Source organism: Streptomyces sp. NPDC020379 (genome assembly GCF_044387105.1).
In the GTDB taxonomy this organism is placed as follows: Bacteria; Actinomycetota; Actinomycetes; order Streptomycetales; family Streptomycetaceae; genus Streptomyces.
Genome location: NZ_JBIRVR010000005.1, coordinates 173,014 through 230,419 on the forward strand (window position 1 = coordinate 173,014; position 57,406 = coordinate 230,419).

Below are 57,406 nucleotides of genomic sequence, written 5' to 3' on the forward strand. Positions count from 1 at the left end.
ACTGCTGCTTCTCCGGGCGCGCCGCCGCTCCCGGCCGTCACCGCGGCGTCTACGACTCGGCCCTCCCCAACGGCAGCTTCCTGCTCACCTCCGCCTCCGACTTCGCCCTCTCCTACGCGCCGGAGGGGGAGCGGCACACCCTCTTCGGCGGCCGGCTGCTGCGGCTGCTGGAGGAGGGCGACCCGTCCGGCCCGCCCCTGCTGACGATGGACGACGTCCACGCGTACCTCGACCGGGCCTTCAGGGACGGCCCGGTCCGCCCGCACCGGCAGAGCGGGGGCACCCTCGGCGCGCTGGTCGTCGCCCCGAACCGCGCCTACCGCCCGGAGCGCCCCGCGGCCGCGCTGCCGCCCGCCGACGTGCCCTGCCCGTACCCCGGCATGGAACCCTTCCGGCCCGAGGACCGCGCCCACTTCTTCGGCCGCGAGGAGATCACCGGGCGACTGCTGGACGCCGTCTGCGACCCGGCGGCCGACGGCCGGCCGCTCGTCCTCGTGGGGGCCTCGGGCGCGGGGAAGTCCTCGCTGCTGCGAGCCGGGCTGCTCGCGGGCCTGGAAGACCGGCACGGAGCCGGGCGCCCCGGCGTGCCCTGGCCCGCCCTGCTGCTGCCCGCGCCCGGCCCGCACCCGCTGCGCGCCCTCGCCGAGCGCTGGGCCCGGGCGACCGGCCACCCGGCCGACGAGGTCCACCGCGCGCTGGCCGCGGGAGAGGAACTCCCCGCACCGCGGCCGGGCTTCCCGGCCTGCCGGTCACTGATCGTGGACCAGTTCGAGGAGACCTTCACCCGCTGCGCGGATCCGGAGGAACGCACCCGCTTCGTACGCCTGCTGTGCGCCACCGGCGGTGCCGGGCCCGCACGCCCGCGCGTCGTCCTCGGGCTGCGCGCCGACCACTACGGCAGCTGTCTGGCCCACCCCGAGCTCGTGCGGGCCCTGGAACACGGCCAGTTCACCGTGTCGCCCATGGGCGAGGCGGCATTACGGACCGCCGTCGAACAGCCCGCGCTCCGCGCCGGGCTCGCCCTGGAGGACGGCCTCACCGACCGCCTCATGGCGGACCTGCGGCAGGACTCCGGACGGGACGACCCGGCGGACGGCGCACCCGAAGCCACCGCGCTGCCGTTCCTCGCCCACGCCCTCCGCGAGACCTGGCTGCGCCGCTCCGGCGCCCTCCTCACCCTGGCCGGCTACCAGGCCACCGGCGGCATCCGGGAGTCCGTCGCCACCACCACCGAGACCCTCTACCAGGAACTGGACGAACCCTCCCGCGAGGCCCTGCGCGAACTCCTCCTGCGCATGATCCAGTTGACCGCGAACGCCGAGGCCGTACGCCGCCGGGTCGACCTCCCCCGCCTGCTCGCCGAGCGGCCGGAGCACGAGCGGCGGCTCATCGCGGACGTGTGCGACCGCCTCGCCGCCGCCCGCCTGGTCACCGTCGACCAGGACGGCGCCCAGATATCCCACGAGGCGCTGCTGCGCGCCTGGCCCCGGCTGCGCTTATGGATCCGCGACGCGCGGGCCGAACTCCTCGCCCACCAGGAGCTGTCCGACGCGGCGACGGCCTGGGAGGAGAATGGCCGCGACCCCGGCTATCTCTACACCGGCAGCCGCCTGGAGCGGATCCGGGGCTGGCTGGCCCCGGCGGACACCGGCCCGTCCATCGCGCTCACCGCGACGGAACGGGCGTTCGCCGAGGCCGGGGTGCGCGCGGCGCGCCGCCGCCGGCGCCGCCGCGTGGCCTTCGCCGCCGTGGCGGCCTGCCTGGCGCTGCTGCTCACCGGGGTCGGCACGTTCGCCGTCATCGAGCGGGGGCGCTCGCAGCAGCGGGCGGCGGTGCTGGACTCCAAGCTCATCGCCGGGCAGGCGGAATCCATGCGAGCGCTGGACGCGGGGGCGGCGCTCGACCTGAGCCTCGCGGCGTACGGCGCGGCGCACACGGTCGAGGCGCGGACGAGCCTGCTCCGCAGCGCGATGGCCCCGGTGAGCATCCGCCTGACCGGGCACACCGACCAGGTCCTGAAGCTGGCGTTCCATAAGGACGGGAAGGTGCTGGCCAGTTCGTCCGAGGACGGCACCGTGCGGCTGTGGGACACCGGCGACCCGTACCACCCGGCCGCCGGTCCCGTGCTGCGGACCGGCCGGGCGGTGAGTGCCGCCTGGCGTCCGGACGGGCGCTATCTCATGGGCGCCACGCATGAGGCCCTCTTCGTCTGGGACACGGCCGACCCGCTCCACCCACGCCAGGTGGCCCGGGTGCCGGCCGCGGCGGGCTACATCTCCAGCGGGGTCGCCTTCAGCCCGGACGGCCGGACCTTCGCGGTGCCGGCGGAGCGCGGGCGGGTGTGGCTGTGGGACGTGAGCGATCCCGCCCACCCGGTGTCCAGCGTGGTCCAGGTCGCCGACGACAAGGACGGCAGGATCGTCGGGGAGGTGGCCTACAGCCCAGACGGGCGGGTGCTCGCGGCATCGGTCCAGGACGAATCCGTGCGGCTGCTGGACACCGGCCGGGCGCGTACGCTCAAGCCGCTCGTCACGCTGAACGATGTCCACGTGTTCTCCCTGGCCTTCAAACCGGGCAGTCGGCTGCTGGTCGGCGGGGGCATACAGAAGCTGAAGCTGTGGGACACGACGGACCCGGCTCATCCCCGGAGCCGGGACGATGTCCCCGGATACAGCCTGTCCCGTGGTCTCTACAAGTCCCTCGCCTTCCGCGCCGACGGGGCGTTCCTGGCTGTGGCGGACGAGGCGGGCCGGTCGCTCCATACCTATGAATTCACCGAGTCCCGCAATGCCTCGTTGGACGGCGATGTGCCGTTGGACGCCAAGGCGCGCTCCGTCGCCTACCAGCCCGACGGCCGGGGCATGGCGGTCGGTGACGAGACCGGGCGGATCGCCGTTCGCGAGTCCCCGCCGCGGTCCCTGCCGGCGACGCTCGTGCACACGTGGAACGCGCCGGGCGCCGCGTTCGACCCGGCCGCACGTCATGTGGTGACAGGGGGTGGCTACGCCGACAAGAGCCCGGTGCGGATCTGGGACATCGGTGATACGCGCACTGCCTCACAGCGGGTCGCCGAGCTGCCGAAGCCCTGGGCCACGGCCACGTTCATCGCGCACGGGCGGTATCTGCTGAGTCGGAACAGCGACCAGACCCGCCTCAAGCTGTGGCACTTCGACAACAGCCGGCTGCGGCCGGGATACGAGTTCGAGCTGCCGGCCGGAGCGGTGAAGGACGACAACCCCGCGGAGGCCGCGGTGGATCGCGAGGGCACCCTCCTCGCTCTGCGGGGCGAAGCCGGGAGCGCGGTCGAGATCTGGGACATCCGCGACATCGACCACCCTGAGCGTCTCGCCCAGGTGCCCTGGCCGGAGGGTGACGGCCAGAAGCTGTTGGGTCTCGAGGCGGCGGGTGTGCTGGTGCTGATGGCCCCGCTGGAGACCCAGCTGTGGGACGTACGCGACCCCCGGCACCCCCGACGGGCGGACACGGTGAAGGAAAGGCCGTCGGCGATGTACGGCACCTCTCGCGGTGCCTTCCTGGTGAGCAAGGAGAAGGCACGCTCGACCGAGGAACCCAACGCGCATATATGGGCTGTCGCCGACGACGGCACCGCGAAGCTGACCGGTTCGATCAACAGCAAGGACTGGACGGACACCGTTCTCACCTCCGACCGCACCCTGGCCACTCTCTCCCAAGCCGGCCGGCCGATGCTGTGGGACTTGCGCAAGCCGCAGCAGCACGGGGTTCCCTTGCTGGGCCCCACCCCCAAGCTCCAGTCTGTGAAGGCATCCCGGGACAGTCGGCTGCTGGCGGCCTGGAATTCCGACGGTTTTCTCGGCTTGTGGCGCATCTCGGACCCGGACGGCGCCCAGCCCGGCGGCGACGACGAACAGCTCGTGATGTCCGATGGAGCACAGGGCGTGGACGTGATCGACGTGAGCCCTGATGGTGATCTTTTCATGACGGCGAGAGGGGGAAGCCCCCTCAAGGCCTTCGGCAGCCAAGGTCTCGTGGTGAGCACCGACTTCGGCCAGCTCACCCGCACCCTGTGTTCCGTCCGCACCGCCCCCATGTCCGACAAGCAGTGGAAGGACCTCCTGCCCGGCGTCGGCCGCCGCACCGGCTGCGAGTGACGAGGCCGGGACGGGCGGGAGTTCGGGGCCGCCCGTCCCGGCCTCGTGGGTCAGGCCCCCGCCGCCGTGACGACGGCGTCCGTGGCGAAGCCGAGCAGGAGTCCGAGCAGGACGCACCACGTCGTGAGCTGCTTCACGGCCGCCTTGCGGGCCACGGCGAGGAGTTCGATGACGACGTAGAGGATCGAGCCCGCGGCCAGGCCCTGGAAGGCGATCGAGAGGGTGTCGTTCACCAGGCGCTGGCCGACGAGTGTGCCCAGGAACGTGGGTCCGCCGCCGATCAGGCCGAGCCACAGCAGCGTGAGCCAGGAGGGGCGCTCGCCCTCGGCGGCCAGCGGGGCCACGATGCCGAAGCCCTCGGTGGCGTTGTGCAGACCGAATCCGACGATGAGCAGTACGGCCAGGGAGATGTCCCCCTTGGCAGCGGAGTTGCCGATGGCCAGGCCCTCGGCGAAGTTGTGCAGTCCGATGCCGGTGGCGATCATCAGGGCCAGCTCGCCCGCCTGCGTACGGGCGTCACGCGCGGGTTCGGCGACGGCGGCGCCCGGGCCGTCCGTCCGGTGTGCGGCGGCGCGGCGGCGCGCGGCCCAGGTGTCGTAGGAGACGAGGCCGGCCAGCCCGAGGGTGAGTCCGAGAGCGAGGACGGCACCGTCGGAGGCGACGGTGCCCCAGGAGTGGTCGGTGAGCGCCTGGTCGACCGGTTCCCAGGCGTGGGCCAGGACGTCCCAGACGAGGAAGATCAGGATGCCGATGGCGGTGGCGTTCAGGCCGGCCTTCAGGCGGGGGGTGGGCCCGCGCAGTCGGCCGATGGGGAGTCCGAGGTAGATGGTGAAGCCCGCGACGGCGCCGAGCAGGGCGATGTTCGAGCTGGACACGGGGAGCCTCCGTGGTGGAGAGAGCGGAGAAGTGGGGGGAGGCGACCGTCGACTTTAAGTCAAGTGAGGCTTGCCTAAAAACAGTTCGGCCGTGAATTTGAGAAGCTCGTTACCTCGCAGGTCGGGGCGTTATCAGCGCCGTACCGTCAGGGCAATCGAACTGCTCCGACGCGCCCCGCGATCGAAAGGACCCACCCGTCATGATGCGCTTACGCAGAGCGGTCTTCGCCGCGAGCCTCGTGTCCGCGCTGCTGGCCGGTGGCTCGCGGCTGCCTGCCGCCGCGGCTCAGGCGTCCGGCGCCAGGGCCCTCGCCGCGTGTACGGAGAAGGCGGGCGCCGAGGTCTTCCACGAGGGCGGCGTGCCGCTGCTCGACTGGAAGGAGAACCTGGAGTTCGACGGGCGCGGCACCCTCTGGGTCGCGCACCTCACCAAGAACCGGGTCGAGGGCTACGCCCCGGACGGCACGCTCAAGGCCAGCGTCCCCGTGAGCGGCCCCGGCGGGATCCGGCGCGGTCCCGACGGGATGATGTACGTCAACTATGGCGTGAATCCGCTGTCTTCCTGGGCGACGGGCGGCGGCATCGTGCGGTTCGATCCGACCGCCGCCGCCCCGAAGGCGGAGACGTTCGTGGACGGGCTGTCCGGCGTCAACGGCCTGGTCATCGACTCCGTAGGCAATCTCTACGTCAGCCGCGAGCTGGCCACCGGCATTCTCAAGATCCGGCCGGACGGCACGAAGGACGAGAAGTGGACGCGGGCGGCGGACGTCTTCGGCACCAACGGCCTGGAGATCGTCGGTGACCAGCTGTACGCGAGTGTCATCACCGACACCGCGTCCCCGGTCGTGCGCGTCCCCCTGAACGATCCGGCGGCCCGCACCACGGTCGTCGAACTCAGCCCGAACCCGCTGAAGACCAAGGTTCTCGACGACCTCACCGCCTTCGAGGGCACGTTGGTGGTCGCGAGCTTCCGCGACGGTGAACTCCTCCAGGTCGACCCGGCCACCGGCCGGTCCTGTGTGCTGGTGTCGGGGCTGCGCATGCCCACCAGCGTCCGCGTCCCCCGTGGCTTCGGCGACCACGACGGGCGGCGCGAGCTGTTCGTGTCCGAGGCGTCCGGCCGTGTCGTCAAGGTGACGGTCGGCTGACGGGGGACCGTACGGAAACGGTGACGGGCCGACGGGGTCCCACCGTCCACGCCGCCGGCCGGCCCGCTGCCCGAGGCCGTCCGGCGGTCCGTGCGCGCCCTCACCAGCGCAGGGCGGTGAAGTCGACGGCACGGGGCCGGAGTTCCCGCGTGCGGTCCGCCAGCCGCCGCATGCGCGCGGCCATGTCGTCGGCGGGGAGGCGCCGCCGGTCGCCGTGGCCCGGCAGCAGCCACTCGAAGCGCAGCCCGGCGGCGGTCCGGGCCAGGGAGGCGGCCAGCACCTCGATGGAGTACCACGTGACGCTGTCCGCCACCTCGATGTCCCCGGTCGTCCGTGACCAGTAGAAGCTGTCGCCGCTGAAGCCGTAGCGCTCGTCCGCGATGTAGACGACGCTCCCGCGCGTGTGCCCCGGAAGGGGGTGGGCGACCACGCCGTCGGCGATCCGGACCGCTTCCGTGCCGCTGAGCACGCGGTCGGCGTCCGGAGCCGCGTCGAGGTCGCCCTCGTGGATCCACAGCCGGGCGCCGAAGCGGTCGGCGTAGCGGCGGCCGTGCGCGGCGTGGTCGCGGTGGGTGAGCAGGACGTCGGTGATGGGCCCCAGCGCCTCGTACCGCGTGGCGAGCGGGGCGCTCCAGCGCGGGGTGTCGATCATCATGGTGGTGCCGCCGGGGCGGCGCAGCACATAGGAGTTGGCCCCCGCGGTGCGCGTGGAGTTGTGCCCGCACAGGTACACGCCGTCGTCCAGGGCCATCGGGAAGGGGTCCAGCTCCGTGCCCAGCCGCCCCTCCGGCGGGTGGATCGACCGGGTGTGGCAGGCGTGCGCCGCTGCGTGGAGCGCCTGGACCTCGGCCTGGTCGCGCGGCGCGCGGAGAACGACCGACCGGCCGTCCGCCTCCCCGATCAGGCCGGGGGCCAGCTGCCGTGCGACGTCGCAGTTGGTGCACCGCTCGTCCACGCGCCAGTCGCCCTCGAACCGTTCCGCACCCATGGCCCCACTCCCTCACACGTCGCGCCCGCCGGCCGGCGGCTCACCCTCAGGGATATCCCGCGCCGCGGGGAAAGGGGAACGGGGTCCGGACCTTGTGCTTGTGGAGGGGCGCTGCTCTTGACGGCACCTGTGGTGACACACAGTGACTGCCGCCTCACTCCGGCCGACCGGGCGGGCCGGTCGGCCGGAGTGACGCCGGTCAGTGCCCGGAAGGCGTCGGCTCCAGGACGAGGACCGGGATCTCGCGCTCGGTCTTCTTCTGGTAGTCGGCGTAATCGGGGTAGGCCGCGACCGCGCGCTCCCACCAGCGGGCCTTCTCCTCGCCGGTGACCTCACGGGCCGTCATGTCCTGGCGCACGGGCCCGTCCTGGAGCTCGACGCGTGGATCGGCCACGATGTTGTGGTACCAGACGGGGTGCTTGGGCGCGCCGCCCAGGGAGGCGACCACGGCGTAGCGGCCGTCGTGTTCCACCCGCATCAGCGGGGTCTTGCGGATCTTGCCGCTCTTCGCGCCCAGGGTCGTGAGGACGACGACGGGCATGCCCCGCATCGTCGTCCCCTGTGTGCCGCCCGAGCTCTCGTAGAGCTCGACCTGCTCGCGGGCCCGCTGGTCCGGGCTCGGTTCGTACTCACCCTCAAGAGGCATGCTGCCGTCCTGTCTTCGGAGTCTCGTCTCGGAACACGCGCAGTGGCGGCCACGGGCTCGTCGCCCACGGCCGTCCTGTTCTCTCCTTCAACCATCACATCCGCTGACATCATCCCTTCCTCCCGCCTCCCGCGCACGGGGGCCGCGCCGACGCCTTCCGCCGCCGGACTACCGGCGGTAACCTGCGATGTCGTCCGCTGTGAGGAGTGATCTGTGGGCGCAGCCGCCGGCTTCGATCCCGCCGTCGAGCACGAGCGGACCCGCGCCGCGCTGCGCGCCGCCGTGCCGCGCCTGGCCGGGCTGCTCCGCGACGCGCCGGACGGGAGCGCGCCCTCCGGGCTCCCGGAGTGGACGGTGAGCGATGTCGACGCGCACCTGTGCGCCGTGTATCTGGCGTACTGCTCCGCGTTCACCGGGGAGTTCGACGGCTGGGACGACGTACTGCCGTCCCGTGAAGGGCCGTTCGCCGAGCGGATCACGGCCGTGAACGCCAAGGCGATCGGCGTCTTCGCCGAGGAGGCGCGGGCCCGACCCGGTGACGCCGTCGCCGAGCGGGGCGAGGCGTTCCTCCGGATCACCGAGGGGCTCGCGCCCGACACGCCCGTCCCGACGCCCTGGTACGGCGGGGGCGTCGTGCTCACGCTGGCGGCGGCGACCGGGCTGATGCTCAGCGAGACGCTCGTCCACGGCCTGGACGTCGCGCGCGGCGCCCGCCTGCCGGGGGCGATATCGCCGGACGAGGCACGCCTGGCCATCGGGCAGGCATTCCCGGCGATGATGCCGATGGCCCTGGACGTGGCGAAGGCGCGCGGGGTCCGCCTCGCGTTCGACGTCGCCGTCAAGGGCGGGCCCCGGCTGGCGGTCGTCGTGGAGGACGGGGCCGCGACGGTGACCCGCGACGCGCCGCCGCGTTCCTACGACTGCCGGATCACGGCGGCGCCGGTCACGTTCCTGCTGATCGGCTTCCGGCGCGTCCCGCTCTGGAAGGCGATCGCGCGCGGCCGGCTCCGGGCCGGCGGCCGCAGGCCGTGGCTCGCCACCCGCCTCACGGAGCTCATCGCTAGCCCCTGACTCCCGGATCCGCAGGGGGAGTTCACTCGGCGGGCGGCCGGGCGTGGCCCCCGGTCACCGTCACCACGACGAGCAGCGCCACCGCCGCGGCCAGCGCGTGCGCCGCCCCCGCCCGCAGGAAGAGGGCGCCGCCGCACAGCGCCCCGGCGAACATGGTGGCCAGGGAGACGAAGCGGCGTACGGTCGCGGGGCCCGGCTCGTCGGCGATGAGGCCGGTGATGGTGCGGGTCAGCACGGTGGTCGTCAGGTCGGGCACGCCGAGCCTGCGGACGACCGCGTTCTGCATGCCCATCCCGCAGGCGAGCAGCGCGATGAGCGCGGCCTTCGCCGGAGCCGCCTTGTGCCCCGCTGTCAGCGTGACCACCAGCGCCGCCGTGGCCAGGGCCGCGTGGGCGGTGGTGACCGCGGCGAACAGCCGCCTGGTGTGCGGGACCCGCCGCCCGAGGTGCCCGGCCGTCCACGCGCCCGCCATGAACGCGCCGAAGGCGAGCAGCGACGCCCAGGCCGACAGGCTCCGGGCCCCGGCCAGGGCGAAGCCGAGGAAGACGACGTTGCCGGTCATGTTGGCCACGAAGACGTGGTCGAGGCCGAGATAACTCACCGCGTCCACGAAGCCGGTGACGAGCGTGAGCAGGACGAGCGCGGCCGGGAGGGTGCCGTGCGCGTTGCCGCCGCCGGGGAACAGCCGGTCGGCGGCGCCCTCCAGCACCCTCCTCATGGCATGCCGTCAGGCACCGGCGCGCGGATCGGTGACGCCCCCCGGGCAGGCGAGGCGTTCGGTGTCCCAGCCCGCGAGCCCGGCCGCGGCCTGATAGACCGTCTCGTAGAAGTCGAGCACCTTCTCCACCGCGTCCGGCTCGCCGCGCACGTCGTCGTAGGCCAGCGTGGCCAGGTGACTGCCGCGCTGCTCGGCCCACCGGGCCGCTGCCGGCCGCAGGGGCCGGCCGGCCAGGCCCGCGGGCTCGGGCGCGGCGTAGGAGTAGAAGGCGGGGTGGGGGAAGGTGTCGTCGCCGAACCAGAAGCCCGCGCTGATGACCTCGCGGGAGTACGCCTCCCGGGTCACGGGGTCGGCCTCCGGCGGTGGGTCGACCCTGCGGTCGGAGAAGCGGGTGACCGCGAGGTCGAAGGTGTGCCAGAAGTGATGCACAGGACTGATCTTGCCGGAGTAGCGCGAGGAGAACTCCTCCAGCACCAGGCTCACTTGGCTGAGCACCTGCCAGTACCGGTTGACCCAGAACGGGTCGTACGAGGCGTGCTCGGTGTCCTCGGTGAACGGCCGCCGCGTGTCGGGCAGGTCGAACGGGTGCGGATGCGCGACGGTCACCTCCGCCCCGATCGCCCGCAGTGCCGCGAGCGTCCTGTGGTGGAACGTGGCCACGGACTGCCCGAGCAGGGAGAACGACTGCTCGCCGCCGTCCAGGGCACGCACGATCAGCCGGTGGGTCACGAAGTCGAAGTCGATCGTGAAGACCGGATTGCCGTCCAGCAGTCCCATCGGACGGGTCGTGATGCCGGATCCGGTGACATGGAAGGGGACGTTCCACCAGTGGTTCCGCCGGGTGCTCCCGGCCAGCCGGATCTTCCCGATGAACTGCGCGAAGCGGTGCAGCGTCTCCTTCGACGCCTGCCACTGGGCCAGCGGGATCGGGGGAAAGACCTCCACGCCGCCTCACTCCTCGCGCTCGCCCCCGGCCGGGCACGGCCGTGGCTTCCGAGGCTAGGCGACGGCTCCGGGCCCCGCATCCCGGGCGCGGCCGTCATGTCTTCGCACAATGCCGTTGTTCGTGCAGTGCCATGGCGTCGCCGCCTACGACCCGCATCCCGGGCGCGGCCGTCACCCGGGCCCGGGCGCGAGGCGGAGCCGGGCCGGGGGCGCGGGCGGGGGAGAGGGGAGCCGCAGGGGCGCGGCGCCGGGAGTCAGGGAGCCCAGGACGCGGGCGTGCCCGGCCCCCGTGCACGCCGGGACCGTGCCCGGCAGGCCGTGCGCGGTCAGGAAGCCCAGCACCGCGAACGCGTACGCCTCCTTGGCCGCCGACGGCACGCCCAGCTCGTCGGACGTCCGCACCGGGACCCCGGGCAGCGCCGCCGCCAGCGCGCCCATCAGCGCCGGATTGCGCGTCCCGCCCCCGGAGGCGACGACCTCCGTGCCCCCGCAGGCCCGGACGGCGTCGGCCACGGTACGCGCCGTGAGCGCGGTGAGCGTGGCGACGACGTCCTCCGTCGGCAGCGGCCCGAGCCCCGCCGACGCGGCCAGCAGATACGGCAGATGGAAGAGCTCCTTGCCGGTGGTCTTCGGCGCGGGCCGCGCGTAGTACGGCTCGGCGAGGAGCCGCGCCAGCAGCGGGCGGTGCACGGTGCCGCGCGCGGCCAGCGCGCCGTCGGCGTCGAAGGCGCGGCGTCCGCCGGAGGCGTGCCGGACGGCCGCGTCGATCAGGGCGTTGCCGGGCCCCGTGTCGTAGGCCCGGCCGCTGCCGGGCACCGTGATGTTCGCGATGCCGCCGAGGTTGAGGGCGACGGGGCGGCCCGGCCGGTCGCGCAGCCACAGGGTGTCGAAGAGCGCGACCAGCGGCGCGCCCTGGCCGCCCGCCGCCACATCGCGGGAGCGGAAGTCCGAGACGACCGGCAGCCCGGTGCGTTCGGCGATCCAGGACGGCGCGCCGATCTGCAGGGTGCCGTGGACGCGGCCGTTCTCCGCCCAGTGGAAGACGGTCTGGCCGTGCGAGGCGACGAGCTCCGCGCGCCCCGCGCACAGTTCGCGGTCGGCGCGGGCGGCCACCTCCGCGAACGCCCGTCCGATCCCGGTGTCGAGCCGGCACACCGTCTCCAGGGTGGTCGTCGCCGGGGGCAGCGCGGCGGCGAGCTCCGCGCGCAGCTCCTCGCCGTACGCCTGGCCGAGCGCGCCCAGCGGCGCCAGGCGCAGGGTGTCACCGTCGAGGCGCAGATCGGCCGCCGCGGCGTCGACCGCGTCGTACGACGTCCCCGACATCAGCCCGATCACCCGCATGGCCGCCGCCTCTCAGTCGCGCAGGGCGCGCCGGTGGTCGTCGGCGCGCAGCGTCAACAGCGTCGCACCGCTGATCGCGCAGGTCGCCATGGCGTAGTACGCGGGGATGTCGGCGTCGGCGGTGCGGTCGAGCAGCTCGGTGAGGATGAGCCCGGCGCAGCCGGAGAAGACGGCGTTGGCCAGCGAATAGGCCAGCCCCAGGCCCGTGCAGCGCACCCGGGCGGGGAACATCTCCGCCAGCATCGCGGGCCCGGGCCCGGCCATCAGCCCGGTCACCGCCCCGGCCAGGAGCACCGCCAGGCCCTTGACCGGCGTCGGCGTGCCCTCGGCCTGGACGACTCTGAGCAGCGGGAAGGCGAGGAGGACGACCAGCCCCGCCCCCGTGGCCAGCACCGGCCGGCGGCCGACGCGGTCGCTCAGCGCGCCGGCGGGCAGGATGGACAGCGCGAACCCGAGGTTGGCCAGGAAAGTGGCGGTCAGCGCCTGCTGGAAGGTGGCGCCGAGGGTGTGCTGGAGATATGTCGGCAGGACCACCAGGAAGGTGTAACCGGCCGCCGACCAGCCCATGATCCGCCCGACGCCCAGTGCCACGGCCCGCAGCACCTCGCGCGGCGCGGCGGCCGGGGCCGCCTCCGGCCGGCCTACGGGCTCCGCTCCGGGTTGTGCCAGCCGGAGCCACAGCGCCGCCAGGCCGAGCGGCAGCGCCAGCAGGAACGGCAGCCGCCACCCCCAGGCGTACAGCGCCCGTTCCCCCAGGACCGCCGCCGTCCCGGCGGCCAGCCCCGCCCCGGCCAGCAGCCCCAGCGCGACCGTGAACGACTGCCACGCGCCGTACAGCCCGCGCTTCCCGCGCGGAGCCGACTCCGTCATCAGCGACACCGCGCCTCCGAACTCCCCGCCCGCGGAAAGCCCTTGGAGCGCGCGCACGGAGGTCAACACCCAGGGAGCGGCTGTGCCGAGCGCGGCGCGGGTGGGCAGCAGGCCGATCGCGGTGGTGGCTGCCGTCATCAGCAGCACGGCCATGACGAGCGCGGCGCGGCGGCCGAGCCGGTCGCCCACACGCCCGAACAGCGCCGCGCCGACCGGCCGGAAGAAGAAGGCCAGCGCGAACGACGCGTACGTCTTGACCAGCCCCTCGGCGCCGTTCCCCGGGCCGCCGCCGAAGAACTCGGCGGCGATGACCGTGGCGAAGGCGCCGTACACCCCGAACTCGTACCACTCGATGAAATTGCCCGCCGACCCCGCGAGGAGCGCGCGCCGGGCCCGCGTCCGGCGGGCGGTGCCGCGGCTGTCGCCGGTCAGTACGGACACGGAGCCTCCCTGGGAAGGGGCGTCCAGACAGGTGTAGCAGCCGGGCGGGTTCGGGGCAGCCCGGGCGCCGGGCTTGTTTGGCGCGCGGCGGTCCGGGCACGCGATCGGAGGCCGGAGAAACACTCCTACGACGAGAGGAACACCATGAGTGCCCACGAAAAGGCCAAGGCCAAGGGCGAGCAGCTCAAGGGCAAGGCCAAGGAGGAAGCCGCCCGCAAGGTCGGCAACGAGCGGAAGACGGCCGAGGGCCGCGGCGAGAAGGTCAAGGGCGACCTGCGCGCGGCGAAGGAGAAGGCCAAGGACGCCTTCAAGGACTGACCCTTCGTCACCATACGCGGCCCGAGGGCGTTATGAGCGGGCGCGCGGCCGGGGTTCGCCGCGGCGGACCGCGCCCGGCGCCCGCCCCGCCGGATGGTCGGCCTTGGCCGAGGACGTGAGCTGCCAGGGGACGCTGGTGACCATGACGCCGGGCGTGAAGAGCAGCCGGCTCTTGAGCCACAGCGCCGACTGGTTGTGGAGCAGGTGTTCCCACCAGTGACCCACCACGTACTCGGGGATGAAGACGCCCACCACGTCGCGCGGGCTCGACCGGCGCACGGAGCGGATGTACTCCACGACCGGACGGGTGATCTCGCGGTACGGGGAGTCGACCACCTTGAGCGGGATGTCGATGTCGAGGGCCGCCCACTGCTCCCGCAAGTGGGCGGTCTCCTCGCGGTCGACGGCGACCGTGAGCGCCTCCAGCTCGTCCGGCCGGAAGGCGCGGGCATAGGCCAGGGCCCGCAGCGTCGGCTTGTGCAGGGTGGAGATCAGCACGATGCCCAGCACCCTTGAGGGCCGCGCGAGTTCGGTCCTGGGGTCGTCGACCGCGAGCTCGGCGGCGACGCTGTCGTAGTGGCGGCGGATGCCCCGCATCATCAGACACAGCACCATGGCGGCGACCACCGCCAGCCACGCGCCCTGGGTGAACTTGGTGGCGAGCACGATCACCAGCACCAGGCCGGTGACCACGGCGCCGAGCGCGTTGATGACCCGCGCCACCCGGCCGTGCCGCCGCCTCTCCGCGTCGGTGGCCGGGTCGCGCAGCTCACCGTTCCAGTGCCGGACCATCCCGGTCTGCGACAGCGTGAAGGACGTGAAGACGCCCAGGATGTAGAGGTGGATGAGGCTGGTGACATCCGCCTTGAAGAACCACAGCAGCAGGCCCGCGGTGAGGGCCAGGGCGAGGATGCCGTTGGAGAAGGCCAGCCGGTCGCCGCGGCTGTGCAGCTGCCGCGGCAGATAGCGGTGCTGGGCCAGGATGGAGGCCAGCAGCGGGAAGCCGTTGAAGGCGGTGTTCGCCGCCAGGATCAGCACCAGGGCCGTCGCCGCCTGCACGAAGTAGAACCCGAAGCTGTGCTCGCCCCCGAAGACGGCCGCCGCGAGCTGCGCGATCACGGTCCGCTGGGTGTACGACCCGCAGTCACCCGGCACCCCGGTGAGCCGGCAGGAGTCGGCGGTGATGTGCACCTTGGTGATCAGCGCGAGCGTGGTGACGCCGACGAACATCACCACCGCGATGGTGCCCATGATGCCCATGGTGCTCGCGGCGTTCTTCGACTTGGGCTTGCGGAACGCGGGTACGCCGTTGGAGATCGCCTCCACGCCCGTCAGCGCCGTACAGCCGCTGGAGAAGGCCCGCAGGCACAGCATGATCAGGGCGAAGCCCGCCAGCCCGGCGTCCGCGGGTTTCGCCGTGACGCCGAACGAGGCGCTCTCGGAGACCGGCGCGTGCCCCAGCAGATAGCGCAGCAGTCCCGTGGCCACCATGATCAGCACGCCGGTGATGAAGAGATAGGTGGGGGCGGCGAAGGCCCGCCCGGACTCGCGCATCCCCCGCAGGTTCACCCCGGTCAGCAGCGCGACGAAGCAGACGGCCATCAGCACCCGGTGGTCCGCGAGCGCGGGCACCGCCGAGATGATGTTGTCCACGCCGGAGGCGACCGAGACCGCCACCGTCATCACGTAGTCGACCAGCAGGGAGGCCGCGACCACCAGCCCCGCCGAGGGGCCCAGGTTGGTCGAGACCACCTCGTACGAACCGCCGCCGCTGGGGTAGGCGTGCACCACCTGCCGGTAGGAGAGCACCACCACGGCCATCAGGGCCACGACCGCCGCCGCGATCCACGGCGTGAAGTGCAGATACGCCAGGCCGCCGAGCGTGAGCACCAGGAGGATCTCCTGCGTGGCGTAGGCCACCGACGACAACGGGTCCGACGCGAAGATCGGCAGGGCGAGACGCTTGGGGAGGAGGGTCTCCTGGAGCTCTTCGCTGCGCATGGCGCGGCCGAGGGCCAGCCGTTTGAGGAGGGCCGTCACATTGATCACGGTGTGAGCGTAAGTCCTGTGTGTGACGGTATGCGGGGCATGCGGAGGTGTGTCAGGTGAGGATCAGGTTGTGCGGGGCAGCGGCACCGTGGCGACGGCGTGCTTCACCAGGCTGCCGAGGTGGAGCCGGCCGTCGTGCTCCAGGGCGCAGGTGACCATGTGGTAGGCGCCGTCGTCGCGCCGCAGGTCGTGCACCGTACGGCCTGCGGCGTCGAGACCCCGCACCCACGCCGTGCGGCGCGCGTCCGGCAGCAGCGCGTCCGGCAGGGACCAGACCGCCTTGCGCAGAAACGGATGGTGACGGTGCAGCAGGTCGAGCGTGACGTCCCTGGCGGAGGCCAGTGCCACCCAGACCAGGCCGCTCTCACCGGTCGTCAGATTGTCGGGGAAGCCGGGCAGGTTGTCGGCGAAGATGTCGTCCTCGCCCGCTCGCGGCCCCGTGAGCCACAGCCGCCGCAGCCGGTAGGAACCCGTCTCCGCGACCACCAGGTACGAATCGTCGGGCGCCAGGCAGACGCCGTTGGCGAACTGCAGCCCGTCCAGCACGACTTCCGCCTCGCCCCCCGGCACCCACCGCACGACGCGGCCGGTGCCGGAGTGCTCCAGGAGGTCGCCCTTCCACTGGCGGAGGGGAAACCTGCGGCTGGCGTCGCTCACATAGACCGTGCCGTCGCGGGTCACGGCCACATTGCTGCACACGCGCAACGGCTCACCCGCGACCTCGGTCAGTACGGCCTCCACCGCCCCGCTCGCCGGGTCGATCCGCAGCAGGCCGCTGTAGGCGTCGCAGACCAGGACCCGGCCGTCGGGCAGCGCGTGCAGCCCCAGCGGCCGCCCGCCCGTACGGGCCACCTGCTCCACCTGCCCGCTGTCGGGGTCCACCCGGAGGATCCGGCCGTCGGCCACACCGGTGAGCAGCTTCCCCGACGCGTCGAGCGCGAGGTGCTCCGGCCCCTCCCCGCCGATCGGCAGCAGCCGGGGGGCCGGCATGGTGGCGCGGCCGCCCGCCGCCGCGCGCGGGCGGGGCGGCGGGCGCCAGACCACCGGTTCCATGGGCGGCTTCTGTGCCATCGGCGCCTCATCCCCTCCGCTCGGCCCGTACGCAGCGGAGCATCTCCTCCGCGTACGGCAGGACGACAAAGGCTCCCACGGCGGCCGCGATCGCGGCGAGATAGCCCGCGGGCAGCGGCTGTTCCTTGGGCACGAGCCGCCAGTCGTCCGGCCCGCCCCCGCCACGGCGCAGCCCGGCCCGGACCTGGTCCCAGTGCAGGCACGCGGTGAACGCGGCCGCCGAGAGGGGCAGCACCTCCAGGAAGCTGTGGATGTGCTGCTCGATCGGGCGCAGCTCCCGCTCCTGGGAGGCCAGGGTGACGTCCCACACGGCGGTCGCGCCGTGGGCCACGGCCGCGCCGCCCATCAGGGACAGGACCAGCGGGTTGACCTTCGCGACGAGCGCCGCGACGACCGGCACGCCCGCCTCGGTCATCATCAGCGCGTGCACCGCCGACTCCCGCACACCGCTGGTCTCCTCGATCCGGGTGCGCCGGTGCATGACCCAGTCCGCGACGCTCGGGACGAACCACAGCGGCAGCACCCCGTACATCAGGAACCGGCGGCTGGCGTTCTCCACGTCGTCCGCGCCCGGCGGGACGCGCAGGGCGGGCCGCTCCCGCCACCGCAGCCACCGCCGTGCCGGGCCGGTCCTGGACACGATCTCGCGCATGGAACTCCTCTCCGGGCGGGGTGTCACGCCGATGCCTTGCCGAACTCTTCGACGAAGGCCGGGCAGAACGCCTTCAGGTCGTCCGGTTTCCGGCTGGTGACCAGGGTGTTGGGCCCCTGATCGCAGCGGACCACCTCGCGGTCGGCCCAGGTGCCGCCCGCGTTGCGGATGTCGGTGCGCAGGCTGGGCCAGGAGGTGAGGGTACGGCCGCGCAGCACGTCGGCCTCGACGAGAATCCACGGGGCGTGGCAGATGGCGGCGACGGGCTTGCCCGCGTCGAAGAAGGCCCTCACGAAGGCCACGGCCCGCTCGTCCGTCCGCAGGGCGTCGGGGTTGGCGACGCCGCCGGGCAGCACCAGCCCGTCGTACTCCTCGGGCCCGGCCTCCTCCAGGGTGCCGTCCACGGCGAAGGTGTCGCCCTTGTCGAGGTGGTGGAATGCCTGGATCCGCCCGGTCTCCGTGGAGATCAGCCGGGGGGTGCCGCCCGCGTCGAGCACCGCCTGCCACGGGTCGGTCAATTCGATCTGCTCGACACCCTCCGGTGCCATGAGGAACGCGACGCGCATTCGGGTGGTCCTTTCCGTTTCGGTGTCCCGCTACGGGTGACCCGTAGCGGGCCGGGAAAACCCGGTGCTCCCTGAATCCGCCCGTACGGCCCGTGCTCCCGGTGCGGTTGCGGGCGCCGGGGGCCGAGCTCAGGGTGGAGCCGGAAACACCCTTCTTCACAGACGAGGAGACCCGGTCATGGGCAAGGGCAAGGCGAAGGCCAAGCAGGCCAAGGGCCAGCTGAAGGAAACGGCGGGGCGGGCCGCGAACGACAAGCGCCTGGAGGCCGAGGGCCGGGCGGAGAAGGTGGCCGGGAAGGCACAGGAAGCCGTCGCCAAGGCGAAGAAGGACCTCGGCGGCTGAGCGGGTGACCGGGGCCGTTCCGGGGCAGTGCCCCGGGCCCCGGTCCTCAGCGCACGGCCCGGCCCGGACGCCGGGCACGGCGCAGTGCCCGGCGTTCCGACTCCGTCGTGCAGCCCCATATCCCGTATTCCTGGCCCGAGCGCAGCGCCCAGGTGAGGCACTGCTCCACGACCGGGCATCGCCGGCACACGGATTTCGCCGCGTCGGCCTGCGTGCGGGCCGGATCGCGTGTGCCGATGGGGAAGAACAGCTCGGGGTCTTCTTTTCTGCATTCCGCGTGCTGTCGCCAATTCACGTCTCGCTCAATTCGATTGCCCGATGGAGGGGGCCGGTCCGTACGGCCCGTTTCCTCGCGGGTGACCCCGTGAGGCAATCGAAAACACGGTTCCGCCCGGCCGCGGATCCCTCACGCTGCCGCGGGCCGCTCCGACACGGGCCGCGCGTTCCACGTGCGGACACCGGTGCCGGCGGGCGGCCGGTTCGCGCCCAGGGCCGCCCTCGCCTCGGTGGCGTACGTGTCCACGTACTCCTGCTCCGAGAGCTTGAGGATCGCGTACATGATCTCGTCCGTCACGGCGCGCAGCACCGCGCGGTGGTCCTGCATCCCGTCGTAGCGCGAGAAGTCCAGCGGCTCCCCGAAGCGGATCGTGATCGGCACGAGGCGCGGCAGGCGGCGTCCGGCCGGCTGTGCCTCGAACGTGCCGATCATCGCGCAGGGGATCACGGGCGCGCCCGACCGGAGCGCCATGGCCGCCACGCCGACCCGGCCCTTGTAGAGCCGGCCGTCGTGCGAGCGGGTCCCCTCGGGGTAGATGCCGAGCAGCCCGCCCCGCCCCAGGACACCCAGTGCCGTGTCGACCGCGGCCTGTGCCGCCTCCTTGCCCGACCGGTCCACGGGTATCGCCCCGATGCCCCGGAAGAAGGCCGCGACGAGCCGGCCCTTGAGGCCCGGCCCGGTGAAGTACTCCTGCTTCGCCAGGAAGGAGATCCGGCGCCTGACCATGACCGGCATCATGAAGTGGTCGGAGAACGACAGGTGGTTGCCCGCGATGATCGCCGCACCGGACCGCGGCAGGTGCTCCATCCCCTCCACCCGCGGCCGGAACAGCCAGCGCAGCAACGGCACCAACACCACGGATTTGAAAGCGAAGTAGAACAAGATCAATGATCCCTTCGGCCGGTTTGGCCCCCGCGCCGACGCACGCTAGTCGGCCGCCCGGATCATGGGGAGAGGGACTATTGAGCCATTCCTCCCGGCACCGCGTGCCACCACCGGCCGCCGTGCCACGGACATGGGCCGCCGTGCCCGCGCACGGCGTACAACGGGCGGCACGGGGGCGCGAATTCGTACGACAAGGGACCCCGGTGTTTCCGTACCCAGGCCCGGTGCGCCCCTGTCACCTTGGGGCCCGCCCGTCACCCGGGCACGCTGACGGCACGGACACGGCGGGGTACGCGGCCGTCCGGCCCGCCCCGCCGTCGGAGCGCACGCCCGGAGGGAACGCCCATGGACAGTACGGCGCTTGCCGCGCTCGCGGAGCTGGCCGCCGCACAGGACGACCGCCACCGCGCCCGCCCGGCCGCGGGGCCGGTGGGGGAGCGGCGCACCCTCACGGTCGGCATGGCGACGTACGACGACTACGACGGCGTGTACTTCACGGTCATGAGCCTGCTGCTCTACCACCCGGAAGCCGCCGACCGGATCAGCGTCCTGGTCGTCGACAACCACCCCGGCGGGCCGCAGGCGTGGGCGCTCAAGCGGCTCGAACAGCGCGTGCCGCAGCTGCGGTACGTGCCGTACGACCGGCGCACGGGCACCGCCGCCCGCGACCGCGTCTTCCGCGAGGCGGCCTCCGACTGGGTGCTGTGCCTCGACTCCCACGTGCAGCTCGTCCCCGGTGCCCTCGCCGCGCTGCTGGCGCACATCGACGAGGATCCCGACAGCGGCGACCTCGTCCAGGGCCCGCTTCTCTCGGAGGACCAGCGGACGGTGTGGACCCACCGGGAACCCGCCTGGCACCGCGGGGCGTACGGGATCCCGGCTACCGACGAGCGCGGCACCGACCCCGGCGGACCCGCCTTCGAGATCGGCATGCAGGGGCTCGGCGCCTTCGCCTGCCGCACCAAGGCGTGGCCCGGCCTCAACCCCGCCTTCACCGGCCATGGAGGCGAGGAGGGCTATCTGCACGAGAAGTTCCGCCGCTCCGGCCACCGCGTCCTGTGCCTGCCCGCGCTGCGCTGGACCCACCGCTCCACCTCCTCGCGGCCCGCGCCCCGCCCCCGCGCCTGGGCCGAGCGGCTGCGCAACCACCTCATCGCGCTGCACGAGCTGGAGCTGCCGGTGGACGCGGCCGTCGACCACTTCACCGGTCTCGTCGGGGCTCCGGCGGTGGAGCGCGCCCTCGCCGACCACGACGCCGAGCGGCGCAGCCCCTTCTCCGCCTTCGACGCCGTCACCTGCGTCAACCTCGATGCCCGGCACGACCGTTGGGAGCGGATCCGGCCGCGGCTGGCCGGCGTGGGCATCGGCCCCGGGCGCGTGCACCGGCTGCCGGCCACCGAGACCCCCGGCGACCACCACGTCGGCCGCGCCCTCTCCCACCGCCGGGCGATCGCGGAGGCCCACGCCGACGGCCTGGAGAACCTGCTGGTCGTCGAGGACGACGCGGTCTTCCTCGACGGGGCGACCTGGGTCCTGCGCCGCGCTCTCGCGGAACTCTGCCCGCGGCCCTGGTCGGTGCTCTGCCTCGGCGGGCGGGACCGGTGTCACACGTTCCCGCGCGCCGAGGGCTGCCACTACCTCGAAGGGGTCACCGGCGTCACCGCCCTGCACGCCATCGCCTACCACCGCGGCGTCTTCACCCGGCTGCTGGCCGAACTGCCCGACACCGTCGGGGCGATGGCCGAATGGATCCGCCGCCACACATCCCTCGACCAGTACCTGGCCCACTGGGACCAGCCCGGCTGCTACCGCACCGTCCCCGTCATCGCGGCCCAGGAGGGCCACCTGGGGCAGCTCCCCGAGGACCTGCGCGATCAGTTCCGCCGCTGACCGGCCGACGAAGGGAAGACCGGGCTCATGCACACGCCCCAGGCCATGCTCACGCCCCGCGCCCGCCAGGACCACCTGCGCGGCAAGGAGACCGACGACCACAGGCTCGCCGTCTACGACGAGCTCACCGACACCGGGCACATCCTGAGTCCCGTGTGCGCCGCGGTCTTCCGGCTCGCCGACGGCTCCCGCGCCCTGGAGGCGCTCGCGGCCGCGGTGGCGCGCGTCCACCCCGCCGCCGACACCGACGTCGTACGGCTCGCGCTCGCCGAGCTGCACGCCAGGGACCTCCTCGACGGCCCCGTCGGCGAGCCGGACAGTGCCACCACCCGGCGCCGCGCCCTGCGGCGCGTGGCCGCGGCCGGAGCGGGGGCCGCGGTGCTGCCGCTGATCGAATCCGTCGCCCACCCGGGCCGCGAGGCCGCGGCGACGGCGCCCGCGTGAGGCGGGCGCCGACCCCGCCCCGCCCGGTGATCGCAGCGCCGTGGTGACGTCGCGCGCCTGAGACGGACCGAGGTTATGCAACTAGTTGCACAATGAGGCGGGGGGTCGTACGCTCCCGGAAAAGAGGCCTGTCCCCCAGGATCTGGCACGCAGCGAAGGGCCCCGCCGTGAATTCCTATCCGCACCTCCTCAGCCCGCTGGACCTCGGCTTCACGACGCTGCCCAACCGGGTGCTGATGGGGTCCATGCACGTGGGCCTCGAAGAGGCGGAGAACGGCTTCGAGCGGATGGCCGCCTTCTACGCCGCCCGGGCGCGCGGCGGCGTAGGGCTCATCGTCACCGGCGGCATCGCGCCCAACGAGGCCGGGCGCCCCTGGGCGGGCGGCGCCTCGCTCACCACCGAGGAGGAGGCCGGCCGGCACCGCGTCGTCACCGACGCCGTCCACCGCGAGGGCGGCAGGATCGCCCTGCAGATCCTGCACTTCGGCCGCTACGCCCACCACGCCGGACTCGTGGCGCCCAGCGCCCTCCAGGCGCCCATCTCCGGATTCGTCCCGCACGCCCTGACCGATGCCGAGATCGAGCGGACCGTCGAGGACTTCGTGCGGGCCGCCGGGCTCGCGCGGCGGGCGGGCTACGACGGCGTCGAGATCATGGGCTCCGAGGGCTATCTGATCAACGAGTTCGTCGCCCCCGCCACCAACCACCGCACCGACCGCTGGGGCGGCCCGTACGAGAACCGCGTCCGCTTCCCCCTGGAGATCGTCCGCCGCGTCCGCGAGCGCGTCGGAGCGGACTTCATCCTGATCTACCGGCTCTCCATGCTGGACCTCGTGCCCGGCGGGTCCTCGCTCGAAGAGGTCGTCGCCCTGGCCAAGGACATCGAGGCGGCGGGCGCGACCATCATCAACACCGGCATCGGCTGGCACGAGGCCCGCATCCCGACGATCGCCACCTCGGTCCCGCGCGGCGCCTACGCCTGGGTCACCAAGAAGCTCATGGGCGCGGTGTCGATCCCGCTCGTCACCACCAATCGCATCAACACCCCCGAGAAGGCCGAGCAGTTGCTCGCCGACGGCCACGCGGACATGGTCTCCATGGCGCGGCCCTTCCTCGCCGACCCCGACTTCGTCGCCAAGGCACGGCAGGGGAGCGCCGAGACCATCAACACCTGCGTCGGCTGCAACCAGGCGTGCCTCGACCACACCTTCAGCGGGAAGATCACCTCCTGCCTGGTCAACCCCCGGGCCTGCCACGAGACCGAGCTCGTCCTCGCTCCCACCCGGCGGCGCAAGCGCCTCGCCGTCGCCGGCGCCGGCCCCGCGGGCCTGGCGTTCGCGGTGTCCGCCGCCGAGCGCGGCCACGCGGTGACGCTCTTCGACGCCGCGGACCGGATCGGCGGCCAGCTGAACATCGCCAACAAGGTCCCGGGCAAGGAGGAGTTCGACGAGACACTGCGGTACTTCCGCGTACAGCTCGAACGCCACGGCGTCGATGTCAGGCTGAACACACCGGTGACCGCGGACACCTTCGCCCCCGGCGCGTACGACGAGATCGTCGTCGCCACCGGCGTCACCCCGCGCACCCCCGCCCTCGACGGCGTCGGCCACCCGAGTGTCGTCACCTACCTCGACGTCCTGCGCGACGGTGCCGAGGTCGGCGAGCGCGTCGCGATCATCGGCGCCGGCGGCATCGGCTTCGACGTCGCGGAATTCCTCACCGACGCGGGCGACGGGGCGAGCCGGGACCCGCGGGCGTACTTCCGCGCCTGGGGCGTCGACACCGACTACCGCGCGCCGGGCGGCCTGCGCGCGCCCGAGCGGCCCACCCCGCCGCGCACCGTCCACCTCCTCCAGCGCAAGACCGGCAAGGTCGGCGCAGGACTGGGCAGGACCACCGGCTGGATCCACCGCACCGAACTCCGGCACCGCGGCGTCACCATGATCGCGGGGGTGACGTACCACCGTGTCGACGACGCGGGCCTGCACTTCACGGCCGACGGCACCGCCACGACCCTCGCCGTGGACACCGTCGTGCTCTGCGCCGGGCAGGAACCGCGCCGCGGCCTCTACGAGGAACTGCGCGCCGCCGGGCACACCGTCCATGTCATCGGGGGTGCCGACGTCGCCGCCGAGCTCGACGCCAAGCGGGCCATCCGCCAGGGCACGGAGCTCGCGGCGGCCGTCTGAGCTGCGCGGATAGGATGCGGCCATGTCGCTGCCGCACGCCATCCTCACCGCACTGCTGGAGAAGCCGTCATCGGGGCTGGAGCTCACCCGCCGCTTCGACAAGTCGATCGGCTACTTCTGGTCGGCCACGCACCAGCAGATCTACCGCGAGCTCGGCAGGCTGGAGGACCGCGGCCTCATCCGCGCCCTGCCCACCGCACAGCCGGCCCGCGGCCAGAAGAAGGAGTACGAGGTCCTGCCCGAAGGCCGCGCGGAACTCGCCGCGTGGGTGGCCACCGCGGAGGACCCGAAGCCCGTGCGCGACCCGCTCCTGCTGCGCATGCGGGCGGCGGGAGTGGTGGGCTCCGCCGGCCTCGCCGCGGAGCTGCGCCGCCATCTCGCCCTGCACGAGGAGCAGTTGGCGGAGTACGAGGCGATCGAACGGCGCGACTTCGCGGCCGGGCCGGAGAACGAGCGTGACCGGCTGCGCCACCTGGTGCTCCGCGGGGGCATCGACCTGGAGTCCTTCTGGGTCGGCTGGCTGAGGGAGGCGCTGGCGAAGGTGTGACGGGGCGCGCCACGGTGATTCAGGCGCCGGACCGGCCCCGGCGCGCCCCGCGCACCGGCGTGAAACGCCCCCGCCAGCGGTGCCGGGCCGGTACACCGGAGCGGTGAGGAAGGATCCGGCGGCCGGACGGGACGTGGCACAGTTCGAGCGCTGGGCCGCCACCTACGACGACAGCGTGCTCCAGGAACGCTACTTCCGGCCCGTCCAGCGCGCCCTGCTGCACCACGCGGCGGTGGTGGAACCGGACCCGCCGCGGATCCTGGACATCGGCTGCGGCACGGGCGCCCTGCTGCGCCAGGCCCGCGCGCGCTTCCCGCGCGCCGCCGTGACCGGGGCCGACCCCGCCCATTCGATGATCCGCCGCGCGGCGGCGGACGGTGGGGCCTGCGTCGTGGGGCGCGCCGAGCAACTCCCCTTCCCCGACGCCTCTTTCCCGCTGGTGCTCAGCACGCTGTCCTTCCACCACTGGGCCGACCAGCGGCGCGGGCTCGCGGAGGCCGCCCGTGTGCTGCGGCCGGGCGGCCATGTCCTGATCGCCGATCACTTCGCCACGGGATGGCTGCGGGCGGTCTTCGCCGCGGTGGGCAAGCGCGGACGCATGCGGACGCACGCGGAGGCCGAGGCGATGCTCCGTACCGCGGGCCTCACGCCGCTGGGGTGGCACATCGCGCTCACCGTGACCGGGTTCCTCCGGGCGGCGGAGGGGAGCGGGCCCCTGCCGCTGGCCGCCCTCTGCGTGGCGCGCAAGCCGTCGGCCGGCTGACCGCGGCGCGGGGTGCGGCGCGCCCGTGCCCGTGCCACGACGGCCCGTGCGGCCGAGCCCGCGGAACCGTGTCCCACGCCGTACATACCGTGGCACTATGCCAACACGGGCCGGGCGCACGCCGGTTCGAGGGGGTGTGAGCAGAGTGCCGGAACCGATGACTCGCCCGGTGGGGATCCAGGGCGTCGAAGCGCTCTACCAGGAGTGCCGCTCCCGGGTGCAGGACGGCCGGGCGGAAGGGGCCGGGCCCGGCCTTCCCGTGACCGTGCTCGTCGGGACCCGCGGCAGCGGCAGGACCACCGCCCTGAAGTGGCTCGGCTATCTCGGCTCGCACCGCCCCCACGCATACTACGACTTCGGCTCGGCCGCTCGCCGAAGGCCCCACGAGATCGCGGGCCGCCTCGCCTACGGCCTCTCCCACCGCTTCCCCCGCCAGCCCTCCCTGCGCTTCCCCCGGCTCACCCTGGGCCTGGTGGTCGTGGATCCGGGCCTCTCCCTGGACGCCACCGACGCCCGCAGGGCCGGCCGGCAACTTCGGCGGGCGTTGCAGGAGGTGCGGGAGCACACCGTCGCGGCCGAGCGCGCCACCGACTTCGCGGGGCTGCTCCAGGACCTCAGCCTGGTCCAGATACCCGGCGCGGGCCTGCTCGCGGGTCTGATCCGCCGCCCGCCCGAGCTCCCGCTCGCCGTGGCCCGGCGCACCGGCTTCTCCTGGTACGCGGGCCCCCACACACCCCTCGCCGAACTCGTCGCCCTCAACCAGCTGAGCAGGAGCGAGGCCCCCGACGACCGCGCCGCCGTGGACCGGAGGCTGTGCGAGGCGTTCCTGGCGGATCTGCGCGGCGAGTTCACCCGCCGCCGTCGCGACCGCAACTGCGTGGTGCTGCTGGACAACATCGACGCCGACGGGGGCCGCGAGTTCCTCGACCTGCTCCTCCAGCTCCGCGACGCGGGCACCGCCACCGACCCGCTGCTGGTCGTCGCCACCGCCTCCGACACCGGCCGGATCCCCGGCCCGTTCGCCCGCGGCCCCGCCGGGGTGCGCGTCCGCACCCCCGAGCAGGCGTCGTACGCCGACTGGGTCCGGGCCATCCCCTCCCCGCCGCCCGACCTGTCCTGGCGCTGGTACTGCGTGCGGCTGCGCGACCTGACCCAGGGCGAGGTGGCCCAGCTCGGGGCCGGGGTCGCCGCGCGGCTGCCGGAGGTGCCCGCCCTGGTGCACCGGCTGACCGGCGGCCACCCGTGGAGCGTGGTCCGCCTCCTCGACACCGTGGGGCGCCGCGTCGGCCAGGGCGGCCACGAGGCAGCGCTGCGCGGCATCCTGTCCCTGCCGGAAGCCCCCACCGACGGCCCGCCCGACGGCGGACCGCCCCTGGACCGCGCCGTCCTGCTCGACCTGCTCCACGCGCTGACGCCCGATCAGCGCTCCGCGCTCATCACCTGCGGCGCCGCCCGCGCCTTCGACTGGGCCGGCGACGCGGGCCTGCTCGACTCCTTCTCCCTCCACACCCGCAACTCCCTCGCCCGGGTGGTGGGCACCGGCCTGTGGCTCGTCGACCCGGTGCCCCAGGACGCGGCCACGCGCGGCGGCCGCGGCTCCGGCTATCTCGAACACGTCCACCCCGCGCCCGGCGCCTTCGTCCTGCACCCCTGGCTGCGCCTGCTGCTCCTGCAGACCCTGGCGCGCGACCCGGACCGGTGGGACGAGGCGCACGAGACCATGCAGAGCTGGCACCGGCTGCGCGGCCGGACGCCCGACGTGATGTACCACGCGCTGGCCCGCGGCCACCTCGACGACGTCGTCGACCACCTCGCCCACCGCCTCGTCGAGGTGCCCGACACCGACACCTGGCTGTACGAGCTGTACGCGATCACCGCCGCTCCGCTGCGCGAGCCGGTCGTGCCCGAGCGGTCGGCGACCCACCGCGTGGACCAGCTGGCCGCCGGCCTCGCCCCCCGCTCCTTCGTGACCCACCGCGCCATGACCCTCCTGGTCACCGCGCTGTGGCTGGCGGCAGACCCGCGCAACCGGCTGCCCGGCGCGAGCCCGGAGCTCAATCTCACGATCAGCTCGATGCTCCAGGACCTCGCCCTGCACTCCGACCCCCGCAGGGCCGGCCTCAGGCACGAGGCCGCGAAGTACCACTGAACCGCGTATCACCGACTGAACCGCGTATCACCGACCGCGCGGAGCGCACCCGTCCGGCAAGGGAGACAGCCATGCCCGCGAACCCGGTACCCGACGAACTGCCACCGTGGTGGAAGGGCTGGCGAGGGGCGGGCACGCTCGTCCTCGTCGTCGCCCTCATCGCCGGGGGCGCCGTATGGCTGCTGCGGCCTCACGACGCGGACCACCGCTGCGCCGACGGCACGCCCGGCCTGGAGTGGATGGGCTCGGGCGCGCAGCGCGAGTGCGTCGGCGTCATGGACGAGACGGCCTACGCCTTCGCCCCGCAGCTCAAGGACATCACCGAGCGGATCGCCAAGGAGAACCAACGGGTCCGCGATCAGTGGGAGAAGCCCGCCGAGGGCCGGACGCCCGTCCCGTACGTCAAGGTCGGCGTGCTGGGTCCGATGACCGACAGCGACACCAGTGCCCTGCCGATAGAGGAGATACGCAGCAGCCTGGAGGGGGCCTACGCCGCGCAGTGCCGCGCCAACGCCTGCCCGTCGCTCTCCGAGGAGGCCGCCACCGGGATCCAGGGCCGCACCCCGCAGATCCAGCTGGTGCTGGCCAGTGAGGGCCGCAACCAGACCTACTGGCACCGGGCGGTGGACCGGCTGGCCGCGCTGACCGGCGGCCCGCACCCCCTCGTCGCCGTCACCGGCATGGGCGTCAGCGTCCCCGAGACCCAGCGCGCCGCCGACGCGCTCGGCAAGGACGGGATCCCCGCGATCGGCGCCGTCCTGACCGCCACCAACGTCAACTCCGAGCGCCTGTTCAAGGTCTCGCCCTCCAACACCGACTACGCGAAAGCCCTCCGCGCCCGGCTCGACCGCCTCCCCGCCGAACAGCGGCGCGGGTACCTCGTGTTCGACAGCAGGGATGACAATTTCGTACGCACCATGCGCAAGGCGTACGACGACGTCTTCCCCGATTACATCGACAAACGGCGAGTATCGTTCGTCGGGGCGACCGGGCGCGATCCGGAAGGCATACCCAGACTCTTCTTCAACGCCGTCAACAACATCTGTCTCACCAAGGCACGACTGGTCTTCTACGCGGGCCGGGGCCGCGATCTGCCCGATCTCGTGCGGGCGTTGTCGACGCGCGGCCAGTGCGGGCACGACAAACCGGTCACGGTCGTGACCGGGTCGACCGGGGCCGTGCAGCAGGCGGCGGAGGTGAAGGGACTGCTCAAGGACAGCGCGATCACCATCCTGGAGGCGTCGGCGAGCAGCTCCGGGCAGTGGATCGAAGGCAGCCAGGCGCCGAGCGGCTTCAAGCCCTTCCACCAGGGCTTCCACGATCTGAGGTTCCCGGACAGCGAGCTCAGCGACGGTTACGCGATCATGCACCACGACGCCGTGCTGACCGCGGTCTGGGCGACGCGCATCGTCACCGGCCAGACGGGCAAGGAAGCACCCGGGGTGCAGGACGTCTACCACCAGATCACCAATCTCCACGACGCCAGCCCCGTGCCCGCCGCCAGCGGCGAGCTCAGCTTCGACGACGCCTCCGACGGCTGGCCGCACAACAAACCGGTGCCCGTCATCCAGACGCCGCCCGGCCCGGACTCCCCGGGGCCGCTCTACCGCACACCATGACGGACGAACTGCCGTAGCCACCTGCGGCGGGAAGGGGCCCAGTGACCGACAACGCCACGCCGACGGAGGCACCGGGCCGGCGCCGTGTGCTCACCGCGGCCGCCGCCACCGCGGGGACGGCCATGGGCTGGGCTCCGGCATTCCGCCTGGACGCCCACGCCGCGGGCATGAGCGCCCCGCCGTCCTTCCCTCCCGGCGTCCGCCTCGTCCGCCAGGGCTTCCGGAACTGGTCCGGCGAGGTCGCCCTGGACGCGGTGTGGACCGCGCTCCCCGCGACCCCCGCCGACGTCGTCGAGCTGGCCGACTGGGCGCGCGCCCGGGGCTGGAAGCTGCGCCCCAAGGGCAGCGGCCACACCTGGTCGCCCCTGCTCGCCCGGCGGGGCGAGGACACCGGCAGGCTCGTCCTGGTCGACTCCACCGAACACCTCACCGCGATCGCGCTCCGGCACGGCGGCTCCCCGGCCGTCACCGCGCAGGCGGGCGCCACCATGGACGCGGTGCACTCCGCCCTGGAAGCCGCCGGATACGGGCTGACGTGCGTCCCCGCCATCGGAGACCTGACCGTGGCCGGAGCCCTGGCCATCGGCGGCCACGGCACGGGCGTCCCGGTGGCCGGCGCGGGGCGTGCCTTCGCGTCGACCGTCAGCGACCTGGTGGAGTCCCTCACCGCCGTGGTCTGGGACGCCGCGGCCGGCCGGCACACCCTGCGGACGTTCCCTCGCGGCGAGCCCGACACCGCGGCGTTCCTCCTGCACCTCGGCCGGGCGTACGTCACCGAGGCCACGCTCCGGGTCCCCGCGAACGTCCGGCTGCGGTGCGTCAGTTCGTACGACATCCCCATGGCGGAACTCTTCGGCCCGCCCGGCGGCCCCGGCCGGCGGCTCGACCGGGCCCTGGCGGGCGGCGGACGCGCCGAGGTGCTGTGGCTGCCCTACACCGAGCACGCCTGGCTCAAGCTCTGGACCGAGGAGCCCCGGCGGCCGCCCACGTCCCGTGAGGTCGACGCCCCGTACCCCTATGTCTTCTACGACACCGTCCCCCGGCAACTGTCCGGCCTGGCGGGCGAGATCATGCGCGGTGCCACCGCGCTGACACCGCTGCTCACCACCGGGCTGGCCGAGGCCGTCCGGCTCGGCCTGACCGCGACCGCCACCTGGGACCTGTGGGGATGGTCGAAGAACACGGTGCTCTATATGCGGCCCACCACGCTGCGCTATGTGTTCGCCGGCTGGGCGGTGCTCTGCGCGCGGGCGGATGTGCAGCGCGTGCTGCACGGCTTCTGGTCCCGCTTCCAGCAGGTGCTCGACGCGCACCGGGCGCGCGGGGAGTATCCGGTCAACGGCCCCGTCGACGTACGGATCACCGGTGCCGACGCCGCCGCCCCCGACGGCCCGCTGCTGTCACCGGCCCGGCCCCGGCCCGACCACCCCGAGTGGGACACCGTCGTCTGGCTGAACTCCACGACCTTCCCCGGCACACCGGGGGAGTACACCTTCCACCGCGACCTCGAACAGTGGATGGTCACCCACTTCACCACCTGGTGCGCGCTCCGCCCCGAGTGGGCCAAGGGCTGGGCCTACGGACCGGACGGCGCCTGGACCGACGCCGCGCTCCTCGGCCGGACGTGGCCCGGCGCCTTCCGGACGGGCCAGCCCGCGGGCACGCGCTGGGAGGACGCCGCCGCCGTGCTCGACCGCCACGATCCGGCGGGGGTCTTCCGAAGCCCCTTCCTGGAAAGGCTGTTCTCCTCCTGAGCGCGGGGAACACGACGAAGGCCCCCGCCGGAGCGGGGACCTTCGCTGTGGTGCGCCACCAGGGACTCGAACCCCGGACCTGCTGATTAAGAGTCAGCCGCTCTGACCAACTGAGCTAGCGGCGCGGAAGAAATATTACATGACGTTCCGGGTGGTCCGTCCCCGGGCCCGTGGTCCGGGGACGGACCGCCGTGCGGCTCCGTCAGCCCCGGGGCTTCGTCAGGAGCAGCTCGGTGTTGTGGTCGAGGGGGGAGCCGAGCTTCCGGTCGGGTGTGGCGTAGGGGTCGTTGCAGGACAGTTCGCGGTAGAGGGCCGCGAGGCCGGCCTCGGAGGTGTCGGAGAAGTCCGTCGTGTACGGAGCCGCCGACTCCACCAGCGTGGTGAAGAGGGACAGCGTGCCGTCGCCGTTGTCCGCGATCTCGATGATCCGCGCGTGCTGCGGGAAGTCGATGTGCGACGCGGTGTTGATCTCCCAGAAGGCGCGCTCGGGCACGGTGTGGCCGTGGGCCGTGATGCGGTTCTCGTGGGTGTGGCCGTTGACCCAGGCGACGACGTTGGGGTACCGCTGGAGGAGCGCGACGAGGGCCGCGCCGTCGTGCCGTCCTTCGAAGGGGTGGTGCGGGTCCGGCAGCAGGTTGCCCATGCTCGTGCTGGTGTGGTGGCTGAAGAGGACGATCAGTTGGCCCCCGGGCCCGCCCTTGACGAGGTGGCCGTCGGTGTCGTACCAGTGGCCGCTGTGGGCCTGGAGCACGGACTCCAGCCACTTCAGCTGCGCGGTGCCCACCGAACCGTCGGCGAATCCGGCCGGGTTGGTGGTGTCCAGGCTGATGCCCAGCACCCCCTCCGCGACGGGGAAGGTGTAGTAGAGCTTCCCGCTGTCGGCGGCCGAGGCGGTGAAGCCGTGGCCCACGGGGCCCGGGCCGGTGTACTTCGGGTCGAGGTGGGCCGCGGCGAACTCCTTCGGGGTGAAGGGGGCGCGCCGGCCGTCGGGGGTGATGTGGCGCACCGGGCCCGAGCTCTTCAGCAGGTGCGCGAGCCGGAGCACGGCCTGCGCGGGGTCGTTGCGCAGCGCCTCCGCCAGCTTCGCGGCCTCCGCCTGGTCGCAGCCCTCCAGCTTGCGGTCACCGGTGTAGAGGGAATGAAGGAGGCCGAGGTCGGGCAGCGTGCCCTCGATGCTGTCGTCGTGGTTGCCGACGGTGGAGTACCACGGGGTGCGCAGCCCCGGTGCGGTGAAGGGGCTGCCCGCGGCCGAGAGGAAGCGGGGTATCTCGGGGAAGCCCCGGCCCTTGTAGGCGTCCCGGAGGGAGGACTCCGGGTTCCAGAAGGCCGCGTTGCCCGAGTTCTGCACGCCCTCGTAGCGCGCCGGGTCACCGCTGTTCGGAGTGACGCGGCCGCCGCTCATGACGGAGAGGTACCAGTCGAGCTCGATCAGCTCGTGGTTGTCGGTGTTGTCACCGGTCGCCATGACCAGGGAGAACGGCGTTCCCGTCCAGGGGCCGCCGGACAGGGAGTTCACCCGCTCCACGAGCGAGGAGGCGCCGCGCACGGTCAGCACCTCCTGCGGGCGGTGCGCGCTGTCGTTGTGCGGGGCGAGGAACTCGAAGCGTACGGGCGACTCCGTGTCGGCCAGGTGCAGGTCGGTGAACTGCACGAAGGACGCAAGCGCCGTACGCCTGCCGTCCCGTGCCGAGGAGGCGGCGGCGAGGTCGGTGCGTACGACCAGGGGCCAGCCGGGGCCGGAGCGCAGACGCCTGTACGGGCCGGTGCCGGTCGGCACGGCCACCTGCTCCAGCGTGGTGCCGCCGGTTCGGACCGCGCGGGCGGCGGAGGCCGCCACCGCCCGGTCGCGTACCGCCGCGGACGCCAGGGGGCCGTCGGTCAGCGCGAGCGCGACTCCGGCCGCCGCGGCCGAGGCACCGGTGAGGAACTGACGTCTGCTGTATGCGGGCATGCCGTGTGCTCCTGACTCCGTGGGGGACAGCCCTCGGCGCCGGACCACCGTCCCGGGTGGTCCGACGCCGTACTTACCGGCTGGTAATCGTCACCCGTCAGCATGCTGAGCGGCAGGGGCCATTCCGTGAACGAACGGAGAAGGGTTGGTGAGGAGGAGCTGTGCGTCGCCGGCACACAAACGGGCGCGGACCGTCGGAGGTCCGCGCCCGTCCGGGAGCCGAGGGGAGCTCAGCCGCGGCGGCGCGGGGCGGCCACCGTGTCGACGCGCTCGCCGCGGGCCACCTTGGTGAGGGCCTCGGCGACCACCTCGGTCTCCTCGTCGGTGAGATACGCGGAGAAGTGGCGCCGGATGCCGCGCATGTACGCGGGCGCGGTCGCCCGCAGCGCCTCCAGGCCCTCCTCCGTGATGACGGCCCAGACCACGCGCTTGTCCGCGCCGTCGGCGTCCTTGCGGACGAGTCCGGCCCGGACCATCTCGTCGACCAGGCGGCTGACGCGGGTGCGGCTGAGCACCACGCGCTCGGCGACCTCCTGCATCCGCAGTCCGTGCTCGCCCGCGGCCTTGAGCTCCAGCAGCACGTCGTACCACGTCAGGGGGACGCGGCCCTCGCGCTGCACGTCGCTCTCGATCGCGCGGACGGCTGTGTTGTGGGCGAGCAGCAGTGCTCGCCATGCCTCGATACCCACATCCCCTTTGCTCACGGGGAAAGTGTATCGGGCCTTGTGTGCGTCCGCACGCACTTGGTAGTGTGTGTGCGGACGCACGGAAAAATCCACTCTCGAAGGGATGGCGACATGGTCCGCAACATCGGACGTGACGACGTCAAGAAGAAGATCGACAGCGGTGCTGTGACGGTCATCGAGGCGCTCCCCGCCTCGTACTACGAGGAGGCGCACCTGCCCGGCGCGCTCAACCTGCCGCACGACGCGGTCGACAAGCTCGCCCCCGCGCTGCTGCCCGACAAGCAGGCCGAGATCATCGTCTACTGCGCCAACGAGCCCTGCGGCAACTCCGGCATCGCCGCGAAGCGCCTGACCGAGCTCGGCTACGCGAACGTCTACGAATACGGCGAGGGCAAGCAGGACTGGATCGACGCCGGCCTGCCGACCGAGACCGGTCCCGCCGGCGGGACCGCCTGAGAGGAACCTGAGAGGAAGGCGACACCCCATGAGCACCTCCGCTTCTCCCACCCGCCAGGTGAACGGCGTGGAACTGCCGTCCGCCGGCACGTGGAAGGTCGACCCCGGGCACGCCGAAGTCGGCTTCCTGGGACGGCACTTCATGCTCACCAAGGTGCGCGGCCGCTTCACCGGCGTCGAGGCGTCCGTCGAGATCGGCGAGCGGCCCGAGGACAGCCGGGTCACCGCGGTCATCGACATGGCCAGCGTCGACAGCGGCGACCGCACCCGCGACGACCACCTGCGCTCGGGCGACTTCTTCGACGTGGAGAAGCACCCCAAGGCCACCTTCGCCTCGACGGCGGTGACCTGGCAGGGCGACAAGGGGAAGATGACCGGGGACCTGACCATCAAGGGTGTGACGCGCCCCGTCACCCTGGACGTGGACTACCTCGGCTACGCCCGCGACCCGTGGAACAACGACCGCGCGATCTTCTCGGCGCACGGCAAGGTCAACCGCGAGGACTGGGGCCTGACCTGGAACATGGCCCTGGAGACCGGCGGCATCCTCGTCTCCAAGGAGATCGAGCTGACGCTGGAGATCGAGACGATCCGCGAGGGCTGACCACCCGCGGACGGCACACCGCACCGCCTCGCACACCGTGACCCTCCCGGGCACCGCGTGCGGGGCGCTGTGCCATGCCCGCCGCTGTTCCGCCGGCTGCCGACGGGCATTCCGCTTATGCGCGGTCCGGAACGGATCTCTTCCAATTCCCCGCTGTCCAGCGGCATATGAATGGATCTTGATTTATTTCCAACAAGTAAATCGGGGCTATGGGAACGCTTGCCCGCGGTGTTGCGGGTATGGCATAGTCCTGCGCGTCGGACTGCGGTCCGTTACGGGGGAGAAGGAACATGGCGAGTAAATCCGACCGTGTTCGCATGAAGATGCCGACCGACGCTGGGGACAGCTCGTGATCGGGGCATCGGCGAGCGGCCGAAAAGATCACTTCACTGAAGATCACCTCATTCCGGGCGATGCCCGCACGACGGGCGGGCACAGACTGGCCCTGCCCGGACACGCGTAGCCGTCGGCATGCCACAAGGAATCCGGAGCCGGTTCACCGATCCGGCACGCCCGAGTGGTCCCATGCCTTGAGGCGCCACCACATCAGCTGAATCGCGCCCCGCGCCGCAGGGAAATGCGCGGTCGCGCAATTTCTTCCACGCTCCGGCTCGCCGGTGCGCCGGCGACACGCCGCGCACGGCACTCGGGGCGTCCCCAGGACGAAACCCCGCGGGCGGGCCGAGCCTCTTCGGCGGCCCGACCGGGCGAGCGGAGCAGCGCCAACGGACCGTGCCGGACCCGGCAGGCCCGAGACCGACCGTGTGCACGGGAGGAACCATGAACCACAGCGGCACCCGCACCAGTTCACCCGAGATCCTCACCGACGGGTCTCTCGTCGACCTCACCCAGCACGAGATCCAGGCGCTGCGGACCGAGTTCAACCTCGCCGACGCCCACACGCACCAGCGGCAGTCGGCCAGCCAGCACCGCATCGTCGCCCGGCTGCCGGAGCTGTGGTACGAAGCGGAGGAGGGCCTCCAGGAGACCTACGAACAGCGCTTCACCGACACGTTCTTCCGCCTGCACCGGCAGCCGACCGCGCGGGCGCGGCAGAAGACGATGCTCTCCTACGCCGCGTCCATATCGACCATGGTCGTGGGCATGTACCTCAAGCGCCGGCGGATGGCGGTCTCGCTGATCGAGCCGTGCTTCGACAATCTCTACGACGTGCTCGCCAATATGGGCGTGCCGCTCTACCCGGTGGACGAATCGGCCTTCGCCGACCCCGACCGGATCTACACCGAGCTCAAGCGCCGGGTGCGCACCGACGCCCTGTTCCTGGTCGACCCGAACAATCCCACCGGCTTCAGCCTGCTGAAGCACGGCCGCAAGGGATTCGAGGAAGTCGTCCGGTTCTGCAAGGACCACGGCAAGCTGCTGGTGATTGATTTCTGCTTCGCCTCCTTCACGCTGTTCGACCCGGATGTCGCACGCTTCGACATGTACGAACTCCTGGAGAATTCAGGCGTCAGCTACATGGCGATAGAGGACACCGGAAAGACCTGGCCGGTGCAGGATGCAAAATGCGCGATGCTCACCGTCAGCGACGATATCCATGAGGCGGTATACAACCTGCACACCAGCGTTCTGCTCAATGTCTCGCCGTTCGTGCTGAACATGCTCGCCGAGTACATCGAGGACTCCATCGAGGACGACCTCTCCTCGGTCCGCGACGTCCTCACCCGCAACCGCGAGACCGCCCGCAAGGCGCTGGACGGGACGATCCTGGAATACCAGGAGCCCGTGGTCAACGTGAGCGTCGCCTGGTTCAGGATCGACCACCCCGAACTGACCGCCACCGAGCTCCAGCGCGACCTCACCTCCGACGGGCTCTATCTGCTGCCAGGCCGCTACTTCTACTGGAGCGAACCCGGCAAGGGCGAGAACTACCTGCGGATCGCCCTCGCCCGCGACCCGCGGATGTTCTCCGCCGCGATGACCCGCCTCGCCGCCGCGCTGGAACGCCATGCCCGGTGAGCCGCGCACCGGCCGGCCGCACGGGGAGGCGGCCGGCCCGGGGCACCACGAGCACCCCCCGCGCACGACCTATGTGGACGCCACGCTGTTCCTCGGCATGAACAGCGCGGACGAGGCGACCCGGATCGCCTGCAAGTCCTTCTTCGCCACCCGGCTCCACGGCCGGGTCGTGATGAGCTGGGAACAGGTGGGCCGCTGCGACGACCTGGTGTGGCGCTTCCCGCGCGACCTCCAGGACGCCTACTACCCCTTCATGGACCACCTGCACACCGACATGCGCATCGACCGCCTCGGCTACACCCGCGAGGACATCGAGGCGGGCCTGGGCGCGGACGCCACCGCCGGACTGCCCGTGCACGAACGGCTCCTGGCCGGCATGGTGCTGCGCCGCGACGGCGTCCTCTGCACCGTCAGCCCGGGCCTGCGCGCCTGCCGGGCGCTGGCCGTCCACCCGCCCGAAGCGGGACCGGAGGTCCCCTTCCCCGAGGGCCTGGAGAAGCTCTACCGTGCTTCGCTCGCCCTGCGCATCCCGCGCGGACTCCTGTGGGAGGAGGACGGATGTTCCACGGAGTGACGGTCCCGCTGGTGACGCCGCTGACCGGCCGGGGCGAGGTGTCCCGGGCGGACGTCGCCGCCCTTGTCGCCTCGGTGCGGCCCCACGTCACCGCCCTGCTCCCGGCCCTCAGCACCGGCGAGGGCTGGGCCCTGACGGAGCGTCAATGGCGCGACATGGTCGGCCACGCGCTCGCCTGTGCCGGCGGACTGCCGGTGCTGGCCGGGATCCAGCGGCCCGGCACGGCGGAGGTGACCGAGCGGGCCCGGCTCGCCGCCCGCCTCGGCGCCGCCGCCGTCGTCACCACCACGCCGTACGGGCCGGACGTCACCCAGCGGGAGATGTACGACCACTACGCGGCCGTCGCGCGGGCCGGGCTGCCCGTCGTCGTCTACCACGAATCCGAGATCTCCCGTAACGCCATCGAGCACGACACCCTGCTGAGGATCTGCGCCCTGCCGGGCGTGGCCGCCGTCAAGGACTCGGCCGGCGACCCGGCGGCCACCCGCGCCCTGCTCGCCGCGCACCCCGGAGTGCCGGTCCTCCAGGGCCTGGAACACCTCGTGGGCGACTGCGAGGAGGTGGACGGCTGGGTCATGGCCTTGGCCAACGTCGAACCCGCCATCTGCGCCACGGCGTTCGCCGCCCGGCCGGCCTATGACGCGGTCGTGCGCGACGCCTGCGAGCGATACGGTCTGGACCGGCCCGACTGGTACCGCTCCCTCAAGACCGAACTCCACCGCCGCCAGGTGCTCGGCACCGACCGGACGGCGGCACCGGAAGGGAGCCGCACATGAAAGCCCGGCCGACGGACAGCGACCTCAAGCGGCTGTTCGTCCACAACCGCTCCCTGCCCGGCGTGGAGACCCTCGCCGAGATCGAGCGGATCGAACGCGACTGGGTGGTGGCCCGCGTGGCCCGGCTGGAGGAGACGACACCGCCACTGGCCTCCCGTGCCGACTGGCTCGCGGCACTGGAGGAGCTGCTGACCAAGGAGAGCGAGGCCACACCGGCCGGAAACTACCTCGCCGAGGAAGCGACGATCAGCCAAATGACGTCGGTCGTCGCGGAGTTCGCTCCCGACGGGCTCACCGAGGCGCAGAACTTCTTCCCCGCCATACCCCGTCTGCCGCTGCGCGCGCAGATGGCCGTGATGCGGGTGCTCATCGACGAGTTCGGCTGCGGAAACCTCCAGCAGGCCCACTCCCAGCTCTATGTGAACCTCCTCGCGGAACTCGGTCTCCCGCTCGAACTGGACGCCTATCTGGACCGCACCAGCGACGAGACCTATGCCTTCCTCGACGTCTTCTACTGGCTCACCCAGCGCGCCCCGCACATGGAGTACTTCCTCGGCGGCCTCGCCTATCTGGAGGCCAGCATCCCTTCCGCCTTCACCGTCCAGGCCCGCGCCTGCGAACGGCTCGGCATCGCCAACGGGCGGTACTACACCGAGCACCTGCACATCGACACCTTCCACCGCAAGGAGATGCAGGTCGCCATCCGGGAGTACGAGGCCGCCCACGGACTCGACCCCACCCGGCTGTGGGTCGGCGCGCTGCTGGTCTCCGAACTCATCGGCACCGCCTTCGAGGCGGCCGTCGAACGGGCCCGGGAGGCGGCATGAGCGAAGGCGACCAGGCTCCCGTCGTCGAGCCGCTGCCGGGGGAGTGGGTGCGCGTCACCGTCGAGGGCCGGGCGTACGAGATCGCGGCGGCCTGCCCGCACCGCAAGGGCCGGCTCGTCCACGGCTACGTCAACGCCCACACCCTGCGCATCACCTGCCCCCTGCACCGCTCGACCTTCGACCTCGTCACCGGCCGTCAGGTCTCCGGCCCCTGCGCGGGCCCGCTCCCGGTCCGTCCCGCCGCGGGCGGTACCACGGACACCGCACCCGGCACCGCTCCGGCAGAAACGCAAGGAGAGCGACAGTGACCGCCACCACCGACGGACCCGCGCCGTACACCGCGGAACAGGTCTGGCTGCCCGCCTCCGAACGGCTCACCGACTGGGACGTGGCCTTCCACGACCTGATGCTCGGCGACGACCTGCGGATGGAGGCGTTCCGTGCCGCCGTCCTGGAGGCCGTAAGCCCCGGCGCCACCGTCCTCGATCTGGGCACCGGCACCGGCATCCTCGCCCAGTGGGCCCTGGAGGCGGGCGCCCGCCGGGTCTACGGCATCGAGCTCAACGCCGAGGTGCTGCGCACCGCCGGCGACCGGGTGGCGGCCGCCGGGCACGGCGACCGCTTCCGGCCCGTCCACGGCCTCTCCTTCGACGTGGAGCTGCCCGAGCGGGTCGACATCGTCATCTCGGAGATCATGGGCAACCTCGCCGACAACGAGGGCTTCGCCACGATCCTCGCCGACGCGCGCCGCCGCTTCCTCGCACCCGGCGGCAGGATGCTCCCGCGGCGGGTCGAGAGCTACCTCGTTCCGGTGACGGCCGCCCGCGCCCACGCCCAGGTGCGGGCGGGGCTGCCGCAGGACGGCGGCGGGGCGGGCCGCTTCGCCGAGCTGCTGCGCGGCCGCGGGGCCCGCGGCCCCTTCGACCTCTACTACGACGTGGTCCTGCCGCTGGACGGCCACCTCGCCGCGCCGCGGATCGTGCGCGTCCACGACCTGGAGCAGGGCGAGGCGGCCACGACGTACGAGGTGCCGCTCGTCTTCACCGTGCAGCGGGACGGCGTGCTGAGCGGCTTCAAGGGCTACTTCGTGGCCACCCTCTCCGACACCGTGGCCCTGGACATCTCCGGCGACGGGATCGCGGAGCGCACGGCCTCCGACAGCTGGAAGCACTGCTATCTGCCGATCGAGAACCAGGTCGCGGTGCGGCGTGGCGACCGGGTCGTCCTCACCTTCACCCGGAACGGCGGCGCCGCCAACGACGGCCCGTTCCGGCAGAGTTACCGCTGGGAGGGCCGGATCCTCTCCGACGGCAAGGAAACCGGGCGGTTCGCGCACAGCACCGCCGCCTGACGGGCCCCACCCCGTCCCACCCCGCCCACCTCAATCCAGTCACCCCTCCACCTCACCCACCAAGCGCAAGCGCGCACGTACGACATATCGGGGGAGCACAACTGATGGCAACACCCACACGCACGTACGACGTCGTCGCCCTGCACGTACCCATCGCCTACAACGAGTTCGGGGACTACGACGCGAACGGCGCCCTCTACACGCTCGCCCAGGACGCCGAGGAGCTGCGCGCGGTCGCGGCCACCTGGCCCTCGCCGTTCCCGGACTACCTCAAGGAGCCCGACCGGGTCCCGAAGCCGCACCCGCTGGCCCGCCCGCTCGTGCTGCGGGTGCGCCGCGGCGAGCGGCTGCGCGTGCGCCTGAGCAATGAGCTCGACCGCCCCACCGGCATCACCATGCAGGGCGTGCAGTACGACGCCCGCACCCAGGACGGGCTGGCCGTCGGGCGCAACCCCGACACCAGTGTCCCGCCCGGCGGCACCCGTCTCTACGAGTGGGTGTGCGAGCACGAGGGGGTCTTCCACTTCGGTGACATGGCCGACCCGCGCGGCGAGGGCGGCCAGAGCCACGGCATGATCGGCGCGCTCGTGGTGGAGGCGGAGGACGCCACCTGGACTGACCCGGAGACCGGCAGCGACCTCGCCTCCGGGCTCTACGCGGACGTGCACCTGCCCGACCGCAGCTTCCGCGAGTTCGTCATCTTCATGATGGAGTACCCCAGCAACGACAACCCCGCGGACCTCTCCACCGTGATGCCTCCCATGGGGGGCATGGGCGGCATGGGCGGCATGGACGCGGCCGGTCCGATGACCCACCCGTCGGTGGCCGCCAGGGCGCGCCGGGGCGGCCCGGACACCCTCGGCGACCTCACCCCGCCCAACAACGCCATGCTCCCGGTCAACCTCCGCATCGAGCCCATGGAATGGCGGATGTACCGCTACCAGCAGATGCTGGACAGCGGACAGCTCGACCCGGTGCGCGACGCCCAGACGGGCGAGGAGATGCACCACAGCTCATGGATGTTCGGCGACCCCGCCACCCCGGTGCTGCGCGGCTACCAGGGCGACCCCGCGGTCATCCGGCTCGTCCACGGCGGCATGCGCGACACCCACGTCTTCCACACCCACCTCCACCAGTGGCACACCGACCCGGGCGACCCGGCGTCCCCGATCGTGGACTCCGTCAGCATCAGCCCCCAGGAGGGCCTCACCCTGGAGCTCATCGGCGGCCTCGGCTCCGCGCAGGCCGCCGTCGGCGACGCGATCTGGCACTGCCACATGTACGTCCACTTCCACATGGGCATGTGGGGCCTCTTCCGGATGTTCGACACCCTCCAGGACGGCACCGGAAGCTACCCCGACGGCACCCCGATCACGGCCCTCACCCCGCTCCCGCACCGTGCCCCACCGCCGCCGCCCACGCCCGAGAAGCCCGGCTTCCCGAACTTCATGCGCGAAGCCGCCGCCTACCCGCAGAAGTCGCCCCGGCCGCCGCGCACCCCGCACCAGCCGCCGGGCATGGGCCGCGAACCCACCCCGCTGGAGGCCGCGGCCTTCTGCCGGGACCCGCAGCCCGGCGAGGCGTTCACCAAGATCGGCCCACCCGACGCACCCGTGCGCCGCTACCACCTGGTCGCCGCCAGCGGCACCGTCTACTACCACGGCGACCCCACCGCCGAACACGCCGTCACCTGGCACGACCACCGCGGACACTTCTTCGTCCTCGCCGAGGAGCTGGAGGAGGCGGGCGGCCTGGAGGAATTCCGGCGCCAGCTCGAAGCGGGCGAACGCACCATCGAGCCCCTGGTCATCCGGGCCCGCAAGGGCGAGATCCTGGAGTTCACCCTCACCAACGCGCTGCCCACCGGCCCCCAGAAGGAGAGCGCCTTCGACCCCGCGCTGCCCTTCCAGCCCGAGTGCGGACTCCACACCCACCTCGTCAAATACGACCCCCTGATCTCCGACGGCTCCAGCATCGGCTGGAACTACATCTCCGGCACCACCACCGTGGACCAGGGCGCGGAGGACTTCGGCCGCTACAACTCCTGGACCTACCGCTGGTATGTGAACGAGGAGTTCGGCACGGTCTTCTTCCACGACCACCTGCTCGCCAACTACCGCCAGCGGCACGGCCTCTTCGGCGCGCTGATCGCCGAGGCGGAGGACGCCGAGTGGTACGAGCCGGCCGACGCCACGACACCACTGCGCCGCGGCACCCAGGCCGTGATCAAGCGGCCCGAGGGCCAGTTCCGCGAATTCGTGCTGGCCGTGGCCGACTTCGTCCCCCTCGTGGAGCACATGCAGATGGATGGCGCGATGCCCGGCGGCCACGGCGGCGGCCCCATCAACCCGCCCCCGACCCCCGGCGGCCCCGACGACCAGGGCGTGATGGCCGTCAACTACCGCTGCGAACCCCTCTCGGAGCGCGGCGGCGACCCCGCCGACTGGTTCGCCAGCAGCGTCCACGGCGACCCGGGCACCCCCCTGCTGCACGCCTACCCCGGTGAGCAGATCCGACTGCACGTCCTCCAGGGCTCGCACGACCTCCAGCACAGCTTCACCACCAACGGGCTGCGCTGGCGCCAGTGGCGCGGCCGCCCCGACACCCCCTGGCGCGACCAGCTGACCCTGGGCATCTCCAACGTCGGCGACCTCGACCTCGACCCCCGCCAGGGGCCGGGCGACCACCTCTGGTCCTTCGGCGCCACCGACGACCTGTGGCTGGGAGCCTGGGGACTGCTGCGCCTGCACGGCAGCCCCCACGACGGCCTGCCCGCCCTGCCCTCCGCCTCGCCGGTCCTCGGCCACCTGCCGCCCAAGCAGGGGGTCCGCCGCTTCACCGTCCGCGCCAAGTCCCGCGACATCCTCTACAGCGACAAGCGCGTCGACCCGTACGGACTCGTCTACGAGGTCGACGGCGTCCGGCAGGACGGCCCGCTGGTGCTGCGCTGCCGGGAGGGCGAGTGGGTCGAGGTGACCCTCGTCAACGAGCTGGACGGGCCGCCGCCCGCGAGCGCCTTCGACCCGCCGCTCCTGGCCAAGGACGACCCCGGCTCCCGCGTGATCTCCGGCCGGGTCTCCCTGCACCCCACCCGACTGCGCTACGACGTCCAGACCGACGACGGAGCCCACGCGGGCCACAACGAGGACAGCACCGTCAAGCCCGGCGGCTCGCGCACCTACCACTGGTACGCCGCCGAGCCCGGCGTCGCCCTGCTCCGCGACCAGGCCGACGTGGTCTCCCACATGCGCCGCGGCCTGGTGGGAGCCCTCGTCGTGGAAGCCGCCGACGCCACCCCCTACGACCCGGACTCCGGCGCGGAGTGCTGGACCGGCGAACGGGCGGTCGTCCGCAGGCTCAACGCCGAGCCGGTGCACGAACTGGTGCTGGTCAGCCAGGACGGGCTGCGGCTCTTCCACGACGGCGACCTCACCCAGCCCGTCGCCGACCTGTTCTCCGACAGCAGGGACGACGACGGCCAGAAGGCGTACAACTACCGCACCGCCGCCCTGCACCCGCTCCACCCGGTGCTCGCCGACCCCGCCCCGCCCACGCCGCTGCTCCGGTGCCGGGCCGGTGACCAGGTGGCTGTCCACCTCGCCATCGGCGGGGCCCGCAGCCGCAACCAGTGCTTCACCGTGCACGGCCAGGTGTGGGACGGCTCCGAGACCGGCCGCGGCCCGTACGTCTCGACCATCGGCGCCCTCGCCGCGGGCAGCACCCGCACCGTCCGCTTCCGCGCCAACTACCCCGGTGACTACGCCTACCGCACCGGCAATCTGCACTGGGGCGTCTGCGAGGGCTGGTGGGGGCTGCTGCGCGTGACGGAAACACCGTGACGGCGCGTCGGACGCCGTGACAAGGTGCCTGGAGCGGGCCCGGCCCGCTCCAGGCACTCCCCGTGAGGAGAGATGTTGAAGCACACACCCGACACCGCGGCCGGCAGAGATCCCCGGCTGCCGGACAGCCCGGACACCGTCGTCGTCTTCACCGACCTGAACTGCTCCTTCGCGCACGTCGCCGTGCACCGCCTGCACACGGTGCGGCGCCGGCTGGGGCTGGAGGGCCGGATCCGGTTCGACCTGCGGGCCTTCCCGCTGGAGCTGTTCAACGAGGAGGTCAACGCCCGCCCCGGCGTGGACTCCGAGATCTCCGTGCTCGGCGCGCTGGAGCCGGACGCCGGCTGGCGGCTGTGGCAGGGCCCGGACTGGACCTACCCCGTCACCACGCTGCCCGCGCTGGAGGCCGTCGAGGCGGCCAAGGCCCAGGGCTGGCAGGCCAGCGAGCAGCTCGACCTGGCCCTGCGCCGCGCCTTCTGGGCGGAGGGCCGGTGCATCTCCATGCGGCACGTCATCCTCGACGCGGCCCGCGCCACCGGAGCGGTGGACGTGACGGCGCTCGCCGACGCCCTCGACACCGGGACGGCGCGGCGGGCGGTGATCGAGCAGTACCGCGCCGCGTGCGACGGCAGGGTGCGGTGCAGCCCGCATGTGTTCCTCTACGACGGCACGGAGTCGGCGAACCCGGGCGTGACCGCGCGCTGGGTCAACGGTGACTTCGGCATCGGCGCGCCGGTGATCGACGAGGACCGGCCCGCGGTGTACGAGGAGTTGCTGACGCACGCGGCGAAACTGGCCGCGGCCTGACGGCGCGGGCGGGCAGGCGCTTGCCCTGCCCGCCCGGCCTCAGCCCCGGGCGGCTGCCGTGCGGAGCACCTGACGGTGGTCGCGGGTGCGCAGATGGAAGGCCGCCGTGCCCAGCAGCCACGCCCCCGCGAACCACAGGGGCCCCAGCAGCAGTTGCTCCCACGGCACGGCACGGGTGAACCCCGCCGCCACGCTCACCTGCGTCGGCCCGTACTCCGGCAGCAGGTTCACGCCGTCCTTGCTCGCCGCCGGATTGCTGATCGGGTTCTGGAGCATGGTGTCCAGCAGGCTGACCATGATGATGACGAACATGCCCGCCAGCTCGCTCCGCAGGAACGCGCCCAGCAGGATGCCGATCCCGCCGTAGGCGACGGCCGCGGTGAACAGCCCCGCCGCCAGCAGCGCGGGCCGCACCGGGTCCCAGTAGAAGCAGACCACGGCCGTGGCGTAGCCCGCGATCAGGGCCGCCGCCAGCGTCATCGCCACGACCTTGGCGATCAGCAGATGGAAGCGGGGATAGCCGGCGAGCACCAGGCGGCTGTCGAAGGCCAGGGACTTGAACGTCGTCATGAACATCATGAAGCCGACGATCAGCGTGACCGTGTTGACCGCCCCCGACACCATCGTCAGACGGCCGCCGTCGACCGTCAGCCGCGCTCCGGTCGCGCGCAGGAGGAACGTCGCGGGATCGGAGGTGACGAACCAGTGTTCCAGCGTCAGCCACAGCGGGATGTAGAAAACGACCAGGACGAGCGCGAAGCGGTTGCGCGCGTGCTCCAGCAGGGCGAAGCCGACGGCCGTCGCGAGCCGTGACCGGGGCCGGCTCACCGCGCCGCCCCGGATCCCGCGGACGTGTCCCGGCCGGGCTCCCAGCGGGCCGCGACGCCGTCGCGCAGCCGGTGCAGTTCGTCCAGCCGCTCGGTGTCCCAGGCCAGGTGGGAGACGACGAGGACGCACCGCCCCCGGTCGCGCAGCCGGGCGGCGAGGTCCCAGAACCGCAGATACGTCTCCCAGTCGAAGCCCTGGTAGGGCTCGTCCAGCAGCAGCACCTGCGGGTCGTGCATCAGGGCCAGCGTCAGATTGAGCTTCTGCCGGGTGCCGCCGCTCAGGGCGTCGACCCGGGTGTGGCGGTACTCGGCGAAGTGGAGCTCCTCCAGGAGCTCCTCCGCGCGGTCCACGTTGTCCAGGTCGTACGCGGAGCGGAAGTAGCGCACGTGCTGCTCGACGGTGAGGAAGTCGTTGAGCACTGTCTCCTGGGGGCAGTAGCCCAGCGCCCCCAGGTGTTCCACGGTCCCGGAGTCGGCGGGGATCTGGCCGCACAGGATGCGCAGCAGTGTCGTCTTGCCCGCGCCGTTCTCCCCGACCAGTCCGGCCAGGGTGCCGGGGGCGAGGCTGAGCGAGACGCCCCGCAGCACCTCGTGGGATCCGTATGACTTGTGTACGTCACGCACGCTCAGGGCGGGCGGTGGTGCCGGCATCGCGCTCCCTCGGCCTCGGACCCCCCAGTCCTCAACGAACCATGGGGAGATCCGTTGCGCCCGGCACGCACCGCGCCCCGGTCAGCGGCCGGTCTTCGGGGCGGCCCGCATGCCCACGTACACGCACCCCGTGCCGTCGGCCAGCGTCGAGAAGACCACCGGCATCCAGTCCTCGCTGAAGGAGGGGCCCGCGCCCGTGCCGGCGAACACCGTTTCGGACACCGGCACCAGGTCGATGTCGAGCGGCGGGGAGAAGTCCTTCATGCCGTCCACGAACTCGTAGACCATGTGCGGCGCGCCGTCGCGCTCGGAGACGGTGATGACCACGCCCTCGCGGCGGTACGTGCCGAGGAGCGGCGCCATGTCGACCACGGGCGGCCGCTCCGCCGGGGCGAGGGAGTCCGGCATCCGCACCCCGGCCAGTTCGGCGAGGAGTTCGCGCAGCAGCGAGGCGTAGAGCTTGCGGGCGGCCCCGCCGTTGGTCAGCAGCGCGACGGCCACGCCCGCCTCGGGCACCACCCGCAGATAGGCGTACTGCCCGATCGACGCCCCGTCGTGGCCGAAGCCCGCGATGCCGTCCCAGTCGTAGAGCGTCCAGCCCAGGCCCCAGCCGTCCGCGCTGACCGTCCACTTGTCGGGGACGTCCACCTCGCGCCGCTGCATCGCCGCCACCGTCCCGGGGGAGAGCAGGCGGGTGCCGTCCTGGGCGGTGCCGCCGTCGAGATGCATCGCGGCCAGCCGTACGACGTCGGCGGCGGAGGCGATGACCCGGCCGTACGGCCCGGCCGAACGCGGCATCATGTCCCACGCGGGCGCGGGCTCCGGGTCCTGCCCCGGCTCGCCCAGGTGCCCCATCGCCGCCCGGAAGGCCAGCGCCTCCTCGGGCAGCGTCATCGTCCGCGTGAGCCCGAGCGGGCCGAGCAGCCGCTGCTTGAGGGCTTCGTCCCAGGTCAGACCCGTGAGTACCTCGACGATGCGGCCGAGCACGTTGTAACCGACGCTGCTGTACGAGACGGCGGTACCCGGCGGGCAGTCCAGCGCCACGCCCCGGGCGGCCTCCACATAACGGGCGAGGCAGTCGTCGCCGCGCCCGGTGTCGTGCGTGAAGTCGCAGGTGAGGCCGCTGGTGTGGGAGAGCAACTGCCGCGTGGTGATGGCCCGGGTGGCCCGGGGGTCGGCGACGGCGAACTCCGGCAGCACGTCCACCACCGGGGCGTCCAGATCGAGCGCGCCGTCCTCGGCGAGCCGCATCACCAGCGTGGCGGTGTAGACCTTGGCTATCGACCCGAGCTGGAAGACGGAGTCGGTGGTCGCCTCCACACCCGTCCCCCGGTGCAGCACGCCACTGGCGAACTCGTGGACGTCCCCTCCGACGAGCACGGCCAGCGTCGCCCCGGGCACGCGGTGCGCTGCGCGCAGCTCATCGAAACGCGCCTGCCAGGGGGCGGGGTCGAAGGTCATGGGGTGCTCTCTCGTCTTGCGGGTTCCTTGCGTTGCGCACACTGTACGGCCTACCGAACAGTGTGCGCAAGAGGTGAACGGTGTGCGGGATGGGGTGTGTGGGGCACCTGGTGGTGCGTGCGGGCGGCTGACAGGGGTCACGTCCGAGCCGACTGGAAGGCGGACCTATGCCGTGGTCGGGAGCTGAGAGGGCTCTTGGGTGAATGCAAGAGCGAGACGTCGGAGACCGACCCGGCAAAGCGTCGCTTGCCGGAAGCGGGCGAATTGCGATGCGTTTCCGCGGCAGTCTCGTCAGACTCGTGGCATGACTGCGAAGATCACCCGCTTCAACCCCGACCGGTTGCATGAGACGCCGGGGTATCACCACATCACCGTTGCGGAGGCCGGCCGGACGGCTTACCTGGCGGGGCAGTGCCCGCTCGATCGGTGCGGCTCCCTCGTTGGTCCGGGTTCCCTCAAGACGCAAGTCGACCAAGTCGTCGCGAACGCACTCGCCGCCCTCGCGGCGGTGAATGCCCAGCCGCAGCACGTGGTCCGTTCGGTGATCTACGTGCGGAGCGACGACAGGGAGGACCTGGGCATCGCCTGGAGCCGGCTTACCGCTTCCGCCCTCGGACCGGCGTTCACCTCCGCCAGCACGCTCTTGGGAGTTGCGCAGTTGGGCTTCGCCGGGCAGCTGGTCGAGGTGGACCTCACCGCCGCGCTGCCCGACTGAGCGGCAGCTGACGCCTCGAACAGGTCTCGCGCTGCTTCGCCTGGATGGCCAGGTGCCGGATGCCGGGGCGGCCTTCGCCCCCGACTCCATTACCGGTGACAACGAGACGGCCGTGGCAGGCGAGATCAACGCCTGGCTCGCCGCGCACGCCCCCGCCCGCATCATCGCTCGAGGCGCCCCACCGGACCTCGTGGAGCGGGTCCGTCGGCTCGGTCTGCCCTTCGAGTCGCGTTGGGGCTGAGCGGCGCCGGGTCAGCCGCGGATCAGGAGGACGACGCAGGACGCCACCGCCGCGAGGATGATCGCCGCGACGCCGTACGAGAGGCGGTGGTGGCGCAGCACGGGGAGGTAGTGGTCGACCGCGTGGCGGCCGGGGCCGGTGAGGGCGATGGCGGCCGCGGCGACGGCGATCAGGAGGGTGAACTCCACGCCCTTCGGCGCGAAGAACCCGCCGGCCCACGTCACATCGAGCGCGTTGATCATCGTGCCGAGGAGCGCGGCCGCGGCGAGCGGGGTGAGCAGGCCGAGGAAGATGCCCGCGCCGCCCAGGCCCTCGCTGAGGCCCGCGACGACGGCCATGGTCTTGCCGGCCGGATAGCCGAGCTCGGTGAAGGACTTCCCCGTGCCGCTGATGCCTTCGCCGCCGAACCAGCCGAAGAGCTTCTGTGAGCCGTGCGCCATCATGATCAGGCCGAGCATGAGGCGCAGCAGCAGGATCCCCGCGGAGAACGCGGTCGCGGACGTGCCGAGCGCCGGCTCGGCGGATGGGTTTCTGCTGCGGAAAGCCATGGTGGTGCCTGCTTTCTCGGGGTGCCCGGTGGTCGGTTGCCGGTCCGCCCCCAGCCCCTCCCGAGGCTCTTCTCCCAGTGTCTCCCGGTATGTCCCATGGAGCGCGACGAGTGTCGAACGAGTATGCGAAACACCGCGGCCTCCTCATGAAATGTCCATGAAAAATCCAAGGTTTCGGCGCCAGGTAAAGCATTCGGCATCAAGGGACAAACGCTCTTGTTCTGCACATGATCGCCCGATGGGATCGCGGCAGCCGCTCCTCGCGGCTCCGCCCCCACAGAGGGAGACTCCATGCACATAGCCCGCCCCCGGCTGCGCGTCCTCGCTGTCGCCGCCGGTACCGCCGCTCTGGCCGCGGCGGCCCTTCCGCAGGCCGGCGCGACGGCCGAGGCCGCCGTCCCGCAGACCAAGGTGATCCCGGCCGTCGCCGGTCACCAGCTGGTCCACGGCCAGCCGAGCCCGGTCCCGACCACGGAGTGCCAGGCCAAGTGGAAGATCGCCTGCTACAACCCGCTGCAGTACCGCAAGGCGTACAACCTCGACCCGCTCTACAAGGCGGGCGTCACGGGCAAGGGCCGCACGATCGTGATCGTGGACTCCTTCGGCTCACCGACGATCCAGCACGACCTGGACGTCTACAGCAAGCAGTTCGGGATGGCCAGCACCCCGGTGAAGGTCGTCAAGTGGGGCAACGTCCCCGCCTGGGACCCGAAGAACACGGACATGACCGGCTGGGCCGGCGAGACCACCCTCGACGTCGAGATGGCCCACGCCATCGCGCCGGACGCGAAGATCGTGCTCGTCGAGACCGCCGTCGCGGAGACCGAGGGCGTCACCGGCCTGCCGGAGATGATGGACGCCGAGAAGTTCATGATCGACCACGGTGTCGGCGATGTCATCACCCAGAGCTTCGGCGCCACGGAGAACACCTTCCCCGGCTTCGACAAGGGCGACTTCTCCAGCATCAAGAACCTGCGGTACGCCTTCAAGGCGGCCGAGAGAAAGAACGTGACCGTCCTCGCCTCCTCCGGTGACGGCGGCGCCACCGACAACACCGCGGACGGCAAGGGCTACTACAAGGAGCGCGTCAACTCCTGGCCCTCCTCCGACCCGCTGGTCACCTCGGTCGGCGGCACCCAGCTGCACCTGAACGACAAGGGCGAGCGCACCGCCCCGGAGAGCGTCTACAACGACAACGGCGCGGGCGGCGGCGGCCAGTCGCACGTCTTCAACCGCCCGGACTTCCAGGACGGCGTGGCGGACGTGGTCGGTGACCGCCGCGGCACCCCGGACATCTCCATGGCCGCCGCGGTCAACGGCGGTGCCTGGGTGTACTCCAGCTACGACCCCGCCGCCGCCGGCTGGGACGTCTCCGGCGGTACGAGCGAGTCCAGCCCCCTGTTCTCCGGCATCGTCGCCCTCGCCGACCAGGCCGCGGGGCACCGGCTGGGGAACATCCACGACGCGCTGTACACGCTCTACGACCGGGCCGTGGATGGTCGGCCGGGCACGGGCATCGTCGATGTGAACGACGGTACGGACAATAGCTACCAGGGTGTTGTCGGCTACAAGGCGGTCGATGGGTTCGACATGGCTACGGGTGTCGGGACGGTGGATGCGGCGCGCTTCGTTCCGGCTCTGGCCCGGGCCGGCCGGCACGGTTAGCTTGCGCTGACGGGTGGTTGTGGGGTGCGGGTCCGCTGCGCTTGCGGCGGGCTTGTTCCCCAGCCCCGCCCCTTCCCGACTGGGGCGCGTGCCCCAGGCCCCCGGCCACCGGTCCGTTGCCGCCTGCGGCGGGAGCGGCCTGCGGCCGCGTCCTCAATCGCCGGACGGGCTGAATGTGCGGACCGTAGCCAGCACACTCAGCCCGTCCGGCGTTTGAGGACAACGCGCGAAGCGTGTTGCGGGGGTCTGGGGGCTTGCCCCCGGTTTCGGGAAGGGGCGGGGCTGGGGAAGAAGCCCGCCGCAGGCGTCCCCGTCACCCCCGCAGCGCAGACCACAGCACCCGCCCCAACCTCCGCGCCGAAGGCGACGCCGTATGCGCGAACAGCAACCTTCCCGTCTCGTCCGACGTCCGGTTGTGCACGAACCACGGCGGGACGGGCGACAGGGCCCACTCCCCGCTCAGTACGGAACGCGGCGCCGGCCGGAACGGACCGGTGAGCACCGTCCGTTCCACCCCCGGCAGCAGCAGCGCGTTGTGCACCGTGCCGATGCCGCTGCCGACGTCGGCGGGGGTGTGTCCGGGGTAGGCGCCCCACGTCGCGCGCGGCAGCGCGTAGCCCACCGCCGTCCAGCAGTTGACGCCCACCGTGCCGTAGCGCAGCCTCGCCACGGCCTCCTCGAAGCGGGGGCCCAGGGCGCGCAGCGTCCGGGGATGGGCGATGAGATTCACGCCGAGCGTGCCCGCGAGCGCCGTGTCGCAGAACTCCACCGCGCGGTGGAGGAATTCCGCCGGGGTCCGGCCGGGCAGCGCCGTGACGGCGAGGACGGGCGCGAAGAACTCGGTGCGGAAGGCCGGGTCGTCGGCGTCCGGGGCGAGATCCGGCAGGAGCGTACGCGGCACCTCGGCGGAGTCCAGCAGCTCGGCGTCCGCGCGGCCCGCGACGGCCCGCGCCTGGCGTTCGGCCGCCCCCGGGTAGTAGGCGGGACGGGCGGGGGCGGTGTGCAGCGCGGACCGCAGTTCGTCGAGGAACTCCGCGCGCAGCTCCCAGTGTTCGGGCAGGACCAGCACCTGCGCCGCCGCGCAGTTGAAGCCGTTGTTGCTGAGCTTCTGCGCCGCCAGGTGCCGCGCCTGGTGGCGCAGGTCCGCCCGGCGCCACGGGCCGGGGAGCACGACCGCGGCGCCGACCCCGCCGAGTTCGCTGGTCACGGGCTTGTGGAGGAGGGGGCGCCCGGCGGCCTTGCGGGCGGCGCCCGCGGGTCCCGGGCCGAAGACGACCGTGTCGTGTGTGGCGGCACTGCCGGTGATGTGCACGGCCGTGACCGCGGGGTCGTTCACCAGCGCGGCGCCGGCCGCGGCGTCGCCCGTCGCGATCCGTACGAACCCCCGTGCGACGAAGGGCGCGAAGACCTCCCGCAGCAGCGGCGCGAGGTAGTCGTTGACCGGATTGAGCTTGAGCAGGACCACCGTCCCGGCGGCGTACAGCTGGTGCAGTACGTCGAGGGGCGCGATGGAGTTGATGTTGCCCGCGCCCAGCACCACGCACACCCCGCCGCCCTCCGGCCGGGCGCCGTGCCCGGCGCCCGCGCGGGCCCGGGCCTCGTCCACCCCGGGCTCCAGCCACACCTCGGCCCGGTATCCGTGCGTCAGCAGCCGGTCCGCGGCCTCGAAGGGCAGGACACGGACCGCCGTGCGCCCGCCGGGCCGGGTGGTGAAGCGGGCTCCCCGCAGGGGGTCGCGCCCGTCGCGGACCGCCGTGAGCGTGCGGGCCAGCGCGTCGACGTAGCGGAGCAGCGGATAGGGGCCGGTGAGCCACTCCTCCCCGGCCGCCGGTGAGTTCGGGCCGATGCCCTTGGCCCGGCACGACCACGACACCCAGCGGTCCGCCACGCCGACGATCCGCGGCCGTGCTCCGTCGAGCAGCCGCAGCCTCTCGGCGACCGGCAGCGCCGCCCACTCGGCCGCGGCGCCACGCAGCACTCCCGTGTCCTGATGCGACGGCTGTGTCCGCTCCACGCGCGCCCCCTCGAACCGCGTACGGCTGGGAATCCCCGCACCGAACATGCCCGGATCCGGGGGTGGTTGGCAATGTCCCGGCGCCGCGCACCGGCCCGGCGTACGCGCGGTGGACGTCCCGTAGACACCCCGCAGACCCGGCTGCGCCTACGTTGCAGGCATCGGCACTTCCGCAGTCCCCAGCGTGCCCCCGCCAGGAAGCAGGTCACCGATGAGCGCGGTCATCATGGTCGATCCCGAGCGGCTCCAGCAGTTCGGCGCCCCGCAGGGAGCCGTGTTCTGCCTGGTGACGAACCCGGAGCTGACGGGGCGGATCGAGATCGTGCGCAGCGGCGCGTACAAGGACTATCTGACCGTCCCGATGGGCGAGGGCGAGATGTTCGAGGACGTCCTGCGCGAGCGGATCCCGGAGCCCGCGCATGTGCTGGCGATCTCGCCGCACGCCTTCTTCGCCTCGCCCCGCCCCGAGGACCTCGGTCCGCGGCGCAAGCTGATGGCGATGGCCTGCAACTCCACGCCCACCTCGCTGGAGACCGTCCGGCACTTCCTGCGGGTGATGGAACGCACCTCCTCCGCCGAACAGGGCGCGTTCTCCGACGCGTTCTTCGACCGCCTCGAAGCAGCGGAGCACCTCGTCTACCGCGACGACCGGCGCGGCACCCGGGCCGTCCTGCGCCACCTCGACGACGGCCTGGAGTGGAACCAGCAGGCGGGCCCCCTGGACTGGGGCGAGCAGCAGATCGTGCCCTCCGGGGAGATCAGCGTGCTGCCGGTGGAGATCACCGAGTTCCACGAGGACATGCGGCTGCCCCTGGAGGGCGAGATCGTCCTGAGCGGATACCCGATCCTCCACAACGGCACCCCCTCCTACACCCGGCGCGACCAGGCCCGTGTGCACGGCCGGCTCGCGGCGATGACCGGCGCCGCCGTCATCGCCCGCGTCGAGGCAGGGGCCATCACGGACCTGCGCGCCGACACCCCGGCCGCGGGGCCCGCGGTGGACATGCTGGAGGCGATGTTCGCCGTCGACTCGCGCTACCGCATCGTCTGGGAGATCGGGCACGCCCTCAACACCAGCCTGGACCTGCTGCCGGGCAACCACGCGATGAACGAGGTCTACGGCGGCACCCAGGGCTGCCTGCACTGGGGGCTCGGGCTCACCCCGTACACGCAGTACCACCTCGACATCATCGCCCCCGGCACCACCGTCTACACCGACACCGGGACCCGTGTCCTGGGCGTCGACGGCGGCTACACCGAGGACCGCGTCGCCGCGGGCTCCGCGGGACCCGCCACCCCATGAACTCCCGCATGGGAGAACGCCACCGAGTTGTCCGGAAGGAGGATCCGCCGTGCAGCAGACCGAGAAGAAGATCAAGGTCAAGAAGAACAGCAACTACCTGGGCACCCTTCTGGGCTGACCCGGCCCGGCCGGCGGCCGAAGGCCCACGACGGGCCGAGCGCGCGCCCGGTGCGGCCGTCCCCGCCGCGTCAGGAGGCGGGTGGGCCGGCTGACGCCCGGCCCACCCGCCGAACCCCGGCGTGGCACATCCCCGAGTCCGGCCCAGGAGGAATCCGTGGCGTCCCCACTGGTCGTACGCCCCGCGGCGTACCGGCAGTTCACCGCTCCCAAGGGCGTCTTCTGCCTGGTCACCGACGAGGCCCTGGCCGGTGATCTCGTCGTCGAGGAGCCGCGCGGCCACGACGGGGTCCTGGTCGTCGCCGCCCGCCCGGGCGATACGCTCCAGGACCTCCTGACGACCCGGATCCCCGAGGCCGCCGACGTGCTCGTCGTCCGTCCCGGCGCGTTCGTCACCTCACCCGGCCCGGAGGCCGTCGGGGCCCGCCGCATCGCCGTCATGCCGTGCGGATCGACACCCGTGGAGCCGGGGCACCTGCGCTACTTCCTGTCCGTGCTGGAGCGCACCGACCCCGAGGCCCAGACGGCCCGCGCCGACCGGTTCTTCGCGGGCCTGGAGCGGGCGGAATCCTTGCGCATCGTCGACGGCGCCCAGGGCACCACCTGCGCCTTCGGCCTCGACGACCCGGAGCTGGAGATCAACCTCCAGGCCGGGGTCCTCGCGCCGGGCGAGCAGCAGATCGCCCCCAGCGGTGAGATCAGCGTGCTGCCCATGGCCATCACCGGCTTCGACGCGGACCGCCGCCTCGCCCTCGACGGCGAACTCACCCTGCGCGGCTGGCCCATCGTGCACGCGGGCTACGACCGGGCCCTCGACGAGGCCCAGGACGCCCTCTTCCGGCAGCTGCTTCCCCTGCACCGGCACCCCGTCGTGCTCACCGTGACCGCCGGGGCCGTCACCGCGTGCCGCCCCGGGACCGGCCACCCCGCCGCCGCGGCCGCGGCGAAGGCGCTCCAGACGCTCCTGGACACCGACGAGCGCTACCGTCCGGTGTGGGAACTCGGCTTCGGCATCCACACCGAGATGGACACCGTGCCCGCCAACTGCGGGCTCAACGAGGTCTACGGTGCGACGAACGGCGTGGTCCACCTCGGCCTGGGGCTGACCCCCTTCACCCGCTTCGCGCTCACCTTCCTGTGCCCCGGATCCGCCGTCGTGGACGGCGCGGGCGAGGTGCTGCTGGGGGCCACGGCGGCGAGCCGCCGCCTCAGGCGGACCAACAGGCCGGGATGCGGCTGTCATTGACGAGCCATCAGTAGTGCTGGACAGAAAAGGAGAGGGCCGCATGAAGAACGGGGATTTCCGGACCCGGGTGGACGCCTACCTCGACCTGTGCATCAAGGACTTCTACGAGACCATCCCCTTCGCCCGCCACCAGCTGGAGTCGAAGGAGATCGACCTCGCCTACTACAAGCGCCACAACATCGAGACCATCCTCCGGCTGCGCCGCAAGCGCACCCTCGACGCCCTCGCCCTGCGCCACTGGACCAAGACCGACCCGGCCACGGCCAAGAAGTGGGCGCACTACACCGAGGACGAGATGCTGCACGACGCCCTCTTCGCGGCGGACCTCGCCAAGGTGGGCGTCACCAAGGAGGAGATCTACGCCACCGAGCCACTGCTCTCCACCAAGCTGCTGACCGGCTACCTCCAGTACGGGCTGGAGTACGAGGACAGCCCGCTCGCCCTGGTCGCCAGCGTCTACTTCGTGGAGTACACCACCACGCGCACCCAGCCCTCCTGGCTGGACAACCTGGAGAAGACCCTGGGCCGCGACAAGATCAAGGGACAGCGCGCGCACGTGGGCACCGACCTGGACGACGACCACGACGACTTCGTCTGGGACGTCCTGGCCGGCATGGTCCGCACCCCCGGCGACGAGCGCCGCACCCTCGCCCACCTGAAGGACATCTACCAGCTCTGGCAGCTGTACTTCCTGGAGCTCTACCGCCTCACCGTCGACCCCTCGCGGCGCCTGGACCTGCCCGCCCCCGTCGAGGCATGAGACGGCCGGGGCCCGGCGGACCCGACAAGGAAGCACGCGAGCACGGGGGAGAGACGATGACGGTCACGGGGGACCGCACGGACGTGGAGCTGATACACCTCAGGCCGTCCGGGGAGCTGACCGCGCAGCGCGAGGAGTGGCTCGTCGACGGCCTCACCGCCGCCCTGCCCGCCCTGCGGATGCGGGAACTCTTCGCGCTCCGCCGCGACATGTTCCGCTCCGCCGGGCTGGTCACGGTGGCCGTCGACCCCACCACCGGCGCCGCCGTCGGCGCCCTGGCCTCCCGCACCGACCGCCTGCCCGACGGGGCCGAACTGCTCCACGTCACCACGCAGTTCGTCGCCGAGGGGCTCCGGCACACCGCCGTCCTCCGCTCCAGCTGGGGCGCCCACTTCGACGCGCTGGGCCGCACCGCCGAGGACCTGCCACGCCTGATCGCCCTCAAGACGTACAACCCCGTCGTCCTCTGCGGCATGCGGACCTTCACCCGGATCCCCGGCACCTCGCTCTACCCCGACTGCTCGGGCGCGCCCCAGGACGCCGCGCGCATGGCACGCGCCGAGAGCGTCGCCGCCCTGCTCTCACCCGGCCACCCCTTCGACCCCCGGACCGGGGTGATCTCCGGCATCGGGATCCCCGCCGATCTCTACCCCGAGCGGCCCCTGTGCCGGGACGCGGCCGTCAACGCGTACTTCGCCCGCACCACCCGGCCCGGCGACCGCGTCCTGTGCCTCTTCGACGCGGGCGGCCGCGCCGCCTGGCTCGCCCTGCTGCGCGCCTTCCACGCGAGCGCGGCCACCGCCCGGGGAGCGGTCCGATGACCCACCACCCGGCGCGGCACTTCAGCGAGACGTACGCGGCGGCCCGCCGTACCTTCCTCGCCCGCGCGAGGGCCCGCGGCGCCACCCCGCGCTCGTACCGCAACGACCGCGCCACCGGCCCCGGCGGCGAACCCCTGTGCACCGACGTCGCCCGCTTCGGGCCGCGCGGCGCGCGCCGCGTCGTCCTGTGCGTCAGCGGCACCCACGGCATCGAGGGGTACGCGGGCTCCGCCCTCCAGTCCGCGCTCGTCGCCGACGGCTACCCCTACGGCGTCCGCGACGTCGCCTTCGTCGCCGTGCACGCCCTCAACCCCTTCGGCTTCGCCCACCGCCGTCGCGTCGACGAGGACAACACCGACCTCAACCGCAACTTCGTCGACCACGCCCGGCCCCCGGCCAACCCGCACTACGGCGAATTGCACGCGGCTCTCGTCCCCGACGACTGGGAGGGCCCCGCCCACCACCGCGGCGACGCCGCCCTCGCCGCGTTCGCCGCC

Annotated in this window: 51 protein-coding genes and 1 tRNA gene (2 of these 52 running past the window's edge); 31 read left to right on the forward strand and 21 right to left on the reverse strand. The window is 72.6% G+C overall.

The annotated features are described in order from the left end of the window. On the forward strand, positions 1-4,130 hold the 3' portion of the coding sequence (locus ACH427_RS08885; protein ID WP_398868731.1) for a hypothetical protein. 427 nt of this gene lie to the left of the window's left edge; the window shows 4,130 of its 4,557 coding nt (coding positions 428-4,557); its start codon lies beyond the left edge, outside the window; it ends in the stop codon at positions 4,128-4,130. A gap of 50 nt (positions 4,131-4,180) precedes the next feature. Here ACH427_RS08885 and ACH427_RS08890 read toward each other — a convergent pair whose 3' ends face one another. Then, the gene (locus tag ACH427_RS08890; protein ID WP_398868732.1) at positions 4,181-5,005 is read right to left on the reverse strand and encodes a ZIP family metal transporter; all 825 of its coding nucleotides are present in this window, start codon (positions 5,003-5,005) and stop codon (positions 4,181-4,183) included. Positions 5,006-5,205: 200 nt separating this feature from the next. Here ACH427_RS08890 and ACH427_RS08895 point away from each other — a divergent pair, with 200 nt between their 5' ends. Further along, positions 5,206-6,153: an SMP-30/gluconolactonase/LRE family protein gene (locus ACH427_RS08895; protein ID WP_398868733.1), complete on the forward strand. Its 948-nt coding sequence runs from the start codon at positions 5,206-5,208 to the stop codon at positions 6,151-6,153. A 100-nt stretch (positions 6,154-6,253) separates the two neighbouring features. Here the strand turns inward: ACH427_RS08895 and ACH427_RS08900 are convergent, their stop codons facing one another. After that, entirely contained in the window at positions 6,254-7,141 is an 888-nt protein-coding gene (locus ACH427_RS08900; protein WP_398868734.1) for an MBL fold metallo-hydrolase, read from the reverse strand. 199 nt (positions 7,142-7,340) lie between these two features. Continuing rightward, positions 7,341-7,787 carry a nitroreductase family deazaflavin-dependent oxidoreductase gene (locus ACH427_RS08905; protein WP_398868735.1) on the reverse strand — a complete coding sequence of 149 codons (447 nt, stop codon included), beginning with the start codon at positions 7,785-7,787 and terminating at the stop codon, positions 7,341-7,343. Between the two features lie 213 nt (positions 7,788-8,000). Between ACH427_RS08905 and ACH427_RS08910 the strand changes: the two genes are divergently transcribed. Next, positions 8,001-8,858, forward strand: a complete 858-nt coding sequence (locus tag ACH427_RS08910; RefSeq protein ID WP_398868736.1) for a maleylpyruvate isomerase family mycothiol-dependent enzyme — start codon at positions 8,001-8,003, stop codon at positions 8,856-8,858. Between the two features lie 22 nt (positions 8,859-8,880). On the opposite strand, the gene ACH427_RS08915 is transcribed toward ACH427_RS08910, so the two are convergent. From ACH427_RS08915 to ACH427_RS08930, 4 genes are all read right to left on the reverse strand, one after another. Beyond that, positions 8,881-9,576, reverse strand: coding sequence for a YoaK family protein (locus ACH427_RS08915; protein ID WP_398868737.1), 696 nt, complete (start codon positions 9,574-9,576; stop codon positions 8,881-8,883). Positions 9,577-9,585: 9 nt separating this feature from the next. Then, a complete protein-coding gene (locus ACH427_RS08920; protein WP_398868738.1) occupies positions 9,586-10,521 on the reverse strand; it encodes a DUF5996 family protein in 936 nt (311 codons plus the stop codon). Between the two features lie 171 nt (positions 10,522-10,692). Further along, the gene (locus ACH427_RS08925) at positions 10,693-11,862 is read right to left on the reverse strand and encodes an anhydro-N-acetylmuramic acid kinase (protein ID WP_398868739.1); all 1,170 of its coding nucleotides are present in this window, start codon (positions 11,860-11,862) and stop codon (positions 10,693-10,695) included. Positions 11,863-11,874: 12 nt separating this feature from the next. Next, on the reverse strand, positions 11,875-13,173 hold the full coding sequence (locus tag ACH427_RS08930; RefSeq protein ID WP_398868740.1) for an MFS transporter: 1,299 nt from the start codon (positions 13,171-13,173) through the stop codon (positions 11,875-11,877). Between the two features lie 144 nt (positions 13,174-13,317). Here ACH427_RS08930 and ACH427_RS08935 point away from each other — a divergent pair, with 144 nt between their 5' ends. After that, positions 13,318-13,491, forward strand: coding sequence for a CsbD family protein (locus ACH427_RS08935; protein WP_398868741.1), 174 nt, complete (start codon positions 13,318-13,320; stop codon positions 13,489-13,491). Positions 13,492-13,521: 30 nt separating this feature from the next. Here the strand turns inward: ACH427_RS08935 and ACH427_RS08940 are convergent, their stop codons facing one another. From ACH427_RS08940 to ACH427_RS08955, 4 genes are all read right to left on the reverse strand, one after another. Further along, on the reverse strand, positions 13,522-15,540 hold the full coding sequence (locus ACH427_RS08940) for an APC family permease (RefSeq protein WP_398868742.1): 2,019 nt from the start codon (positions 15,538-15,540) through the stop codon (positions 13,522-13,524). 63 nt (positions 15,541-15,603) lie between these two features. After that, the gene (locus tag ACH427_RS08945; protein WP_398868743.1) at positions 15,604-16,611 is read right to left on the reverse strand and encodes an SMP-30/gluconolactonase/LRE family protein; all 1,008 of its coding nucleotides are present in this window, start codon (positions 16,609-16,611) and stop codon (positions 15,604-15,606) included. Positions 16,612-16,618: 7 nt separating this feature from the next. Beyond that, entirely contained in the window at positions 16,619-17,263 is a 645-nt protein-coding gene (locus ACH427_RS08950) for a diguanylate cyclase (protein ID WP_398868744.1), read from the reverse strand. Positions 17,264-17,286: 23 nt separating this feature from the next. Next, positions 17,287-17,829: a type 1 glutamine amidotransferase domain-containing protein gene (locus tag ACH427_RS08955; RefSeq protein ID WP_398868745.1), complete on the reverse strand. Its 543-nt coding sequence runs from the start codon at positions 17,827-17,829 to the stop codon at positions 17,287-17,289. Between the two features lie 178 nt (positions 17,830-18,007). Between ACH427_RS08955 and ACH427_RS08960 the strand changes: the two genes are divergently transcribed. After that, on the forward strand, positions 18,008-18,172 hold the full coding sequence (locus tag ACH427_RS08960; protein ID WP_398868746.1) for a CsbD family protein: 165 nt from the start codon (positions 18,008-18,010) through the stop codon (positions 18,170-18,172). Positions 18,173-18,218: 46 nt separating this feature from the next. Here the strand turns inward: ACH427_RS08960 and ACH427_RS08965 are convergent, their stop codons facing one another. Beyond that, complete coding sequence (locus tag ACH427_RS08965) at positions 18,219-18,467, reverse strand: WhiB family transcriptional regulator (RefSeq protein WP_398868747.1); 249 nt, start codon at positions 18,465-18,467, stop codon at positions 18,219-18,221. Between the two features lie 111 nt (positions 18,468-18,578). After that, positions 18,579-19,331: a lysophospholipid acyltransferase family protein gene (locus ACH427_RS08970; protein WP_398868748.1), complete on the reverse strand. Its 753-nt coding sequence runs from the start codon at positions 19,329-19,331 to the stop codon at positions 18,579-18,581. Between the two features lie 348 nt (positions 19,332-19,679). Between ACH427_RS08970 and ACH427_RS08975 the strand changes: the two genes are divergently transcribed. The 8 genes from ACH427_RS08975 (at position 19,680) to ACH427_RS09010 (ending at position 30,689) form a co-directional block, all read left to right on the forward strand. After that, positions 19,680-21,224, forward strand: coding sequence for a glycosyltransferase (locus tag ACH427_RS08975; protein ID WP_398868749.1), 1,545 nt, complete (start codon positions 19,680-19,682; stop codon positions 21,222-21,224). Positions 21,225-21,251: 27 nt separating this feature from the next. Beyond that, complete coding sequence (locus ACH427_RS08980; protein WP_398868750.1) at positions 21,252-21,668, forward strand: twin-arginine translocation signal domain-containing protein; 417 nt, start codon at positions 21,252-21,254, stop codon at positions 21,666-21,668. Between the two features lie 167 nt (positions 21,669-21,835). Then, positions 21,836-23,857, forward strand: coding sequence for an FAD-dependent oxidoreductase (locus ACH427_RS08985; RefSeq protein WP_398868751.1), 2,022 nt, complete (start codon positions 21,836-21,838; stop codon positions 23,855-23,857). 22 nt (positions 23,858-23,879) lie between these two features. Further along, positions 23,880-24,404, forward strand: coding sequence for a PadR family transcriptional regulator (locus ACH427_RS08990; protein ID WP_398868752.1), 525 nt, complete (start codon positions 23,880-23,882; stop codon positions 24,402-24,404). Positions 24,405-24,507: 103 nt separating this feature from the next. Then, positions 24,508-25,167, forward strand: a complete 660-nt coding sequence (locus ACH427_RS08995; RefSeq protein ID WP_398868753.1) for a class I SAM-dependent methyltransferase — start codon at positions 24,508-24,510, stop codon at positions 25,165-25,167. A gap of 157 nt (positions 25,168-25,324) precedes the next feature. Next, the gene (locus ACH427_RS09000; protein WP_398868754.1) at positions 25,325-27,316 is read left to right on the forward strand and encodes a hypothetical protein; all 1,992 of its coding nucleotides are present in this window, start codon (positions 25,325-25,327) and stop codon (positions 27,314-27,316) included. 71 nt (positions 27,317-27,387) lie between these two features. Beyond that, positions 27,388-28,935: a hypothetical protein gene (locus ACH427_RS09005; protein ID WP_398868755.1), complete on the forward strand. Its 1,548-nt coding sequence runs from the start codon at positions 27,388-27,390 to the stop codon at positions 28,933-28,935. A 41-nt stretch (positions 28,936-28,976) separates the two neighbouring features. Further along, positions 28,977-30,689: a cholesterol oxidase substrate-binding domain-containing protein gene (locus ACH427_RS09010; protein WP_398868756.1), complete on the forward strand. Its 1,713-nt coding sequence runs from the start codon at positions 28,977-28,979 to the stop codon at positions 30,687-30,689. Between the two features lie 48 nt (positions 30,690-30,737). On the opposite strand, the gene ACH427_RS09015 is transcribed toward ACH427_RS09010, so the two are convergent. The 3 genes from ACH427_RS09015 to ACH427_RS09025 form a co-directional block, all read right to left on the reverse strand. Then, positions 30,738-30,814, reverse strand: a tRNA-Lys gene (locus tag ACH427_RS09015). 77 nt (positions 30,815-30,891) lie between these two features. Next, positions 30,892-32,640 (reverse strand): TIGR03767 family metallophosphoesterase, encoded by a 1,749-nt coding sequence (locus ACH427_RS09020; RefSeq protein ID WP_398868757.1) that lies wholly within the window; start codon positions 32,638-32,640, stop codon positions 30,892-30,894. A 230-nt stretch (positions 32,641-32,870) separates the two neighbouring features. Continuing rightward, positions 32,871-33,344, reverse strand: a complete 474-nt coding sequence (locus ACH427_RS09025; RefSeq protein WP_398868758.1) for a MarR family winged helix-turn-helix transcriptional regulator — start codon at positions 33,342-33,344, stop codon at positions 32,871-32,873. Between the two features lie 93 nt (positions 33,345-33,437). Here ACH427_RS09025 and ACH427_RS09030 point away from each other — a divergent pair, with 93 nt between their 5' ends. The 10 genes from ACH427_RS09030 (at position 33,438) to ACH427_RS09075 (ending at position 44,540) form a co-directional block, all read left to right on the forward strand. Further along, a complete protein-coding gene (locus tag ACH427_RS09030; protein ID WP_398868759.1) occupies positions 33,438-33,782 on the forward strand; it encodes a rhodanese-like domain-containing protein in 345 nt (114 codons plus the stop codon). 28 nt (positions 33,783-33,810) lie between these two features. Continuing rightward, positions 33,811-34,386, forward strand: coding sequence for a YceI family protein (locus ACH427_RS09035; RefSeq protein ID WP_398868760.1), 576 nt, complete (start codon positions 33,811-33,813; stop codon positions 34,384-34,386). A gap of 780 nt (positions 34,387-35,166) precedes the next feature. Then, positions 35,167-36,366, forward strand: a complete 1,200-nt coding sequence (locus ACH427_RS09040; RefSeq protein ID WP_398868761.1) for an aminotransferase class I/II-fold pyridoxal phosphate-dependent enzyme — start codon at positions 35,167-35,169, stop codon at positions 36,364-36,366. Further along, positions 36,356-36,940, forward strand: coding sequence for a DUF6190 family protein (locus ACH427_RS09045; RefSeq protein ID WP_398868762.1), 585 nt, complete (start codon positions 36,356-36,358; stop codon positions 36,938-36,940). Before ACH427_RS09040 ends, ACH427_RS09045 begins: the two co-directional genes overlap by 11 nt. Next, positions 36,925-37,716, forward strand: a complete 792-nt coding sequence (locus ACH427_RS09050; RefSeq protein ID WP_398868764.1) for a dihydrodipicolinate synthase family protein — start codon at positions 36,925-36,927, stop codon at positions 37,714-37,716. The genes ACH427_RS09045 and ACH427_RS09050 overlap by 16 nt, the downstream gene beginning before the upstream one ends. Continuing rightward, complete coding sequence (locus ACH427_RS09055; protein WP_398868765.1) at positions 37,713-38,543, forward strand: iron-containing redox enzyme family protein; 831 nt, start codon at positions 37,713-37,715, stop codon at positions 38,541-38,543. The genes ACH427_RS09050 and ACH427_RS09055 overlap by 4 nt, the downstream gene beginning before the upstream one ends. Then, on the forward strand, positions 38,540-38,851 hold the full coding sequence (locus tag ACH427_RS09060) for a Rieske (2Fe-2S) protein (RefSeq protein ID WP_398868766.1): 312 nt from the start codon (positions 38,540-38,542) through the stop codon (positions 38,849-38,851). The genes ACH427_RS09055 and ACH427_RS09060 overlap by 4 nt, the downstream gene beginning before the upstream one ends. Beyond that, complete coding sequence (locus tag ACH427_RS09065) at positions 38,848-39,894, forward strand: methyltransferase domain-containing protein (protein WP_398868767.1); 1,047 nt, start codon at positions 38,848-38,850, stop codon at positions 39,892-39,894. The genes ACH427_RS09060 and ACH427_RS09065 overlap by 4 nt, the downstream gene beginning before the upstream one ends. Positions 39,895-39,998: 104 nt before the next feature. Beyond that, complete coding sequence (locus tag ACH427_RS09070; protein ID WP_398868768.1) at positions 39,999-43,733, forward strand: multicopper oxidase domain-containing protein; 3,735 nt, start codon at positions 39,999-40,001, stop codon at positions 43,731-43,733. Between the two features lie 72 nt (positions 43,734-43,805). Next, positions 43,806-44,540, forward strand: coding sequence for a DsbA family protein (locus tag ACH427_RS09075; RefSeq protein WP_398868769.1), 735 nt, complete (start codon positions 43,806-43,808; stop codon positions 44,538-44,540). 39 nt (positions 44,541-44,579) lie between these two features. On the opposite strand, the gene ACH427_RS09080 is transcribed toward ACH427_RS09075, so the two are convergent. The 3 genes from ACH427_RS09080 to ACH427_RS09090 form a co-directional block, all read right to left on the reverse strand. Next, the gene (locus ACH427_RS09080) at positions 44,580-45,368 is read right to left on the reverse strand and encodes an ABC transporter permease (protein WP_398868770.1); all 789 of its coding nucleotides are present in this window, start codon (positions 45,366-45,368) and stop codon (positions 44,580-44,582) included. Continuing rightward, positions 45,365-46,018 (reverse strand): ABC transporter ATP-binding protein, encoded by a 654-nt coding sequence (locus ACH427_RS09085; protein ID WP_398868771.1) that lies wholly within the window; start codon positions 46,016-46,018, stop codon positions 45,365-45,367. Before ACH427_RS09085 ends, ACH427_RS09080 begins: the two co-directional genes overlap by 4 nt. Before the next feature lie 81 nt (positions 46,019-46,099). After that, positions 46,100-47,479, reverse strand: coding sequence for a serine hydrolase domain-containing protein (locus ACH427_RS09090; RefSeq protein WP_398868772.1), 1,380 nt, complete (start codon positions 47,477-47,479; stop codon positions 46,100-46,102). Between the two features lie 304 nt (positions 47,480-47,783). Between ACH427_RS09090 and ACH427_RS09095 the strand changes: the two genes are divergently transcribed. Together ACH427_RS09095 and ACH427_RS09100 are read left to right on the forward strand one after the other, a co-directional pair. After that, complete coding sequence (locus ACH427_RS09095) at positions 47,784-48,194, forward strand: RidA family protein (protein ID WP_398868773.1); 411 nt, start codon at positions 47,784-47,786, stop codon at positions 48,192-48,194. A 52-nt stretch (positions 48,195-48,246) separates the two neighbouring features. Then, complete coding sequence (locus ACH427_RS09100; RefSeq protein WP_398868774.1) at positions 48,247-48,435, forward strand: hypothetical protein; 189 nt, start codon at positions 48,247-48,249, stop codon at positions 48,433-48,435. Between the two features lie 11 nt (positions 48,436-48,446). Here ACH427_RS09100 and ACH427_RS09105 read toward each other — a convergent pair whose 3' ends face one another. Further along, entirely contained in the window at positions 48,447-48,983 is a 537-nt protein-coding gene (locus tag ACH427_RS09105; protein ID WP_398868775.1) for a DoxX family membrane protein, read from the reverse strand. 291 nt (positions 48,984-49,274) lie between these two features. Here ACH427_RS09105 and ACH427_RS09110 point away from each other — a divergent pair, with 291 nt between their 5' ends. After that, the gene (locus ACH427_RS09110) at positions 49,275-50,648 is read left to right on the forward strand and encodes a S8 family serine peptidase (protein WP_398868776.1); all 1,374 of its coding nucleotides are present in this window, start codon (positions 49,275-49,277) and stop codon (positions 50,646-50,648) included. A 313-nt stretch (positions 50,649-50,961) separates the two neighbouring features. On the opposite strand, the gene ACH427_RS09115 is transcribed toward ACH427_RS09110, so the two are convergent. Then, positions 50,962-52,662, reverse strand: coding sequence for an aldehyde dehydrogenase family protein (locus ACH427_RS09115; RefSeq protein WP_398868777.1), 1,701 nt, complete (start codon positions 52,660-52,662; stop codon positions 50,962-50,964). A 211-nt stretch (positions 52,663-52,873) separates the two neighbouring features. Between ACH427_RS09115 and ACH427_RS09120 the strand changes: the two genes are divergently transcribed. From ACH427_RS09120 to ACH427_RS09140, 5 genes are all read left to right on the forward strand, one after another. Continuing rightward, positions 52,874-53,965: a hypothetical protein gene (locus ACH427_RS09120; protein ID WP_398868778.1), complete on the forward strand. Its 1,092-nt coding sequence runs from the start codon at positions 52,874-52,876 to the stop codon at positions 53,963-53,965. 274 nt (positions 53,966-54,239) lie between these two features. Beyond that, positions 54,240-55,328: a hypothetical protein gene (locus tag ACH427_RS09125; protein ID WP_398868779.1), complete on the forward strand. Its 1,089-nt coding sequence runs from the start codon at positions 54,240-54,242 to the stop codon at positions 55,326-55,328. A gap of 40 nt (positions 55,329-55,368) precedes the next feature. Beyond that, the gene (locus ACH427_RS09130; protein WP_398868780.1) at positions 55,369-56,088 is read left to right on the forward strand and encodes an iron-containing redox enzyme family protein; all 720 of its coding nucleotides are present in this window, start codon (positions 55,369-55,371) and stop codon (positions 56,086-56,088) included. A gap of 56 nt (positions 56,089-56,144) precedes the next feature. Next, positions 56,145-56,909: a hypothetical protein gene (locus ACH427_RS09135; RefSeq protein WP_398868781.1), complete on the forward strand. Its 765-nt coding sequence runs from the start codon at positions 56,145-56,147 to the stop codon at positions 56,907-56,909. Further along, positions 56,906-57,406, forward strand: partial view of a M14 family metallopeptidase gene (locus tag ACH427_RS09140; RefSeq protein ID WP_398868782.1) — the beginning only. Its footprint extends 609 nt past the window's final position; only the first 501 of its 1,110 coding nucleotides appear in the window; its start codon is at positions 56,906-56,908; the stop codon falls past the right edge of the window. Before ACH427_RS09135 ends, ACH427_RS09140 begins: the two co-directional genes overlap by 4 nt.

Excerpts from the sequence above, each read along its gene's own strand:
- ACH427_RS09105 (WP_398868775.1), bottom strand. The coding sequence starts at position 48,983 with ATGGCTTTCCGCAGCAGAAACCCATCCGCCGAGCCGGCGCTCGGCACG.
- ACH427_RS08925 (WP_398868739.1), bottom strand. The coding sequence starts at position 11,862 with ATGCGGGTGATCGGGCTGATGTCGGGGACGTCGTACGACGCGGTCGAC.
- ACH427_RS08895 (WP_398868733.1), top strand. The coding sequence starts at position 5,206 with ATGATGCGCTTACGCAGAGCGGTCTTCGCCGCGAGCCTCGTGTCCGCG.
- ACH427_RS09120 (WP_398868778.1), top strand. The coding sequence starts at position 52,874 with ATGAGCGCGGTCATCATGGTCGATCCCGAGCGGCTCCAGCAGTTCGGC.
- ACH427_RS08915 (WP_398868737.1), bottom strand. The coding sequence starts at position 9,576 with ATGAGGAGGGTGCTGGAGGGCGCCGCCGACCGGCTGTTCCCCGGCGGC.
- ACH427_RS09005 (WP_398868755.1), top strand. The coding sequence starts at position 27,388 with ATGCCCGCGAACCCGGTACCCGACGAACTGCCACCGTGGTGGAAGGGC.
- ACH427_RS08960 (WP_398868746.1), top strand. The coding sequence starts at position 18,008 with ATGGGCAAGGGCAAGGCGAAGGCCAAGCAGGCCAAGGGCCAGCTGAAG.
- ACH427_RS09000 (WP_398868754.1), top strand. The coding sequence starts at position 25,325 with ATGACTCGCCCGGTGGGGATCCAGGGCGTCGAAGCGCTCTACCAGGAG.
- ACH427_RS08975 (WP_398868749.1), top strand. The coding sequence starts at position 19,680 with ATGGACAGTACGGCGCTTGCCGCGCTCGCGGAGCTGGCCGCCGCACAG.
- ACH427_RS09045 (WP_398868762.1), top strand. The coding sequence starts at position 36,356 with ATGCCCGGTGAGCCGCGCACCGGCCGGCCGCACGGGGAGGCGGCCGGC.
- ACH427_RS09055 (WP_398868765.1), top strand. The coding sequence starts at position 37,713 with ATGAAAGCCCGGCCGACGGACAGCGACCTCAAGCGGCTGTTCGTCCAC.
- ACH427_RS09030 (WP_398868759.1), top strand. The coding sequence starts at position 33,438 with ATGGTCCGCAACATCGGACGTGACGACGTCAAGAAGAAGATCGACAGC.
- ACH427_RS08945 (WP_398868743.1), bottom strand. The coding sequence starts at position 16,611 with ATGGCACAGAAGCCGCCCATGGAACCGGTGGTCTGGCGCCCGCCGCCC.
- ACH427_RS09020 (WP_398868757.1), bottom strand. The coding sequence starts at position 32,640 with ATGCCCGCATACAGCAGACGTCAGTTCCTCACCGGTGCCTCGGCCGCG.
- ACH427_RS08980 (WP_398868750.1), top strand. The coding sequence starts at position 21,252 with ATGCACACGCCCCAGGCCATGCTCACGCCCCGCGCCCGCCAGGACCAC.
- ACH427_RS08990 (WP_398868752.1), top strand. The coding sequence starts at position 23,880 with ATGTCGCTGCCGCACGCCATCCTCACCGCACTGCTGGAGAAGCCGTCA.
- ACH427_RS09050 (WP_398868764.1), top strand. The coding sequence starts at position 36,925 with ATGTTCCACGGAGTGACGGTCCCGCTGGTGACGCCGCTGACCGGCCGG.
- ACH427_RS08900 (WP_398868734.1), bottom strand. The coding sequence starts at position 7,141 with ATGGGTGCGGAACGGTTCGAGGGCGACTGGCGCGTGGACGAGCGGTGC.
- ACH427_RS08950 (WP_398868744.1), bottom strand. The coding sequence starts at position 17,263 with ATGCGCGAGATCGTGTCCAGGACCGGCCCGGCACGGCGGTGGCTGCGG.
- ACH427_RS08935 (WP_398868741.1), top strand. The coding sequence starts at position 13,318 with ATGAGTGCCCACGAAAAGGCCAAGGCCAAGGGCGAGCAGCTCAAGGGC.
- ACH427_RS09075 (WP_398868769.1), top strand. The coding sequence starts at position 43,806 with ATGTTGAAGCACACACCCGACACCGCGGCCGGCAGAGATCCCCGGCTG.
- ACH427_RS09040 (WP_398868761.1), top strand. The coding sequence starts at position 35,167 with ATGAACCACAGCGGCACCCGCACCAGTTCACCCGAGATCCTCACCGAC.
- ACH427_RS09130 (WP_398868780.1), top strand. The coding sequence starts at position 55,369 with ATGAAGAACGGGGATTTCCGGACCCGGGTGGACGCCTACCTCGACCTG.
- ACH427_RS09135 (WP_398868781.1), top strand. The coding sequence starts at position 56,145 with ATGACGGTCACGGGGGACCGCACGGACGTGGAGCTGATACACCTCAGG.
- ACH427_RS09085 (WP_398868771.1), bottom strand. The coding sequence starts at position 46,018 with ATGCCGGCACCACCGCCCGCCCTGAGCGTGCGTGACGTACACAAGTCA.
- ACH427_RS09095 (WP_398868773.1), top strand. The coding sequence starts at position 47,784 with ATGACTGCGAAGATCACCCGCTTCAACCCCGACCGGTTGCATGAGACG.
- ACH427_RS08905 (WP_398868735.1), bottom strand. The coding sequence starts at position 7,787 with ATGCCTCTTGAGGGTGAGTACGAACCGAGCCCGGACCAGCGGGCCCGC.
- ACH427_RS09090 (WP_398868772.1), bottom strand. The coding sequence starts at position 47,479 with ATGACCTTCGACCCCGCCCCCTGGCAGGCGCGTTTCGATGAGCTGCGC.
- ACH427_RS09060 (WP_398868766.1), top strand. The coding sequence starts at position 38,540 with ATGAGCGAAGGCGACCAGGCTCCCGTCGTCGAGCCGCTGCCGGGGGAG.
- ACH427_RS09035 (WP_398868760.1), top strand. The coding sequence starts at position 33,811 with ATGAGCACCTCCGCTTCTCCCACCCGCCAGGTGAACGGCGTGGAACTG.
- ACH427_RS09110 (WP_398868776.1), top strand. The coding sequence starts at position 49,275 with ATGCACATAGCCCGCCCCCGGCTGCGCGTCCTCGCTGTCGCCGCCGGT.
- ACH427_RS08955 (WP_398868745.1), bottom strand. The coding sequence starts at position 17,829 with ATGCGCGTCGCGTTCCTCATGGCACCGGAGGGTGTCGAGCAGATCGAA.
- ACH427_RS09070 (WP_398868768.1), top strand. The coding sequence starts at position 39,999 with ATGGCAACACCCACACGCACGTACGACGTCGTCGCCCTGCACGTACCC.